The organism is Veillonella sp. ACP1, assembly GCF_000286635.1.
Classification (GTDB): Bacteria; Bacillota; Negativicutes; order Veillonellales; family Veillonellaceae; genus Veillonella; species Veillonella atypica.
In genome coordinates this window covers 230,685-288,355 of sequence record NZ_ALKL01000010.1, presented here as the reverse complement: position 1 = coordinate 288,355, position 57,671 = coordinate 230,685, and the positions used below count along the sequence as shown (strand labels likewise).

The following is a 57,671-nucleotide window of genomic DNA, read 5'->3' as shown; positions in this document are numbered from 1 at the left end:
TGCTAAAATTGGAGACGATGCATTTGCAGCATTATTACCGCAATTAAAGGTGGGTATGACGGAGAATGACGCGCGTATCATACTCGAATCAGAAATGTTAAAACGAGGTTCAGAGGAACCTTCTTTTGCAACAATTGTAGCATCCGGCAATCGCTCTAGTATGCCTCATGGTGTGGCTAGTGATAAGATTATAGATGCCGGTGATTTTATCACCTTTGATTTTGGCGCCGTGTATAAAGGGTTTCATTCAGATATGACTCGAACCGTCGTTATGGGCCCCGCATCAGAGCAACAAAAGAATTTGTATAGTATAGTTTTAGAAGCTCAAAAACGAGGTGTTGCAGCAGTTCGTGCAGGAATTACAGGCAAAGAACTTGACGCAGTATGTCGTGACTATATACGAGAACGAGGATATACCAAGGAGTTTAATCATGGTACGGGACATGGTGTGGGTCTAGAAATCCACGAAGAACCAGTGGCCAATGCAAAGTCCGATACGGTATTTTCCGAAAATATGATCATTACGGTAGAACCAGGTATTTATCTTTCTGGTGAAATCGGATTGAGAATAGAGGATAGTGTTATTGTTAAAGCTGATGGCTGTGAATTATTAACACATAGTCCAAAAGAGTTAATCGAAATAGGTATTTAGAAGGAGAAGAGTTAGATGATTTCCAGTAATGATTTCCGCCCAGGTGTAACCGTTGAGATCGACGGTAATGTATGGCAAGTAGTTGATTTCCAACACGTTAAACCAGGTAAAGGTGCTGCATTCGTGCGTACAAAAATGAAAAACTTGCAAACTGGTTCCGTAGTAGAACGTACTTTCAACGCTGGTGAAAAAGTGCCAAAAGCACATGTTGACCGTCGTCGTATGCAATACTTATACGAAGCTGATGGCGCATACACATTCATGGACAATGAAACATATGATCAAGTGGAATTGAATGTTGAACAACTAGGTGATGCTAAAAACTTCCTTCTTGAAAACATGGAAGTATCCATCATGTTCTTCCAAGGTATTGTAATCGGTATTGACTTACCTGTAGCTGTAGAACTTCGCGTAGTTGAAACTGATCCTGGTATCCGTGGCGATACTGCAACAGGTGGTAATAAACCAGCTGTATTGGAAACAGGCTACACTGTAAAAGTACCTCTCTTTATCGAAGTAGATGATGTACTTCGTATTGATACTCGTACTGGTCAATACATCGAACGTGCCTAAAACTATTTCATTGATATAGTGGGCCAGATCTTTTAAATGTAATATAGTCCCCCATATATCTTTGTTAAGCTGAGCACTTGTCGTCTATGTCATTATATAGGGACAGGTGCTCTTTTTTGAAAGAGGCCTATATGACTAAGAAAAATACTGAGTTAGAAACTGGTAAAATTAAAATCGCAGACAATGTATATGCTACTATTATTAGTATGACCGCATTGGATACTAAAGGAATCCATCACATGAGTTCTACCTTTAATGATGGGGTTAATACCTTTTTTGGACGTAAAAATGCCCATGAAGGTGTAAAGATTTCCTTTAACGATGACGGAGCAATTTCAGTTACATTATATGTGAGTATCTCCTATGGGTATCGCATACCTGATATTGCACTGCGCTTACAAGAGCGGATTAAAACTGCACTCGTCAATTACACAGAAATAGAAGTTGAAACAATTGACATCGTAGTCCAAGATATTATTTTTGATGATTTTACACCTGAACCAATTCAGCGTAATGAATAATAGGAGGGCCTATGAGTCAAGACGATAAATTAAACTATGGCTTAGATATAACAACAGTAGATATTGCAGATTCCGTCATCATTGATGTTGCTATTAAGCCATTAAGTACAATTCCTGGTATTCATTCTTTAAGTCCACGCTTATATGATGAAATTGTTGATGGTATAACGAACGCTTTTGGACAAAAAAATTTACCAGGCATTAATGTAAAGCATAGAAAAGGCTTTATCGAAATTAATGTGTATATCCGTTGTCTATACGGATACAATGTAATAGATATAGCAAAACAATTGCAGTCTGAAATTAAACAAACACTAAAGAATACGCTTGACCTTGATCACGTAAAGGTTGATGTACATATTGAAGGAATTATCAAAGAATAAGGAGACAATATGTCTAAAAAGAGAAATAGACGTGAAGCACGTCAATATGCATTCCAAGTCCTATACGCTAATGAATTTCATACCTCTAACGATGATGTGATTTTCCCAGATGGAGAAATCTCGTTGTCTATGGATATTGCTTATGCAAACCAAATAATAGATGGTGTGTTATCCCATCTTGAAGAAATCGACACAATACTTGAACCATATTGCACAAAACGGAAATTTGTACTTATGGATAAAGTAGACCGCGCCATTTTACGTCTTGCGATTTGGGAGCTCAACTACAATAGTGAAGATGTATCTCCATCTATTGTTATCAATGAGGCTGTACAATTAGCAAAATCCTTTGGTTCTGATGCATCCTATAAATTAATCAATGCGATTCTAGATGCTTATAATAAGAGTAAATAATGAAACGATATTTTCTAGGAATTGACACAAGCTGTTATACGACGAGCTGTGCCATTATTGATGATGAACTAAATATAGTAGGGGAAGCTCGAAAAATATTAGATGTAAAGCCAGGAATGAAGGGACTTCAACAATCTAACATGGTGTTTCAACATACAAAGGTATTGCCTCGTCTTATCGAAGAATTACCTCAAGTTCCATTATCGGGTATTGGTGTTAGTGCTTTTCCTAGACGCTCTGATGATTCTTATATGCCGGCCTTTCTTGTTGGTCATGGTTTTGCTAGAGCACTAAGTCATATGATGCAAGTACCAATGTATGAATTTGCTCATCAAGAAAATCATATTTTAGCAGCCATAAGGGAAATTGGACATGTCCCTACGGTTCCATTCTATAGCTTACATCTTTCTGGTGGTACTACAGAACTCGTTTTAACAGAATATAAAGGTAAGGGGATTTTTGAAAGCTCTATTATCGGTGGTTCTAAGGATCTACAAGGCGGACAATTTGTCGATCGTGTAGGTGTTGCATTAGGTATTCAATTTCCTTGTGGCAAAGAATTAGAACTACTTGCTTCACAAACAGATACGTATGATCCGCTACCGTCCTCTGTTAAAGAAGGATGGATTAGCTTTGCTGGTCCTTGTAGTGCTGCACTACGTAATATCGAAAAAGGGGCGTCACCTGCATCTATGAGTAAGGCACTATTTAGTTGTATAGGAAATTCTCTGGAAAAATTATTAACCTATCATCTCAAACATACACCAGTATCAACATTAATTGCCGTTGGTGGTGTAATGAGTAATTCTATACTACGCAATCGTCTAAATGGTTTTTGTCATAAGAATAACGTAACTGTTCATTTTGCAAATCCTAAATTCTCTGTCGACAATGCTACGGGAAATGCTTATGGGGCATTTTTAGCAACACAAAAGTAGGTATATCGTGAATGTATTGAGTATTACCCAATTAAATAACTTAATAAAACGAACAATAGATAGAGAGTATCTCCTAAAAAATGTCTATGTTAGTGGTACGATAACAAATGCTAAGCGTCATAGTAGTGGTCATGTGTATTTTTCCTTAAAGGATGAGGAATCATCTATAGATGTAACGATGTGGTCTAGTACTGTTCAAAGTAAAGGACTCGCTAATGCATTCCAAAATGGATTATTAGTAACAATCAAGGCATCCGTTAATTTCTATAACAAAATGGGCCGTTTAAATCTTATCGCATCGGATATGCAGGTTGGTTCTAAAAGCCCATTACAGCTTGAATTCGATGCGCTGCAAAGAGAATTATCCGCATTGGGCTATTTTGATGATGCTCATAAACAACCAATACCAGTTCTATCAAGTTGTATCGGTATTGTCACATCCTCTACAGGTGCTGTTTTACACGATATATTACATATTAGTGAACATAGAAATCCGCTTATGCAATTTAAATTATTCTCTGTACCAGTTCAGGGAACAACAGCGGGTCCAATCATAGCTAAAGGAATTGAAGCTGCAGATAAAGATCCAGATGTTGATGTCATTATCGTCGGTCGCGGCGGCGGTTCAATGGAGGATTTATGGTGCTTTAATGATAGAGTTGTTATCGAAGCTATTTACAATGCATCTACACCTATTATTTCTGCAGTAGGTCATGAAACAGATTATACATTAGCTGATTACGCTGCTGATATGCGTGGTGCTACACCTAGTCATGCCGCAGAAATTGCAGTTCTTCCGTTGACTACACTACAACAGCATTTACAACAAAAACTTGATTATTTACAGTATGTAATGGATCAAACATTACAGCAAAAACGTATTGAATTAAGTACAATTTTTAATCGTCGCCTCGGGTTTCCTGCATTACAATTACTGCATAAACAAAATTCCCTCTTACAATCCTATAAGGAGAAATTACAAACTTTAGCGTCACAACGATGGCAACATGAAAAGCATAAACTTTCACTTATAACACAGGAATTATCACTACAAAATCCAATCCATTTAATGGTGAAAGGGTATTCCAAAATAGAAAAAGAGGGTCATACCATAAGTTCAATTCAAAATATGGCCAAAGGAGATGTATTTAAAATTACATTGCGTGATGGTTCTATAAAAGCAGTTGTAGAGGAGGTATTACAGGATGGCAACATCACTGAAAAGTTATGAAAAAAAATATAAAGCTCTTGAAGATATCGTTCGTCAACTCGACGATGGTGAATTATCTATGTCAGAGCTGTTAAATCAATATAAAAAAGGCTTAACCTTAGTTAAGGAATGTGCAGATATGCTGGATTCTGTGGAAGGTGAAATTCAACAGATTATCGAAGAGGTACGCATCGGAGAGTAATAAGCTATGTTAAAGACATATTTAGAAACTAGCAAACAATCGATTGAACACTGGTTAAGTGCCGTATTAAATTCCCCTATACCAGAATATAAACGTTTATATGAATCTATGAACTATAGTTTATTACAAGGGGGAAAACGAATTCGTCCTATCTTAACCAAGGCTGTTTTAGATGCAATGAAGGTTGATGCATCATTATATAAAGAGTTCCTATGTGCATTGGAATGTATTCATACATACTCACTAATTCATGATGATTTACCAGCCATGGATAATGATGATTATCGCCGAGGCAATTTAACCAACCATAAGGTATATGGAGACGGCATGGCCATTCTTGCAGGTGATGGTTTATTGACCTATGCATTTCAACTTTGTAGTGAAAATACAACCGCATCAGCTGAGCAAAAAATCAAGGCTATCCAATGTTTAGCGACCGCAGCTGGTCCTGAAGGCATGGTTGGCGGACAAGCTTTTGATTTACTATCCGAAGGAAAACATATCCCTCTAGAGGAATTAAAAGTTTTACATAGTGGAAAAACAGGTGCTTTATTTAATGCGGCCATTGAGTTAGGGCTCATCTTATCTAATGCTGACCAAGCAAAATATGCCGCCTATATGACATATGCCAATTGTCTTGGTTTGCTATTCCAGATTACAGATGATATTCTTGATGTAACGGGAACCATTGAAGAGTTAGGCAAAACACCTGGTAGTGATATACGACAAGATAAATCCACTTATGTTTCATTGTTAGGGCTTGATGAGGCACGTAATGAAGCACATGTAGTCGCACAAAAGGCACATGCTGCTTTAGCAACAATAGAAGATGATACACATATACTAAGTGCTATTATTGATTATTTATTGGATCGTACAAATTAAACATTAGAGGATAAAGTTATATGTACCATATTTTAGAGGAAATTTGTCATAATTATATAGCGCAAGCCGCATTTTGGGGCTGGTTTTCAGCACAAGCCATTAAATTCTTATGGCAACTTGTCCGTTATCGTACATTGCGTTTTGAACGTTTAGTAGGTTCCGGAGGATTTCCTAGTTCACATACATCCTTTGTAATTTCTACTACTGCCGCTTTGTACTTTAAAAATAATGGTATTACTGATATATTTGTGGTAGCATTAGTATTTTCTATTGTAGTCATGTATGATGCGTCTGGTGTACGTCGTCAAGCTGGTCGCCAAGCACAAATATTAAACCAAATTGTGGAGTATTTCAGTAAACGAAATATTCCTGTTATTTTAAAAGACCGAGAAATTGCATTAAAAGAATTACTAGGTCATACGCCAGTTGAAGTATTCGGTGGTTTAGTATTAGGTATTCTAATAGCTTATATTCAATATTTCTATGTGTATAATGGTGTCATATGAGTAATAAAGAACGTTTAGATATTCTCCTTGTTAACCGAGGATTATTTGAAAGTCGCGAAAAAGCAAAAGCCGCTATTATGGCTGGTCAAATCTTTATGGATACAACACGAATCGATAAGGCTGGTACAAAGGTTCCTGTAGATGCAAATCTCACAGTGAAAGGTAATACCTTACCATATGTAAGTCGTGGAGGCTTAAAATTAGAAAAAGCTATTCAAATATATCCCATTGATTTAACCGATGCAGTCATGATTGATATTGGAGCTAGCACGGGTGGATTTACAGATTGTGCATTGCAAAATGGTGCATCCAAGGTGTTTGCAATAGATGTAGGATATAACCAACTAGCTTGGAAACTTCGCCAAGATGAACGCGTAATCAATATGGAAAAGCAAAATATACGTGCGGTTACTGCAGAACAATTGGGTGAACTTGTAGATTTCATATCTATTGATGTAGCTTTTATATCTCTCGATAAGGTATTACCTGTAGCTACTACACTATTAAAAAATACAGGCTCATTAGTAGCTCTCATCAAGCCTCAGTTTGAAGCCGGTAAAGAAAAGGTCGGAAAGGGAGGTATTGTTCGAGAGAGAGCAGTACATGAAGAGGTACTTTCACGTATATTACAGGTTGCTTATGATTGCAAATTATATTTACACGGATTAACCTTCTCACCAATTAAAGGGACGGAAGGAAATATTGAGTTTTTAGGATATTTTACTAAATCTGAAGAAGGTGCATTATCTATAACTGATGAATTAATTACAGCAGTTGTAGATGAGGCTCACATGCTATAGGAGATAGATATATGCGTATTGGTTTTTTTCCTAATATGGGTAAAAGTACAATCATGGCCGTTCTTAAAATGGCAGCTCATATCTGTAGAGAAGAGCAAATAGAAGTATATTTACCAGATGATCTTGAAAGACCTGATACTTACAAGGTATTACAAATACCAAAGGAAAATGTACTTCCTAGACCAGAGATTTTTAAACATATTGATGTAGCATTTAGTTTTGGTGGCGATGGCACAATCATCCATTTAGCACGTCAAATTTTCTCTTATAATATACCTGTATGTGGTATTAACTTAGGAGAACTTGGTTTCTTAAATCAAATTGAAGTCCATCAATTACAAAGTCATATTAAACGCATTGCTCAAGGTGACTATACAATTGAAAAAAGAGGCCATCTTCATGCCTATATAGATAGGGAAGACGGAATAAGAGAAGACTTAGTCCCAATTATTAATGAAGTCGTTATTACACGTTCTGAACCAGCTAAAATGGCGCGTATCAATTTAGCTGTAAATGGACAACATACGCAGATGTATCCTTCTGATGGACTAATTATTTCATCAGCTACAGGGTCTACAGGATATAATTTATCCGCTGGTGGTCCTATTATGAAGCCAGATAATCGATCTATTATTATAACCCCAGTTGCGCCACATTTAATTCAAGGTATCTCTATGGTCTTAGAAGAACATGATACCATTCAAATTACAATGCCTGATCGTGAACCTCAACTGCATATATGCATAGATGGTACATTTGACTATTCATTTACTAACAAAGAGGCATTACATGTTTCTTCGAATCCTGTGTATTGTTTATTCGTTCGATTTAAAGATCAATGTTTCTTTGGTACATTATTTAAAAAATTAGCTTCTCGTAGGGACGAGTTATTATAAGGAGTGTGAAGCTGTATGATTAATATCAACAATGCAGTTCAATTTCAACATCTCATCTGGGACCGTATTATGAAGTCTGCATCTGTTGTAGTAGATGCAACATGTGGTAATGGACATGATCTACTGTATTTAGCAGAGCGAGCACAACCTGAATGTCATTTATATGGCATAGATATTCAAGAACAAGCAATTAGTGCTAGTAGGGAATTATTGGCCTCTAAAAAATTACAATCTAATGTAACAATTACATTTCTACACAATTCTCATGATATTGCGCTTCATCAAGCCATAAAAGAAAATACTATCGATTTAATTATATTCAATTTAGGATATCTACCGGGTGGAGATCATAGTATCGTAACACAGCCTAAAAATACGATTGAAGCACTTAATAATGCATTTCCTAAATTGGCTAAAGATGGAATTATAACTATTGTAGCATATCCAGGTACACCTGAGGGTATGGAAGAGAAAGAAGCATTACACACACATATTTCTCAATTAGATCAAGCTAAGTATAATGTGTGTCATTGGCAACCAATTAATCAAGCTAATAATCCACCAGAATTATATTTAATTCAAAAGCGATAATTATTATACCAGTTATTCTATAGTAAAATATCCTATACTTTTACTATACTAAAAATGCATAATACGAAATAAAAGACCCATTAATGGGTCTTTTATTTATTCAACATACCTGTAAAAATCATTAATCATAAATTCTGTATAAATAGATGAACCATATATTATGTGTGTTTATAAGATGTGAAATTTCCATAAATTAATAAATTATTAATTATTAGTACAATATGCATAACACGTATGGTATATACGGAATATACCATATATTAATTTTGAATATATGGTATAATAATGTAAGAAAGATACTATTCTCTTTTATGTGCAAGTTTAAAAAAGGGAGCAAAAAATGAAACGCTATCGCTATAACAAAATTAAGGAAATTGTTCAGTCTAAGGCGATTGAGACACAAGAGGAGTTAGCAGCTGCTTTATTACAAGAAGGCATAGAAGTAACACAGGCTACTGTCTCTCGTGACATCAAAGAATTAATGTTAATTAAAATACCTACTGGCGATGGACATTATCGATATGCATTATCTCCAGAAGAAAATGTTGTATTATCACGTAGTCGTATTAACCGTTTATTCCAAGACTCCTTAATTAAGGTTGATCATAGCTTGAACCAAATCGTGCTACATACGATTCCTGGCTCTGCTCAATCCGTAGCTTTTTCTATTGATCATGCTAAATGGTCTGAATTAATTGGTACACTTGCAGGGGATGATACGATTTTACTTATCGCACGCTCTGAAAATGAAGTGCCTGCAGTTCTTGCAAGAATTCAAGATTTAATGAAGGATTAATTATATGTTAACGCAAATGAGCATTCGCAACTTTGCGTTGATTGAGCAAATGAATATTTCATTTAAAGATGGCATAACTATCTTTACCGGCGAAACTGGGGCAGGTAAGTCCATATTAATGGATGCTTTCAGTATTCTATTAGGAGAACGCGCTAGCAGCGAGTTTATTCGTCATGGTAAAGATAGTTTTGTTATAGATGGTATTTTTGATATTGCCAATCACCAAAGTTTATTAGATGTATTAGAATCTAAAAATATCATAGTCGAAGATAATCAACTTATTTTATCTCGTTCCTTTAATAAATCTGGCAAGTCTATCATTTTGGCAAATGACCAACCTATACCTTTAAAAGCATTGAAAGAAATTGGTCTATTGTTAGCGGATATTCATGGCCAATACAGCAATCAAAAATTATTAAATCCAGAGTCACACCATGAGTATTTAGATGGTTATAACCAAGCTGGTAGTAAGGCTTATAAAGAATATAAAGCAGCCTATAAAGAATATAAAGAGGCCAAGCAAGCGCTAGATCATTTATCTGAGCACATGGCTGAACGAGCCCGTGAACTTGATATGCTTCGTTTTCAAATCGATGAAATAGAAGAGGCTGGATTACAAATAGGCGAGGATGAATCTATTGCTGAAGAACTGAAACGTTTAGATAGCTTCGATCATATCGATAAGGTACTTGGTTCATGTTATGATGCTTTTTATGGAGGCAGGCATCCATTATTAGATACAGTTAATGCTATCAAGGTAGAAGTAAATGATCTTGTAAAATATGATGATGAGGTTAAAGAAATCTCTGAACTCGTTAATTCTGCATATTTTCAATTAGAAGAAGCTGCTCAATCTCTTGATCGATACCGAGATTCTATTAGTTATGACGAAGAACGCTATGCATACTGCCAAGATAGAGACTCTGTAATCTATGGTCTTAAAAAGAAGTACGGCGAAACAGTCCAAGATATATTAAATTATGAAGAAAAGGCGCAACAACGCTTAGAGGAATTAGAATCCGAAGTTTGTGAACAGGGTGCTTTAGAACAACAATTAGTGGAAAAAGAAAAGGTTGCAAAAACAGCTTTAGCAGCATTAATTTCTATACGTCGTGAAAATGCAGATGTAATTGCTAAACAACTACGAGCTGAAATTATTGATTTAGGTATGGAAAAAGGGGATATTCGTTTTTTCATAGATGAAGGTGAAGAACTTTTACCATTAGGCGCTAAATCAATTGAATTATTATTTACCGCTAATAAAGGCGAACAGTTGCTACCATTACATAAAGTTGCATCTGGTGGTGAATTGGCTCGCATTGCACTGGCACTAAAATCCGTATTCCGTACAGATAATCACAAAACACTTGTATTCGATGAAATCGATGTCGGTATAAGTGGAGATATTGCATTAAAGGTAGCTGAAAAAATCTTAGCTCTTTCCAAGACAAATCAAGTATTCTGTATTACTCATTTACCACAAACGGCAAGTATTGCAAAACAGCATTATCACTTGTCTAAACAAGAACAAGAAGGCCGCACTATTTCTACATTATCTGAATTGAGCGACGAAGAACGGCTTTCACAAATCGCATCCATGATGTCCGGCAAGGGAATGTCTCATACAGCACTTGCTGCTGCACAAGAACTTATTGACCATTTTCATTGACTAAATACGCATAATTACTTATACTTATTATATTAACTCAATAATAAGGTAGAGGCGCGGGTATAAATAGTCATCATGAGGAGCCGGCAAACAATGATTCATGATAAAAGGTGTACTTGCCGAAGTGGGATGACAGCCAAATCATCGTGCTGGTTGTCTATTTAATAGGTAGACGACTGTCACCAATATTACATTGGTGGAGTGCTATCATAATTCTTGTTTAATGAACGATGTATCATATATCGTATATATTAAGCCAGTGGATGCCTCCACTGGCTTTTTTGGAGGTAAATATGATTAGAGTAATGGTAAACGGTGCAGGCGGCAAAATGGGCCGCGAAGTCGTAAAAGCAGTACATGCAGATTCTGAATTGACAATGGTTGGTGGCATCGATCCATCTAAAGCAGGTCAAGATGTGGGCACTGTAGCAGGAATTGAACCATTACATATCACAATGGCTGAAACTATTGACGAAGTATTGAGCGATAATAAACCTGACGTTATCGTTGATTTCACAAATCCTGCTGTTATTTTCGAAAATGCTAAAAAAATTCTTAGTGCTGGCGTGCATATTGTAATAGGCACAACAGGCCTAACTGAAGAACAACGCAACGAATTGAATGAAATCGGTTTAAAACATAATGCCAATTGTTTGGTAGCACCTAATTTCTCATTAGGCGCTGTTATGATGATGAAAGTGGCTGCTGAATTAGCGCCATATTTCCCTGATGTAGAAATTATCGAATTGCATCACAACCATAAATATGATGCGCCATCTGGTACATCTATTTTGACGGCTAAATTAATCAATGATGCAAAAGAGGCTGCAAATGAGACAGGTTCTGAAGATTTAACACGTGAAAGTTTGCCAGGTGCACGTGGTGCAAAAGTCGACAATGTTACTATCCATAGCGTTCGTCTTCCTGGTTATGTAGCACATCAACAAGTATTATTTGGTGGCTATGATGAAACATTAACAATTCGTCATGATAGCTTAAGCCGTTTATCCTTCATGCCTGGTGTCGTTCTAGCATGTAAGAAAATCGCCTCTAAACCAGGCTTAACATATGGCTTAGAACATTATTTATAATACTGAACAACAATTGATTAATTGAGGAGATACACAATGAAAAAACCTAATCTTGCAATTCTTGGTGCTACTGGTGCAGTAGGGGCAGAATTCATTACACTTATTGAAGAGCGTAATTTTCCTTATGAAAATTTAAAACTATTGGCTTCTGCTCGTTCTGCTGGTACTGAACTGACAGTTAATGGGAAAACCTATGTGGTTGAAGAAGCAAAACCTGAATCCTTTGATGGTATTGATATTGCATTATTTGCAGGTGGCTCTATTTCTAAAACATTAGCGCCAGAAGCAGCTAAACGCGGTGCTATTGTTATTGATAACTCCAGTGCATTCCGTATGGATCCAGAAGTACCACTCGTTGTACCTGAAGTTAATCCTGAAGATATTTTGAAACATAAGGGTATCATTGCCAATCCAAACTGTTCTACAATCATCATGAGCCTTGGCTTAAAACCATTGCATGATATTTCTCCAATTAAACGCATTGTAGTATCTACCTACCAAGCTGTATCTGGCGCTGGTAAAGAAGGTATTGAAGAACTTCAAAACCAAGTAAAAGAATATGCTGAAGGCAAGGAAATGACTGCAAACTTGTTGCCAACAGGTTCTGCACCAAAACACTTCCCAATTGCGTTCAATTTGTTACCACAAATTGATGTATTCTTAGAAAACGATTATACTAAAGAAGAGATGAAGATGGTAAATGAAACACATAAAATTCTTCATGATGACACTATTCAAGTAGTGCCAACAACTGTTCGTGTTCCAGTATATCGTTCTCATTCTGAATCCGTATTAGTAGAAACAGAAGAACCAGTATCTGTAGAAGCATTCCGCAAGGCTTGTGCTGCATTCCCGGGATTACAAGTAAAAGATAATCCAGCAGAACAAGAATATCCTATGCCACTATATACATCTAATCAAAATGACTGTGAAATCGGTCGTATCCGTAAAGATTTATACAATGATAAAGGCATGAATTTCTGGATCGTAGGTGACCAAATTCGTAAGGGTGCTGCATTAAATGCATTGCAAATCGCAGAATACTTGGTAGAAAAAGAAGCATTTTAATATCTATCAAGGGGGAGAAACATATGAAAACCTTTGGTCGTGTATTAACGGCTATGATTACATCGTTTAACGAAGATGGATCAGTCAACATTGAAAATACAGTTGCCATTGCAGAGCATCTATTAAATCATGGTTCTGATGGCTTAGTTGTTTGTGGTACCACAGGTGAAAATCCTACTATGTCCCGTGAAAGCAAGATTGCTTTATTTAAAGCGATTGCTAAGGCATGTGGTGATAAAGGTACTATTATAGCTAATGTAGGTTCCAATGATACAAAAGGTTCTGTAGACTTTGTGAAAGAAGTATCTGCGATTCCTGGTATTGATGGATTATTAGTAGTTGTACCATATTACAATAAACCTAATCAACAAGGTCAATATTTGCATTTTAAATCTATTGCAGAGGCTACAACGTTACCAATCATGGTATATAATGTACCTGGTCGCGTAGGAACTGGAATATTCCCAGCTACATTAGCTCGCCTCCATAAGGAATATCCACATATTTGTGCCATCAAAGAGGCTAGTGGTAATTTGATGATTGCTTCAGAAATTAAACGTTTAATGCCTGGTGATGATTTCATGGTATATAGCGGAGATGATGGTCTTACATTGCCTATTCTTTCCGTTGGCGGCACAGGCGTGATTTCTGTAGTATCTCATGTGGCCGGTCAAGATATGAATGATATGATTGCTGCTTTTGAAGAAGGCAATAATAAAAAAGCAACACAATTACATCAAAAATTAGCTGAAATTACTAAGGCTATGTTTATTACAACAAATCCAATTCCAGTTAAATATGCAGCTCGTAAAATGGGTTTACCTACCGGTGTATTTAATTTACCAATGTGTGAACCATCTCCAGAAGAAGCTGCTTACATTGATAAGGCATTAGCTGATTATCAAAAATAATTTATAAATATAGAAAACCAGCAACTACAACATGTAGTTGCTGGTTTTTTGTGTTTATAAACTAAAATTATTAATATTTATCACTATAGTTATAAATATATTGTATGAGCATAAGAACAGTATTATGGTATAATCTCATTTGGAGATAGTATTTATTTTAACTATACTCTAGTCTACTGTTAATTCATGATAAACGGGCAAATTGTGAACGTTAGAACCGACCATATGGCGGTTACATTTAAAACACAAGGAGTTTAACATGGAACTAACAATGTTAAAAAGTAAAATTCACAGAGCCACTGTGACACAAGCAGAACTTGATTATGTAGGGAGCATTACTATTGATACAGATCTTTTGAATGCATCTAGCATACGAGAATATGAACAAGTTCAAATTGTAAACGTTAATAATGGAGCACGATTTAATACATATACGATTGCTGGAGAATCCGGTAGTGGCGTTATATGTTTGAATGGTGCTGCTGCACGCCATGTACAGGTTAATGATAAAATTATTATCATGTGCTATGCGGCATATAATGAAACTGAAGTTGAGAGCCATAAGCCTCTCGTTGTATTTGTAGATGAAAAGAACAAGATAAGTCATATAAAAAACTATGAAAAACATGGTTTATTAGTTGATCAACAATAATTGTCATTGATCGAATTACAGTAGACTGTATAGGACTATCTTCACATTTACAAAAACGGAGGAATTCTTATGGAAATTTTAACTACAATAGAAGCAGTACGAAATACTATAAACACTTGGAAAAAACAAGGGTATTCAATTGGTTTTGTTCCTACAATGGGATATTTACATGATGGTCATGCTGCATTAATTGATGAAGCGAGAAAAAATAATGACAAAGTTGTGGTATCTATTTTTGTTAATCCAATTCAGTTCGGAGAAAATGAAGACCTAAGTTCCTATCCACGTGATTTAAATAGAGATAAAACATTATGTGAATCACATGGCGTTAATTTAATATTTACGCCTAGTTCAAATGAAATGTATCATGATAAAAAGGCCTTTGTAAATATTATTGAATTATCTGATACATTGTGTGGCGTTCGTAGACCTATTCACTTTCAAGGGGTTTGTACTGTTGTCGCAAAATTCTTTAATATAATCCAACCTACCAATGCTTACTTTGGTGAAAAGGATGCACAACAATTAGCCATTATTCGTAAAATGGTGTTTGATTTAAATTTCCCGGTCAATATAATTGGAGTACCAATTGTTCGTGAATCCGATGGATTAGCAAAATCTTCTCGTAATACATATTTATCTAGTGAAGAACGAAAAGCTGCTACAATATTATATAAAGCTATTCAAGAAGGAAAACAATATATTAATCGTGGAGCCTCTGCTGATAGTATCATTAATGTTATGACAAACATAGTTAATACAGAGCCATTAGCAAAAATAGATTATATCTCAGTTGTTGATGCTATTACAATGCAACCAGTTCAAGAGATTACAGCTCCAGTATTAGTCGCTATGGCTATATATATTGGCTCTACACGCCTTATCGATAACTTCTCTTTCGATGCAAATTAGAGAGGAGAGGTTATGCACTCTTTACAAACAATAACTCAATTTATTTCCAAATACTTAATGGTCCTAATTATTGGCTTTTCATGTATAGCCTATATAGTGCCGGAATATTTTACATGGGCTATAGCTTATACACCATTTTTACTTGGCATCGCTATGTTTGGGATGGGTCTCACTATTAAGTTTGAAAATCTATGTAATATTTTTAGACATCCAAAAGATATTTGTATCGGTGTTCTTGCACAATATACAATCATGCCTGTATTGGCATGGACCATTTGCCATGTATTCACCTTACCACCAGATATTGCAATCGGGGTCATATTAGTAGGCTGTTGTCCTGGTGGAACAGCAAGTAATGTTATTACCTATATTGCTAAAGGTGATGTACCGCTTTCAGTAGGAATGACAATCGCATCGACCTTAATAGCACCTATTGTAACACCATTATTGATTTTATATATTGGTGGTGCTTGGGTAGATGTTGCATTACTCCCTATGATGATTACAATGGTGAAAGTCATTATTGTACCAATTTTATTAGGTGGTGTCATTCAATATGTTTGTAAATCAAATATTAATACATTAACCAGCATAAGTCCTATATTTTCAATGATTGCTATTATATTATTAATAGCGGCCATTATTGCAGTTAATAAGGACAAACTATTAGTTTCTGGCTTACTAACACTTGTTGTTGTTGGTATACATAATATCTTAGGATTACTATTAGGCTTATGTGCAGGAAAAATGCTTAAATTAAGATACGATAAAACCACTGCATTAGCAATAGAAGTAGGTATGCAAAATAGTGGGTTAGCCGTTACGTTAGCAGCAACTAATTTTGCTTTAAATCCACTAGCAACTCTTGTGGGTGCTATTTTTAGTGTATGGCATAACATATCAGGCGCTATATTCGCTAGTATACGTAGAGATAAAATTTCATCATAAACAAAAACTGCAATATACAATAAGTCCCCATTTACTGGTTCTCCAGTAAATGGGGACTTATTACATACGTTACCGATATCTTATATTCTATCTCTTACAAGGCCAATAACAAGACCTTCGATATGACAATCGTCCACAATAATAGGATCAAAGTTATCATTTTCAGGTTGTAAACGAATGTGACCATTTTCTTTATAAAAACGTTTTACAGTTGCTTCATCATCAATGCGAGCTACAACGATATCTCCATTATTAGCCGTATTTTGATGGCGTACAATTAACATATCTCCTTCATACATACCAATATTCATCATCGATTCCCCTTGAACACGAAGCATAAAGCAATCAGAATCGCCTGTAAGCTGAACAGGTAAGGTCAATGTAGCCTCCAAGTTTTCAACCGCTGTAATCGGTGTACCAGCTTGTACAGTACCGATAAGGGGTACTTGTTTTAATCCAGCACCTAGGAATTCAAAATTATCAGAGCTAGTAGTTTCATTATTCTCTTTAGATACAGAAACCTTTGGTTTTCCTTCATCTAAAATCGTAATGGCACGATTTTTATTAGGATCACGTTTAATATACCCAAATTTTTCTAATGTATTTAAATGTGATTGAACAGTGGACGTAGAACTAAGACCTACATAAGCACAAATTTCTCGAACAGTAGGGCAACGATATTCATTATGTAAAGAGTCTCGAATAAACTCTAATATACGACGTTGTTTTGTATTAATATCTGTAGCTGGGCGTCTCACAGGAACCTCCATATATGTACTAAAAATGGTATATGTAAAAGTGTATACTATAATTATTTTATTTATATCACTATTATATAAGTATTTTACCTCTTTTGCAAACATTTGTTCTAAAACACTTGACCGAACATCCGTTTGTGTGCTATTATTTCATTGTAGACAAACAAATGTTCTGAATTTTATGTTCGATATATAAAAGAGGTAATGTATTATGAAACACATTATGATTATGCTTGGTATATGCTTTGCAATGGTAATAGGGTATCAACAAACAACTCCTGCAATGGAATCGCAAAGTGTACAAGAGGTAACTGTAAAATCTGGAGATACCTTATGGGATATCGCATCTCGTTCTACTGGATCCAATATAGATGTTCGTGAAGTAGTTCACACTGTAAAAGAATTAAATAATATCTCTGATTCTGGAACATTGACACCAGGAACAAAATTAAAGGTTCCTGTATATAAAACTGATAGTCCAACACGAGCTATGGACTATATGGCTCAAAATTAAATATATATGAAAATGGCTAGTATAGATTACTCTTAATCAAAGACAATCTATACTAGCCATTTTCCATTATAAATATTTATTTGAAACGTTTTTCAAAAATTGTAGAAATAGGATTATCGACAAATTTATTCGCTTCATTAATATAACGGCGTACCATATTAACACTATGATGGCGTGTCTGACGCATTATATTACGTTCTTCCACACCGTATGCGGCTGCTGTTGTAGCAAAGCCATGTCGCAAACTATGAGCACCGTACATAGCAGGATCAAGACCAATAAGGGATGTATACTTCTTTACTATTTCCGCAATAGACTTATCAGAAATAGCAGTCTTTCGTAAAGACATTGATTTAGTAAAACCTCTAAAAACAGGTCCTGATGTAATACCGCTAGCAGTAAGCCATTTTTTTAAAGCTCGTACTGCATCAAGAGGTGAACCTTGTAAGCTTGGAATCGCTACAATAGCACCTTGACCTTCTTGGTCGGCCTTTGAGGACGCAATAAATATCTCCAAACCTTGTGGAGAAAACTTTAAATTTTCCACTGTTAACGCTGCAATTTCACTACGACGAAAGGCGCCCATAAATCCAATAAGTAAAATAGCCTTATCCCTAAGCTTTTGAATTTTGGGAATATCGATAGAGTCTATACATTCCAAAATATCCTCTATATCATCTAGTAAAATAGGTGTCTTACCTTGTTGAAATGTTCCCTTTAAACGTCGTATCCCTCTCAAAGCTTGTTTTACAAGAGGGGACATACATGGATTTTCTCTAGAGCCAGAAGCATTATAATTTTCTGATATAGCACTAATACGGCGAGCAATTGTATTAGCCCTTGCATAATCTGCCAGATCGTTAATATAATTGACAATAGTTTCTGGTGTTGCTGGGAAATAGGATACCTTTTGATAGTTGCACCAATCGACAAAATCATCCCAATCTGACTCATAAGCATTTACCGTATTTTCAGCCTTTGAAAGTAGAATACTTTGTTTGGCTTTCATAGATAATTTTGTACTGTTCATTAACGCATCATTATGACGCAAATAAAAATGTTTTTTCTCTTCTTTAGACTGTGACATATATAATCCTTTTACTAACACTATGCTATTATTGTATCACATAGAAATGTCGAATTATGCTATAATTAGATGATTTTTAACGAAATTTTCTCGAATTTTATTTGAAAGATATAATGATGAACTTAAAACAATTATTATGTACAGTATTAATCGGTTCTTGTCTATTTACTAGTGGTTGTAGCTTAATTCCTACAGATGGCACAATTACATATGGTCTGTATTATGAGGATCAAGATATCTCTGGATATTCTAGAGATGCTGTAAGCGCCTTAATTCATAAAGAGGATAATAATAACCGAACCATTACTATAACAATTCCAAATCAAGGTACACGACAAGTAAAAGTAAAAGATTTGGGAATTACACTTGATACAAATAGTACAGAATCTAACATTTTTACCTATGGCTATGAAGATGATTTAAAAACGCTCCTTATACATAGAATCACTGCCTTTATCTATAAAGTGCACATAAATCCAGTATATAAACTAGATGAAGTAACTGCAAAGGCATATTTAACAGAACTAGCAAAACAAATTGATGTCTCAGGTCATGATGCATACTTAACAGTTGAAAACGGCCAAGTTAAGATGACACCTTCAAAAGAAGGAAAACGTGTTGATATTGACGAAACAATAAAAAAATTAAAGACACAACTAGAAGCAAATGATTTTAACAATATTTCTATAGAATTTACATCTAAGGATACAGTCCGTGTGACAAACGATGATGTAAAACCATTAACAGCTGTTCTTGGTAGTTATACTACAAATTTTGATGCATCTAATGCTAATAGAACACATAATATTGAATTAGCTTCAACCAAAATTAGTGGTACATTGGTTAAACCAGGTGAAGTCTTTTCCTTTAACGATGTTGTGGGTGAACGCACTGCAGAAGCTGGCTATGATGATGCACCAGTTATTGTTGATGGAAAATTAGTGCCAGGTATTGGTGGCGGTATTTGCCAAGTTAGCTCTACATTATTTAATACTGCATTACTATCTGGTATGAACATCATTGAGCGGACGCCTCATTTTGAACCTGTTAGCTATATTCCTGCAGGCCGTGATGCAACCGTTGCTTATGGTTATTTAGACTTTCAATTTAAAAATCCCTATGCCCATAATATCTATGTATTAAGTGTTATGAATAATGGCCAATTAACTATATATATCATAGGCGTACCAGAAGACGTACCAAAATCTGTTTCCATTAGTGTCGGTGATCGTACAGATATTCCTAATCAAACGATTACTAAAATAGACCCTTCTGCCAAAGAGGATAGTACAGAAGAAGGTCATATTGGTTTTAGAATTAATACGTATCGTACAATAACATATGGTAATTGGGTTTCTACAACAGATGTATTTGAGTCTACATATGATCCTGTAGATACGATTATTACCAAGAAACCTGCAGCACCAGAACCTGCAAAAAAAGATACGCCAAAGGGTAAAACCAAAAGATAAATATTAACATTCTATTAAATATGGCCTAATCTATTGACCGAAAGCATAGATTAGGCTATTATTTTAACTTGTAGTAAGGTATTTATACCTAAAAACGCTAAAATTACACATTTCATTCTCAATAATTATCAATTAAAATCATAAGTTGAGGTTTACTATGGATACCATTTTACAATTTGACCATACAGTCATATTTTATATACAACAACATTTTATTAGTTCCTATTTAACACCGATCATGTATTGGCTATCAAAAATAACTAGTGCAGGTGCTTTATGGATTTTAATCTCTGTTATATTGATGATTCAAAAAAAATATCGCGTAATTGGCCTTGGAATGTTCATTTCCTTAGTCTTGGTATTCATCATAGGCGACCAAGGGTTAAAACCTCATGTAGCGCGTTTAAGACCATTTGTAGATTTTCCTGAAGTACACTTAGTAGCACCGCCACCAGCAGCAACGACATATTCATTCCCTTCAGGGCATAGTTTTGGATCATTTGCAGCTGCAACAGCATTGTACTTAGGATTAAGTAATATATGTCCAGCAAAGAAATTCTGGGGCGTTATAGCCTTAATTGGAGCCTGCGTAGTAGCATTTGCACGAGTATATTTATTTGTACATTATCCAACAGATGTATTAACGGGATTAGTATTAGGTGTCATCGTAGGTTGTATTGCATGGAAAATCGCCAAAGCGTTATGGTCTTGGTGGACTGGTCGTAAAAACGAAGTAGAATACGAACCATATACATTTAAACGTAAAAACTAAAAACCTTAAAAGTATTGATTGGGCCTAGCTTAGGCCCAATTTTTATGTGTATAATTACTTCCGATAAATTATCGTTATCGGAAGTAATAAGGTAAAAAGAAAAACTAGCCTATATTTCTATAAGCTAGTTTATTTTTTACAATAAATTAATCATCATGTTCCGATAAGTATTTCATATAGTTATTAAATTTAGGCTCATCAATAGTAACTTTATTAAACTCAGGATTAACTAAAATTTTACCATACCTATTCATAAGACCATATGTATTACCAGATTTAACTACATATAAATTATCATAATACGCCGTGATATCATCAATTGTTTCTGGCAATGTTAATATTATATGACCATCATTAGAATCAATTATATATTTTTTATTTTCTAATGTGGCTACAGTAAATTTATCAATCATATAAATTGGTTTTGATGTGTCAATCGTATCATAAGCCTTATCAACTAATATTTCACTTTCTGCATTAAAAATATAAGATTTTTCAGCTGTTTTTAACACAAAGCTACGATCACTTAATCTTTTACAGGAATCATATTTAAATGGTATGACTACTTGGTCTACAACATTTATAATACCATATTTATTATGTTTATCCGTTGCAATAAAATACTTAAAATCATCTCCTAAAGGTTCTATATAATTGTATTTAGGAGCAATTAATACATTATCATTCGATAATCTAATACCATATAAAGTTTTCCCTTTTTTATCAACAATGGCAAATGGTATGAATTGAGTAGATGGTTCTCGACTATATCTAATTCCATTATAACCATTTCCTTCTCCATCTCCAGTACCAGCACCATCCATGAGTTCATAATTATATTTATTTATATTATGAATCGCAGTATCCTCATCTATTTCTATACCATCATTAGTTACATATTTGACATATCCGTCTGCTGTCTCTATTTTTAATAGTACAACCGCTCCAGATCCATTATAATATTTATTTACATTTTCCCATGTACTTGTAATAGGATTATCTATAACTAATGAACCTGTACTTATATTATAAAGATACCAAAACTCACCCTTTTTACCGTATATTAAATTATCCGAACAATAATTATAAGCACTAACAACATCATTTATAGCATATGTACCATCAGACTTTACTAACTTAAATCCACCCTTTGTCAAAGCCTTTACATACTCATAAGAAAACTCGTAATCATATCCTGCCGGTAAATAAACCATCGTATTTAAATTTATATAGCGTTTCTGACTATTATCATAAAATGAAGCGTACGCATACCTCTCTCCAAAGTCAATAATATAATTTACATGTAAATCTTTATAAGGACCTAAAATCCACTTACCTGTTTCATCAACAATTGTATTTCCTGATGGCGATTCTAACGTAATATAGTTTTTAGCTTCAGCCGTATTGCCTAGTGCAAGAAGTATTGCTAAAGCAATAAAAATTCTCCTCATAAAATATACCCTCTTTTATATAACACAATAATAATTATTATTATTTTATCATAATTTTTATTTTCTATATTGAAATTTATCGAATATAGTTGTAAAATAGTCATATAAACTATGTATATTTCTCATATTAACTCTCAAGGGAGGATTACTATATGTGCTGGTGTGATATCGTAAGTAAAGCTAAAATTGGCAGTTTAAAAAATCTCGGAAATGGCATGGAACATTCCTTGCGTTTTCTTGCAGAAATCGTTGTAGGTCTCAGTTGTTTACGTGTAGTTATTAACTGGATTTTTGGCATCTAATAATCAAATATAAAATTAATACATTAAAGGCGCCTAGCATTGCTAAGCGCCTTATTTTTATATCCATAGATCTATATACTATTTTTATTACTACTCATTAGAGCTACAGCTTATAAATTCAATAATAATTTGGCATATATCTCCGGCTTCATCAAAAGCCCAATATACAGGATATAAACCATCACCAAATCCAGATTGTATCATCGGTACATACAAATCGGTGTTTGGTATTTTAAAGTTAATCCAATCGCCACCTGGACGTTGAAATTTTGGATAAGCGATAGCATTTAATTTAAATAGCTCGTCAAAGTAATCATCATAAATATTGCCATTAGGATGTTGTTCATACCAATGACGGTCAAATTCTCTATACGCAGTTACAGTTGCTTCATCAACAATGGTGGCCAATCCTGCATCTACAGGAAAACCAATATAACTTTCATCATCTTCTAACTCGCTTAAATCCTCATGACCTTTAAGGGCTAACTCATATTGTACAGGTTTTGTATTCTTAAATAAAACTCTTGTTAATACATAACGATAATAATCTGTATCTAGTTCAACTACTTTTGTTTCTATTGGATATGTTCCTGGTTCTACGGTACGTATATATGTCTTATTATCAACGGCAGCTAAATGTGTTAATGGATCACACGCAAAAATACGACCTGTTGGTAAAGTTATATATCCCATCGGCAATGTATATAGTTTTTTACCAAATAGTTCATCAACTTCGAATATGGCATGATAATCAACAGGTGCTTTTAATTTCCCCTCACTGCCGAGATGATTAAATGTGTCTATCCATTCTTTTGATATATCCTGTGTATTCATTATAGAAACTCCTATCTATGTGATTCTGCTTCATGCTTATTACGTACATATTGTTGTTCTAGCGCCTCATAAGCTGCTGTTTTTTGAATGATTTGTTTAACTACAGTGTCTAAATCGGATCCATCTGTATAATCTGCTTGTGCGTAATAACGAATTCGATGATGTTGCATCATTTTATATACTTTATCTTTATTCTTGCTATCTGGATCATATACACCGATTGAATGCCCTCCATTGACATTGACAAGGCTCATGCAAGGGATATCTGTATCACTATCACCTATATAAATCATGTTGCGGAACGGTACACGTTGTTCTTCCGGACGGATATAATCGTTTACACCGGGATCATTTATATCTAATACACCTTTTTGTATACGGAATAAGAACTGGGTTTTATTCGTGTAATTGATGGCTTGTGCAGGCCAGACGGCTACGCCTTTATCGTCAAACATAAATGCGCTGGCATAGATTTTTTTGAAAGCCCCATTTTTTGCCATTTCAGTGCCTTCAATCATCTCTTTTAAGCCAGAAGATATGATGTAATGTTCAATGCGTACACCGTGTTCTAAACCATATTCACGAATACGTTCAAACCAAGTGCGAACACCTTCATATAGTTCCACTTGATTCCCATATTCCATAAGCTTTTCTCGAGTTATATAAAAACGGCCCACTGCTTCTTGAATCATCTTGTACATATAAGCCAAATTATTATCCATATCATTTTTCTTAGCCAGTTGATTAGATTCTTGCCAGAACTGTTTGATTTGCTCTTCATCATAGCCAACAGATTGGATAAAGCCTTGTGCCTGCATATCATCAGGTGTTAAGGTCTTATCAAAATCATAACACATAGCAAGAACTGGCATAGATGATTCTAGTGATTGTAATGAATCTTTACTTTCATTCTTATAGGTGATCATACTCCACCTCCTTGTAATAATAAAACAATAAACAAAAAATAGGCTTTACACCCTCTTATATTCTTGAGGTGACCCAACTCCTTTTGTCTATATTTTACACGATACGTCAACGCTATAGGCGTAAAAGCAGGTTATAATTCTCCTTAAAATAAAGAATCTTGTGTGTAATTTGTATCTACAATCCAGCTTTTTTCCGCACTCTCTTTAATAATTGCTGTTTTTGAAAGTGTACCTATAAGCAAGCTAGAGTTCGGATCATGTAATAAGCGATTTTGATGAACTGCAGCCTGATTTCTATTAGCATAACAATAGCGACAAAAATGGCTACAAGTATCATAGGCACCTATATCACCATGTAAATAACAATTACACTCTGGTCTAGCTGGTGTACGTTTCGGTGCTTTTAATTTTACGTTCCAAGCACGTTCATAACAATCTAGCGTAAGACAGCCCTCCGTATTAACACCTAATTCTTTAAAAACGTCTCCTTCTCCACAGGTTTTAAGTATCATATGATGAGAATGCGCTATAGATACTAATTCTTTAATGATCTTCTTTTGAATATCTAAACTCGGTCTATAACCTTCAGGAAAATTATGAGCTACCTTATCAAATATATCTATGAAACTGACAACTACAGTATCTGTGTAGCCTTCTAGAGACTTAGCCATTTTATAAAAGCTTTCAAAATGAAAATCAACTGTATAGTTATGAGTTAAAATAATAGGATCATAACGCCACACCATGGACTGAGAATTACATTTTGTAGATATTCGTTTAAATCCGTCTATTACTAAATCCACTTGTGGTACATTAGTCTCTATATCTGCTCCATATGGAGTTATAGTCATATGCCAATACTGTCTATAATCATTTATTTCATGTAAGAGCGGAATAAAAGGCAACGGATTCTTCGTACAAAACGCAATACCATCTACAACCTCATGATTGATAGGATATCGTGTTATCTGTATCGGATTATAGGGATTGCGTACATCTACAAATCCTTGGCGGACGCGATTAATTAACCATTGCCCATAAAAGGCAGGAATATCCGTACGCTGTCCCGTCTGTAAAATCATTGTCCTGTCCTTTCATAAAACAAAAATATAGATGTATTATATCATACTCAAAATTAATTATTTATGGAGTAAGTGTGATATTTTTAGTATGGTACATTCTCATTTTATGGTACTATTAAGTGTATTAAAAATGAGGAGAACAGAAAAAATGAATGATATATTTGAAAAAAATCATCCTATGAAGGATGATAAAAAGTTTATTACCTCCTATTGGAGTGACCGTGCTCGTGATTTTGGCTCTTTACGAGCTAAAGAATTAGAAAGCCCTAAACTTAAACTATGGCGTGATGAGTTAATGAGTCATATTTTTGATTCTGACCGTTCTTTACGTATTTTAGATATTGGTTGTGGTGCAGGCTTTTTCAGTATTATTCTCTCTGAATTGGGTCATACAGTACATGGTATTGACATCACACCTAATATGATTGAAGAGGCAAAGCAATTAGCCCAATCCTTAGATTCTGATGCTACCTTCTCTGTTATGGATGCTGAAAATTTAAGTTTTGATACGAATACATTTGATATCGTTGTAGCTCGTAATGTAACATGGAATCTACCACATCCAGATAAAGCCTATGCTGAATGGTTGCGTGTTATCCGTCCAGGCGGCTTAATTCTTAATTATGATGCGGAACATGCACGTAATCATCATAATTTACCACAATCTGTACATCATGCACATGAACATGTGAGTAATGAACTAAAGGAACGTTGTCATACCATTTATCATATGCTCGATATTTCTTCCTTTACACGTCCACAATGGGACATAGAATTGCTCACTAAGATGGGTGCTAGTTCTGTATCTATTGATCCTACTGTAGGTCCTCGTATATACAGCGAAGAGGATGAATTTTATATCCCAGTGCCTATGTTTTTGGTGAAAGCGATTAAATAGAATTCGTATTACGCTAGACAACACAAAACCCACTCTATGAACTATATCATGAGTGGGTTTTCGTTATATGAGGTATATTATCTTAGTTTTTAAAATACTCTTGAGCCTTACCGATTTCGCTACGCAATTTTTCTTCATCGATAGTCAATAGTTCTTTATTTTTCATAAGAACCTTACCGGCTACAATCACTGTATTCGCATCAGAACTATTAGCTGAGTATACAAGTGCTGCTACATCATTATAGCGAGGCATCCAATGCATACCAGATACATCATACAATACGATATCTGCCCGTTGACCTACTGCAATTTTACCGAGGTCATTATAACCAAGAGCTTTGGCCCCTTCTATAGTCCCCATATTCCAAGCTGCTTGTGCAGGAATAGCCTTTGGATCATAGAGACGAGCTTTATGTAAAGTAGCTGCTAAACGAACTTCTTCAAGCATATCCGCATTGTTATTTGATGCAGAACCATCTGTACCAAGACCTACAGTAATCCCTTTTTCTATCATTTCAGGAATAGGCGCAATACCACTAGCCAGTTTTAAGTTAGATTGTGGATTATGAGCTACAGCTACATTATTTTCAGCCATAATAGCCATATCTTCTTCTGTTACATGTACGCAGTGAGCTGCCAATGTAGTATTCCAGAACAAACCTAAATCATGCATATGGGCGATTGGTGTCTTGCCAGTCGCTTTTATAACATTTTCCACTTCCCCTTTAGTTTCGGACAAGTGCATATGAATGCCACAATTTAGTTCATGAGACAATGCAATAACCTTTTCCATATACGCATCTGGACAAGTATATGGCGCATGAGGTCCTAATAGAACCTTGATGCGGTCATTATCATAACCATGATAAGTGCGGAATAAATCTGCATTTTCCACAAGCGCTTGATCAGCTGTAGGAGAAACACCAGCAAGACCACGGGACAATACAGCGCGAATACCGGTTTCTTTCACCACATCAGCTGTTGTGTTCATAAAGAAATACATATCGCTAAATGTAGTTGTACCAGAACGTAGCATCTCTGCAATACCTAGTTGTGTGCCCCATTTAACAAGATCATCATTCAATTTAGCTTCCGTTGGCCAAATTGCAGTTTCAAGCCAATCCATAAGTTCTAAGTCATCAGCGTAGTTACGGAACAATCCCATCGCTATATGGGTATGCGTATTCACAAGACCTGGAGCAGCCAATTGACCTTTACCGTCTACTGTTTCCTTTGATTGCACAGATTTTGCTTCTTCTGCGGTTAAAATAGCAGTAATATAACCATTTTCAATTTCAATGGCATGATTTTTTAATGTTCCATTATCGGTAAGAACATCTACATTGGTAATTAATAAATCCGACATAATGCCTCCTTGCATAGGTATAACCGAGTCTATATAGACTCGGTTAATAATACGTTCAAGTTAAAGATTATATTAGTTTACCTTTGTTAAGTAATCGATTTGATCTTGCGTTAATGTATCTAAATCGTAGCCCATAGAGTGCAATTTGATTTTTGCTACTTCTTCATCAAGTTCACGAGGCAATACATATACTTTTGGTTCCATGTTTTTACCATTGTTCAATACATGTTCAGCAGCCAATGCTTGCATAGCAAAGGACAAGTCCATGATTTCAGCAGGATGACCATCGCCTGCTGCTAAGTTTACAAGACGACCTTCAGCCAATACATAAATTTTGCGACCATCAGACATTGTATAGCCTTCAATATTTTGACGAACATGTTCATGGCTAACTGCAACTTGTTCTAAATCATGAACATTAACTTCGCAGTCAAAGTGACCCGCGTTACAAAGAACAGCTTTATCTTTCATTACTTCGTAATGTTCTTTTACGATAACATCTTTACAGCCTGTTACCGTACAGAAGATATCACCGATTTTAGCAGCTTCTATCATAGGTAATACAGTAAAACCATCGAATACTGCTTCAATAGCTTTAATAGGGTCAACTTCTGTAACAAATACGTGGGCACCTAAGCCTTTAGCGCGCATGGCAACGCCTTTACCGCACCAGCCATAACCAGCGACAACAACATTTTTACCTGCTACTGTAAGATTTGTAGTACGCATAATACCATCCCATACGGATTGGCCTGTACCATAGCGGTTATCGAATAAGTATTTGCAGTTAGAATCATTAACAGCAATCATAGGGAATGTTAATTGTTTAGCATGTTCTAAGGCATATAAACGATGAACACCTGTTGTAGTTTCTTCACTACCACCTAACAAACGTTCTTTTGCATCAGTACGTGTTGTGTGTAATAAGTTAACGAGATCCCCACCGTCATCGATGATAATATGAGGTTTATGATCCAATGCTTTGTTGAGGAACATAAAATATTCTTCATCGGTACAATCGTACCAAGCATATACAGTAAGACCCATATCAACAAGGCCTGCTGCTACATCATCTTGTGTAGAAAGAGGATTAGAACCAGTAACGATAACATCAGCACCACCGCGTTTTAAAACGGTTGCAAGGTATGCAGTTTTAGCTTCCAAGTGAACGGAAACAACAATTGTTTGACCTTTGAAAGTTTGTTCTTTTTCAAAACGGTCACCCAATGTATTTAATGTAGGCATAAAATTAGAAACCCATTCAATTTTTTTACGGCCTTCAGCAGCGAGATTAATATCTTTAATTAATGATTGCATATGTACCCCTTCATTTGTAAATTAATAAATTATATACAAGTTATGGAAAGAACTTACTTCAAAATGATAAGTATTTATATAACCCCATTGTGAAATCTATTTGTTTTCAACAACGGATTGTAAACGAGCAATAGACTCTTGATAGTTCGGTGTTAATACACCTTCTTCAGTAATAATAGCTGTTACTAGTCCATGAGGTGTTACATCAAAAGCAGGATTTAATACATGAATACCTGTAGGTGCAGATGGCACACCTTGGAATGACAATACTTCATCATCAGCACGCATTTCAATAGGAATGTCCTTACCATCTTTGAGTGTAAAGTCAAATGTACTATATGGAGCAGCCACATAAAATGGAATATTATGGAATTTTGCAAGTACTGCTAATCCATAGGTACCAATTTTGTTGGCTATATCACCTTCTGTTGTAATACGATCGGCACCAACGATAATAGCATCGATTAAACCTTGTTGCATTGCATAGGCCGCCATATTGTCTGTCTCTAATGTAACAGGAATACCATCTTCATGGAGTTCAAAAGCCGTTAAACGAGCACCTTGTAATAAAGGGCGCGTTTCGTCGGCGTACACCATTTCCAATTGGCCCTGTTCATGTAGTTTACGAATCACACCGAGTGCAGTACCAAGCCCACCAGTAGCCAAAGCACCAGCATTACAATGTGTTAAAATTCGTAAATTCTGTTTTCCTTTAAATAAAGAGGCGCCATTAATAGCCATGCGTGTATTGAGCTCAACATCCTCTGTATGTATAGCAATAGCCTCTTGCGTGATGCGGTCTACAATTTCATCCATAGACGTAAATGGATTAGCTTTCACAATAGCTATAATACGATTAACAGCCCAAGCTAAATTAATCGCCGTCGGTCGAGTTTCTTTTAATTCTTCACTCCACTCATAAAAAGCTGATAGCTGTTCAGAAAAAGGAACCTCTAAGCGATTTGCCTCATCAGCCGCTAGGATAAGGCCATACCCAGCAGCGACGCCGATAGCAGGCGCTCCACGGACACGAAGCATCTTAATCGCCTCTGCCACTCGTCGCCAATCGGTACAATGTATATATTCTACCTGAGTCGGCAATTTTGTTTGATCTAATAAAATGAGCGTACCATCACGCCATTCAATATTGTTCATGAGACCTCCCTCCACATTGTCGTGTCCAAATGGATAAAATCTCTTATAATTTAAAGCCGCCGTATTCAGCCATACGATGATGGGCAGCGTAGTCTGCATTCATATCAATGGCCTCAATTGTACCTAAGATAAGAGCTTTTAATTGAGATGCCATTTCACCCATCATTTCAACTACTTCACTGTGAGTAAGGGCATTTTCAGAAATGCCAGCGGCGTAGTTCGTAATCATGGAGATTGTTGTGTATGCCATTTCTGCTTCGTTTGCAAGATTGACTTCTGGTACATTCGTCATACCTACCGTATCACCACCAAGCATGTGGAACATCTTAATCTCAGCTGGTGTTTCAAAACGTGGGCCTTCTGTACATACATAGGTGCCACCATTATGAATAGACAATTTTTGTTCTTTACCTACAGATTCAATGATTTGACGAAGCTCAGGGCAATATGGATTTGTCACATCTAAATGTGCTACCGGACGATCGCCACCTTCATAGAATGTAGTGACGCGATTTTTTGTAAAATCAAGGAATTGATCTGTTAAGACAAAGTGACCAGGCTCAAAATTCTTATTCAAAGAACCTACGGCAGTTGTAGAAATAATAAATTTAACACCTAGCTTTTTTAGGCCCCAAATATTGGCACGATAATTAATTTTATGTGGAGGAATCGTATGATCCTTACCATGACGAGCCACAAAAATTACAGTTTTACCTTTATATGTTCCTTGTACATAATCAATCTCTCCATAAGGAGTCATCAAGGATTCTTCATGAATATTTTCAAATATAGACGGATCATAAACACCGGTTCCGCCAATAACACCGATTACACTCATAGTTGCCTCCTATTAAAAATACTCTATCTTTATATTGTCGCACATAATGATAAAACAATCTATAGAAAAAGTCCTATTATTGAATTGGCCCTTTAGGCGTGAACATATCTTCTAGTTCTTTTTTTGAGAAATGATATTTTTCATTACAGTAATGACAAACTAGTTCTGTTCTTTCATCTTCTAAGAGAGATTTCTTATCATCTTCACGCAATGTCATAAGAACGCCAGCGAATCGATCCCGACTACAACGACATTTAAAAGATACTGGTTCATTATAGACTTCGTTAACAGTAAGCCCATCTAGTACTTTTTCAACAAGGCCTTTACCATCTGGGTAATCTTTTAAATATTCTGTAACAGGTCCTAATTCGTTGATATTTTTTTCCACCATAGCCAATGCAACATCGGTAGCATCAGGTAAAGCTTGAACGATAAAACCACCCGCTACAATTGTATGGTAATCAGGGTCTACGAGAACGCCTAGGCTAATAGTAGATGGCACCTGTTCAGATGTATAGAGATAGTACGCTAAATCCTCTGCTACTTCACCACTTTGAATAGGACTAGTCGATGTATAGTCTTGGGCCAATTTAGTAAATCTTGTAACTTGTACTTCCCCATGGTGGCCGACAGCAGCACCTACGTCGAGTTTTCCAGCACGTTTTAAAGGCACATCCACATGTGGCTCATCTACATAACCGCGAACAGTATTATCAGAAAATGCATCGACATGTACAACACCGAGTGGGCCATCACCTTTAATGCGAAGACTTACATTCTCGTGATTTTTAAAATCACCCGCCAATAATAGAGCACCCGTCATGGCACGTCCTAGAGCAGCTGTTGCGACTGGCCATAAATCATGACGTACGCGCGCGGTCTCTACCGTATCCGTTGTAACGGCTATTGACATACGAACTCCTTCACGGGTAGTAAAACGTTTTATATAATCCATTCAATCATTCCTTATATAATCAAATTATTATGTATTACACTCTTTAGTGCCTATATAGTATAGCATGATATATGTATATTTTCCATTATGCAGGAACATATGTTTGTTTAAGTATCTTTTCTAGTAAAAGAACATATTTTCGATATAAAAAACACTCAGTATCATACGATACCGAGTGTTTTCAAAGGTTAATTTAGATTTGATCGATAAGATTAACCATTTCAATAGCCCCCATAGCGCAATCGTAACCTTTATTACCCGCTTTTGTACCAGCACGTTCGATAGCTTGTTCAATATTTTCAGTTGTTACTACACCGAACATAACAGGGATACCGGTTTCTAAAGAAACGTGAGCAATACCTTTTGCCACTTCATTACAAACATAGTCATAATGTGTAGTAGCCCCACGAATAACTGCACCTACACAAATAACAGCATCATAACGACCAGATAAAGCTGCTTTTTTTGCAATCAAAGGAATTTCATAGGCACCAGGAACCCAAATGACTGTAATATCTTCTTGTTTAACATCATGACGCAATAAGCAATCTTCTGCGCCACCAATTAATTTAGATGTAATGAACTCATTGAAACGTGAACCAATAATGGCAAATTTCTTACCAGTACCAACCAAATTACCTTCTTGAACCATCATGTTATAGCCTCCTATGAATTTAGATTAAATGTCTATATAACGAAAGAAAAATTAGTCTTCTAACATATGTCCCATTTTTTCTTCTTTTGTTTTTAAATAGCCTGCATTAAATTTGTTAGCAGGAATAATAAGAGGTACACGTTTGTGTACATCAACACCCCAATGTTCTAATCCATGGCGTTTTTCAGGGTTATTCGTCAATAAACGGATACTCTTAATACCTAAGAATCGAATAATTTGAGCCGCTAAAGAATACTCACGCATATCTGCAGGGAAACCTAATTGTTCATTCGCCTCTACTGTATCAAGGCCTTGTTCTTGTAATGCATAGGCTTTAATTTTATTGGTTAAGCCAATACCACGACCTTCTTGACGCATATAGACTACAACGCCTTTGCCCTCTTTTTCGATGGACCGTAGTGCATTTTCTAATTGTTCACCACAATCGCAACGTTTAGAACCAAATACATCCCCTGTTAAACATTCGGAGTGAATACGTACAAGTACATCTTCACAATCTTGTACATCGCCCTTAACAATTGCCAGATGCTCTTTATGATCTAAATCATTTTTAAATACGAAGATATTGAAATCACCAAATTTTGTTGGTAATTTGGAACAAGCGCCTAATCCGATCATATCTTCATGTTGTTTGCGATATTCAATGAGTTCAGCTACAGACGCAATTTTCAAATCATGTTCCTTAGCAAATTCGATTAGATCCGGTAAACGTGCCATATCACCATCATCTTTAGTGATTTCACAGATAACAGCAGCCTCTTGCAAACCAGCAAGACGACAAAGGTCAACAGATGCTTCAGTATGACCTTGGCGTACGAGAACGCCACCTTCTTTATATACCAATGGGAAAACATGACCAGGGCGACGGAAATCAGCAGGTTTTGCATTAGGATCCAATAGTTTTTGAATCGTATACGCCCGTTCTGCAGGAGAAACACCTGTAGTTGTATCTACATGGTCAACGGTAACAGTAAATGCTGTTTCATGATTATCCGTATTCTTTGTAACCATTGCAGGAATACCAAGGCGTTCCAAAGCTTCTCGTCTCATTGGAGTGCACACGATACCACGTGCATATTTAACAAAGAAATTAATGTTTTCTTGAGTAGCAAACTCTGCAGCGATAATTAAATCCCCTTCATTTTCGCGACTTTCATCATCAACGATAATAACAGGTTTACCAACTTTCATATCTTGAAGAACTTCTTCAATTGTATTCAATGTATAATTCATGGAGATAACTCCTCCTTTTACATAAATCCGTTCTCTACTAATAGAGATTCCATGGATTTTTGGGACTTACTTGTATGTGTAGGCTCATCTAAAGTCATAAAATGACGAATATAACGGCCTGTAATATCTGTTTCTAAATTTACCTCTGTACCAATCGACGCATGTCCGAGCACAGTTTCGCTTAATGTATGTGGAATAATAGATACGGAAAATGTCGATTCTGTTCTCTCCATAATCGTTAAGCTAATGCCATCGATTGTAATAGATCCTTTATAAATGACGTAATCCATAATCGATTTTGGAGCAGAAATAGTGAAAACAATGGCATTATCTGTTCGTTTCATATTGACGATGCGACCTGTACCATCCACATGACCAGCTACAATATGACCTCCAAACCTTCCATTAGCAGCCATAGCGCGTTCGAGATTAACGGGTTGATTTACCTTTAAATTGGTAAACGTCGTCATACTTATTGACTCCGGCATAACATCTGCAGTAAATTGGTGATTTCCAATAGATGTGGCAGTTAAACAAACGCCATTAACCGCTACAGAATCGCCAATTTTTAAATCGTCAAAAATTGTATTGCCACCGATTGTCAAGAATAATGATTGGGCACCCTTTTTAACGTTTACTATTTTGCCAACTTCTTCAACGATGCCTGTAAACATAGGAGCCCTCCCTTCCTAAACGATAGGATTCAATACGAATATTATTATCTAGTATTCGCGAACTAGCAAATTCGAGTGTAGGCGCCTCATATAATGTAGCAAAACCGGTACCACCTACAGCAGATGTACTATTCGCGCCCCCTATGACAAGATTGCCTATATAGGTAACAATTTTATCAAAGGCCAACGATTCAACAAAGGAACTGATAATGGTGGAACCACCTTCAACAAGCACTGATGTGTATTCTTGTTCCCCAAGATGTTCCAAACACGCTTGAATATCTATCTTCTTAATATCTATAGCTACATCAGTGGTACGTCCTTGACGCACCGATTTTGTTGGGAGTTCCTCTACAATCGCTCCAACATTAGCCAAAGCAATTCTACGCTGCTCTGGACAACCTTTCGCTACATAAATGATAACCTTACGATTTGGTATCGTAAATACCTTTGCATCCGTTGGCGTACGCCCCTGACTATCCAAAATAATAATATCTGGCTGATGCACCTCTAATGTATTATCTATCGATACATCGTGTCTGTTGATAAGTGCTTCATATAATTCATCTCTAGTGAGCCTACAATTAAGCAATGGATCATCAGCCAAGATGGTCCCAATACCAACAAGCATCGCATCATGAGACGCTCGCAATATATGTCCGTCCTTACGGGAACTTTCATTCGTAATCCATTGAGATTGACCTGTGAAAGTAGCAATTTTACCATCTAGGGACATAGCACTTTTTATGGTTACAAACGGTTTATGTGTTTGAATAAATGTAAAGAACTGTTCATTCAACTGAATACATTCATCCACACATACATCTGTAGTTACCTCTATACCTGCCTCAGTAAGAATTTGAATGCCCTTACCAGCCACTAGTGGATTTGGATCGGTACTACCAATCACAACGCGAGCAATACCAGATTCAACGACACGCTTTGCACATGGCGGGGTCTTACCATAATGAGCACAAGGCTCAAGGGTTACATATAAGGTAGCCCCCCTAGCATTGTCTCCCGCGGCATCTAAAGCATGCACTTCCGCATGGGCCTCACCAGCCTTATGGTGATACCCTTCGCCAACTATTGTATTATTTTTTACTACGACGGCACCAACCAAGGGATTGGGCGATGTATGTCCAGTTGCCATTTTTGCAAGACAAATGGCACGCTTCATATATAATTCGTCGTTCATCATAATACCTCAATAAAAAAAGGACTATAAACATAGTCCTTGGGTCATCATATATACACATACGAAATATATGTGCTATTGTCTTTTCTCATCCAGACTCTACTGTCGGTATCGGAATTGCACCGATTCATGCCATATAGCTCGCGGACTATCACCGCCGGTAAGGAATTTCACCTATCCCCAAAGACTTATCATATTAATTTATATGTTTATAGTACCACTTTTATGATACTTTCGCAAGATTATACATTTGTATATGAGAAAACTTATTAATATCCATCTCAATTATATAGCACTTTTAGAAATTGAACTAATTTTGTGATGTATACAATATATTGTGATAAAAGTCACATAATATGCAATCATAAGATACTACTATTTATAGTATACAATGAATTATATTTTTAAATAACATTAATTATCATATAGAGGTGATAATATGGCAAAAAAACGTATATCAGATGTACTCATAGAAGTATTAGCTAACGCAGGTATTGAAAGAATTTATGGTATTACTGGGGATAGTTTAAACTCGGTAAACGATAGTTTACGTCGTAATGGAAAAATTCAATTTGAACATGTGCGCCACGAAGAATCTGCAGCCTTCGCTGCTGGTGCAGAGGCTCTATTAACAGGTAAATTAACCGTATGTGCTGGTAGCTCTGGCCCTGGTAATCTCCATTTGATCAATGGTCTATTTGATTGTCATCGCAATCGTGTACCAGTGCTCGCTATTGCCTCTCATATTCCACAATCCGAAGTCGGTCTCAACTATTTCCAAGAAACACATCCAGAAAATTTATTTAAAGAGTGCTCTTGTTTCTGTGAACTCGTTTCTAATCCAAAGCAAATGCCTGAAATCCTATTCCGCGCCATGAATGCCGCAGTTGGCAATCGCGATGTAGCCGTAATCGTTCTACCTGGTGATGTGGCCGTTATGGAAACAGAAATTGATGAATTACCTACATGGCATGCGCCTAAATTGCCACGCGTAATTCCTCAATCAGAGGATATTCTTGAAATGGTCCAACATATAACCAATGGCAAACGCATTACACTTTTCTGTGGTGCTGGTTGTGCCGGTGCACATGACGAAGTGGTTGAACTTGCTACTAAATTACAAGCCCCTGTTGTACATGCTTTCAGAGGCAAAGAATGGGTTGAGTGGGATAATCCTTATGATGTCGGCATGACAGGTTTGCTTGGTTATACATCCGGTTACCGTGCTATTGAGCAATGCGATACACTAATCATGTTAGGTACCGATTTCCCTTATCGTCCATTCTATCCTGAAAATGCTAAGGTAATTCAAGTAGACATTAATCCATCCGCCCTAGGTGCACGCGTTCCATTAACACAAGGCATCATAGGTTCTGTGAAAGATACATTACACGAACTACTCCCTCACCTTACACAACGAGATGATACAGAATTCATCGATACCGTTCGTAAAGCATACACTAAATTCCGCAATGATTTGGACAGCTATGCTGTTGCTGAACCTGATGGCGTAGCAATTCACCCTCAATATTTCGTAAATCGTCTTAATAAATTGGCTGCTGATGATGCCATCTTTACATTCGATGTGGGTACTCCTGTTATCTGGACAGCACGCCATGTCAAAACAAATGGCAAACGTCGTATCATTGGATCCTACAACCACGGTTCTATGGCCAATGCAATGATGCACGCAATAGGCGCTCAAAATGCATGTCCAAATCGCCAAGTTATCTCCCTATCTGGGGACGGCGGTTTCACAATGATGATGGGCGAAATGTTGTCATTAAAACAATTAAATCTTCCTGTGAAAGTATTCGTATTTAACAATGAAGAACTTAGCTTCATTGCCATGGAAATGAAAGCATCTGGTTACCTAGATTATGCTACAGACTTCGTAAATCCTGATTTTGGTAAACTTGCTGAGTCAGCTGGTATCAAAGGTATTAGCATTACAAACTCTAGCGAAGTAGATGAAAAAATCAAGGAAGCTCTAAACTATAATGAAGGGCCTGTTATTATCAATGTCCGTGTTGATAAACAAGAACTTGCTATGCCTCCAAAAATTGCATACCAACAAGCAAAAGGATTTAGTAAATACTTGATCAACGCCATCCTTGATGGACGTGGTACGGAACTTAAAGAAATGGCAAAAACTAACTGGATGAAATATAAATCCTTATACTAAAATCTGCCGAAATAATTAAATTGCAAAACTTTCAAAAAAAAGGTGTCATCAAACGATGACACCTTTTAATGTTAATTAAATCAGATGAATTAGCCAAATAACGACATTTGTTCGTCTTCTGGCAAATCTCCACAGCATTTAAGTTCTTTCATCGTTTCAATGATTGTAGCAGATACCTTACAACGACGTTGCAAGTCTTTTAACGATGTAAATGGTTTTGCTTCTCGTTCTTCTACGATTGCATCAGCAACGGTTTCACCAAGTGAATCGATAGCTAAGAATGGTGGTAATAGTGCACCGTCCTTAATGCTAAATCGGCGAGCACCGGAATGTTGAATATCTACGTTGATAAAACGATACCCCCGTTGATACATTTCCATGGATACCTCTAAGGCGGACATCAAATCCTTTTCCTTAGGGCTGGCACCACGATCAAGAGCTTTAATACGATTAAATTCTTTCAATTGTGTATTCAAATCACCTGTCATGATCCGTAAATCAAAGGCTTTTGCACGGATGGAGAAATAGGCAGCATAGAATGCTAACGGATGGTATACCTTAAACCACGCAATACGGAATGCCATCATAACGTAAGCAACGGCATGGGCACGTGGGAATAGATAGGAAATCTTTTTACAAGACTCAATAAACCATTCAGGAATATTATTTTCTCGCATTTCTTTTTCAAACTCCGTAGTCGCTTGGCCTTGTTTATTTCTCTTTTCGATGCCCTTCCCTTTACGAACATTTTCCATGACGAAGAAACTGTTTTTCTTATTCATGCCACGATGAATCAAAAAGTTCATTACGTCATCACGAGTAGAAATGGCTTCATTCAATTTACAAGTACCATTTTTAATGAGTTCCTGTGCATTATCGAGCCATACATTCGTACCGTGGGAGAAACCAGAAATACGAACAAGATCAGAGAAGGTTTGTGGCCGTGAATCTTCTAGCATGCCCCGTACAAATTTCGTGCCACACTCCGGTACGGCAAGGCTAGCTACTTGGTCCCCTTGCAATTGTTCAGGCGTCAATCCGATACCCTCTGTTGATGAGAATAGGCTTAGCGTTCTCGGATCATCAAAAGGAATCGTCTTCGCATCAATACCGGTCAAATCCTCCAACATACGAATAATCGTTGGATCATCATGGCCCAGAATATCGAGTTTTGTCATACGCCCTTCAATAGAGTGATAATCAAAGTGAGTCGTTAATACGCCACTCTCTTTTTTATTGGCCGGATGCTGAATCGGCGTAAAATGGTGCACATCCATATCACGAGGACAAACCATGATGCCACCCGGATGTTGGCCTGTTGTATTTTTTACATTTGTAAAACCTTTTGCGAGGTGCTCAAGGAATCCACTGCGAGCCTGAATATTTCTTAGCTCTGCATATTTCTTTACATACCCAAATGCAGTCTTATCTGCAATGGTACCAATAGTACCGGCCTTAAATACATTATCACGGCCGAACAGTTCTTCCGTGTACTTATGGGCCTTCGCTTGGTAGTCACCAGAGAAGTTCAAATCAATATCTGGAACCTTATCGCCTTCGAAACCAAGAAAGATAGCAAATGGAATGTCATGACCATTCGTTTGTAATGGATGACCGCAATTAGGACAGTCACGACGCGGTAAATCGAATCCACCGGCGTATTCACCATTTTCATAAAATTCCGACCACTTACATTCAGGGCAAATATAATGCGGTGGCAATGGATTAACCTCTGTAATCTCCGACATGGTCGCTGCAAAGGACGAGCCTACAGAACCACGAGAACCTACGAGATAGCCATCATCTAGCGATTTTTTTACCAGCTTATGAGCGATATAGTAAAGCACGCCATAACCATTGCTGATGATACAGTCGAGCTCATAATCTAGGCGTTCTTGTACAACACGAGGCAATGGATCACCATAAATCTTCTTCGCATTTACATAACACATTTCTGTGAAAGCTTCATCGGCCCCTTCGATTTTAGGTGAATATGTGCCATCTGGCACTGGTTTAATGTCTTCAATACTATCGTTGATGGCCCGTGTATTCGCAACAACAACCTCATAGGCCTTTTCTTCACTCAAATATGGGAATGAAGCTAACATTTCATCAGTAGTACGCAAATGTAAATCTGGTTGTTCATCCGCATCAGGGAACCCACAAGCGGTTAACATAATCTCACGATATATCTTTTCTTCTGGTGTTAAATAATGAACGTCACAGGTAGCACATACACGTTTATTGAGGGCTTCGCCCAATTCAATAACCGTCTTATTCATATCGATAAGAGCTTGTTCATCTGGCACGATACCCTTGCGAATTAAGAATGTATTGTTGGTATGTGGTTGAATTTCAAGGTAATCATAGAATGATGCAATCGTTAATAGCTCTTCTTTGGAGGAACCTTTAACAATAGCCTGCATCAATTCACCTGCTTCACAGGCAGACCCTATAAGAATACCTTCACGATGCTCTTCAATGATAGAACGAGGCAAACGAGGTCTCCGTTTATAGTATTCCAAATGGGATATGGAAATCATTTTATACAGATTACGTAAGCCCACCATGTTTTGAGCTAACAAAATAATGTGATAACGAGGTGCTTCATCTTTTCGTTTTACAACGTCTAAGGATAATTCCTTTTCTAAATCCGCATCATCAACGAGATATCCTTCAACGCCATAAATAACCTTAACACCTAGTTCTTTACCAAGTGCTTGTGCTTCAGGAAAGGCTTGTACAACACCATGGTCCGTAATAGCGACCGCAGGATGGCCCCATTTTTTGACAGTTTTAAATAAATCCTTAATCGATACGAGTGCATCTTTATCACTCATCTTAGTATGGAGATGAAGCTCAACACGAGAATCTGGTCTGTCTTCTGTCCGTTCATTTGTATTGTCTTCTTCGATAGCTTCGATACTACGTATAGATAAAATATAGTCCTTATCAAATCGATCATCAAAGTTGACACTACCTTGAACGCGCACCTTTTGCAATTTCTTTAATTGTTTTAATAAGGCATCCCCTTCTTCTGGACTATTCGTAAATTTGATAAACTTCATACTGTTCGTATCATCTACGATACTGCCATTTACGATACTTTTACCAGTCCTAGTATCGCGTTTATCAAGGCCAACGAACACACCTTCAAAAATGACACTTGGTGTTTCTACAGTGCCCATGATACTGGTGGTCGTGCCCTCAATGCGTGGACCTAAAATCATACCCTCATCAGTTGGTGCATCCTTAGGCGCGCGTTGTGGATATTTCTTGCCCCCTTTGTGTTGATGTCCGCTATTAGCTGAAGATGTAGATGATGAGCTACTTGATATAGATGGATTTCTTGTAGTTACAGACTCATACGATGTGGGGTCTGGATTAAAATAGTCCAATTCCACCGCATCCATAAATGGCACAAACTCATCTGCATAATCAATTTCATCATCGTTATTGCCAGCAAAGGACTTTCCTCTCTCTGGCATGTTTTCTTCTTCTAATTTTTGTCGATGTGCTTCAACATCTTCAATAAATTCACCTACACCACAACCACCGGCATAGTAGTATGGTGCAAATTCTTCATCATCGTCATCTACCTTCCACGCAAAGCAGCAAGACGTTGTTGCATTGGTAGGAATCGTATCAAAGGAAATATTTTTTTCTTTATACCAAGCAGCTAATCGTTCTTGTAATGACACTAATGTTTTAAATGCTGAATCTGCTGCTTGTATGGTTACCTGTTTATCATCACAATTCACATAGAAAGCAGGTTTACTATTCTGTTTTGGTACTACTCGATAACGTACTTTCATTTTTATCCCTTATACCCACAATAGGTCAAACATAAATCCCTAAATCGCCACATATCCCCTTTGCTCGTGCGACTATCTAATATTACCTCATATAATCCTTTTAAGAGTGCTTTTAAAGCCTTTATAGAAATACGAGAACTTGCTTCATAGGCCAGTTTTATAGGGTACGGCTTATAAGAGGCCCCATTTTCTTTACAAAAATTTTCTACCTGTTTAGCTGTCATACCTGCAGCACGACATTCGCTTACCAATAATTGGAGCCGCAACTGTCCTTCGATATAGCCCATAGCACGATCGATTTCTTTATAGCTAAACATAAACGGAAATAATTCTAATAAGGTATTCACATCTTGTTTTAATAAAGCTTCTTTAAAGGTAAAGATATTTTTAGCTCCATAATTACTGCTATGTTCCATTAAAAAGGATTTATCTATTTTCTTATGATTCCCTAATAACAGAAAATATCGATCAAACTCGGTACGCATAAACGCAACCGGCACATCTTGCCATAACTCCAATAGATGAGATAGATAGTCATGCCCATCAGGCGTCAGCATATATCCATTAGAGGTGCAATACTGACGAATCCACATCAATAAATCGTCACCTTCTAATCGCTTACATTCCTTATTAGGAATAGATTCTAATATCTTTTTATTTTGTTTTAATCGTTTATCCACCATATCGTGATAGATAATAAGTACTGGATTATCACCGGTATAATTCATCAGTAACTCGGCCAATGCATCCCATTCTTGACTCTCTTTTTGGCCTGCTTTTTTCAAGATAGGTAGATTGATAAGACAAAATACCTTGGCATCGCCAAATAATGAATCCTCCATCAATTGTTCTGATATTTTAGAAGGACCGGCTTCATCATGCAACACGCGCACATCTAGGTTTTTATGAGATAAGAAAAACTTTTGTTTCTCTTCTTCTATAAGTTGTGGTTCATTACCATAGATTAGATATACTTGATTCATCGCCAGTCCTCCTTTCATAATCGATAGTCCGGAATATATTGATAGCCCCATAAATGAACATGTTCTGCATCGGGATCAATGTCTCGCATCGCTCCTCGAGGCATGCTAACAAGCACGGGATGATTCAAATGTAATGCTACAATTTGATTCATCATATACGACTGAGAGGTAATCAAAATAGTGTTCCTCATATCATTTAATTGTAGTTTTTTTTCACCATTTTGTCTATTATAGACCATCACAGACGATATATCATTTTTGTATAAAACAGTATTTTTGCCCGTCGATTGAAATCGTTGAACATGAGCATTTTTTAATGGAATACCAAAACTTTGGAGTCCATTTCTTACGCGAATTTCACTAGCTTTCATTGGAATAGCATCAGGTGTATCAATATATACCATAGCTATTTTTTCATAAGGCTTAACAATGAGGAATGCATTTGACTGTTTCATAGGTATAATATGCAAAATCGTTTCATTCCTATATAAGATGCCACTATAAGCTATAGCAATTATTCCAATTCCCATAAGTACAATTCCTTTTGTGAAAGTTCTAAATTTAAGCTTTAATGAGACTAGGTTAATATATAGTAATCCCACACATCCATAGTATAACACCCCTAATGTGGCAGAAATGGTACCTATCCACCATAGACATATAGAACTGTTAGCGAGATGCGCATTTACATATAAACAGATAGTTAATATCCAGTCGATTACGTTCCAAACCATACCTATTGGTATAAGTAAGGATAGTATGGTACAACCAAATAACATAACAATAGCTATATCAAGTAAAGGTGTAATAATAATAGCTGCAAAAAGACTTGCTAAACTCAAATAGTGAAAGTAATAGAGCTGGAACGGTATCAATAAAAGTTGTGCACTGATGCAGAGTACTAGTGGAGCTTTCACAATCGGTGGCAATACTGTGATCCATCGATATAATGGCATGCCAAATAATAAGAGTCCGTAGGTAGCTCCAAAGGATAGTTGAAAGCTCACATCTAATAAAAGTAACGGATCATATAGTAAAAACAGTATAGCCGTCACTGCTAATCCTTGCTTCGCCGTATACATACGGCCCTTTACATAGGCTAAAGCAAGCCAAATCCCCATTATGGTGGAACGCACAACAGGTGCACTGAAACCAACTACTATACAATAAAAGATAGATAGTATAATACCACCCATCATAGCATAACGTTTCCTGATACGACATACTCTGCATAGGCCATATACGATAGAAAATAACAGTGCAATATGGGAACCCGATATAGATAAAATATGAATGATACCAGTGTAGCCAAATTGACGTAGCACATCTTGACCTAATTCTCCATAATGGCCTCCTAGAACTAATGAAATTCCAAGCCATTTGGTTGTATCTGATAGATACTGCTCCATCAATACTTCAACAGCACTACGCATCGAATCAATTATGTGAAGACACCGTTGATAATAACCGATATAAGAATCTATCTTATACTCTTTTAGAGCGTGTAAATCCACCACCTTATAGGTACCATCAAACATGGCACCCATATCTTCATTACGAATTGCCTTATTTCGCTTATCAATAGTGCCTCTCTCTTCTGTCAAATAGAGAGATCTAGGCGTACCATAAACAATAATCGAATCCCCCATATGAAGATGTGTAGGATTTTCTTGTATTGTTACTCTAATATGCCCATCGGCCTTAATATGTACGCCTTTTGCCGTATCCTTGTGTGGCACTAACCCTAACAATATAGCACTAAATGATCTATATTCTTTCCCATCAATCACTTTTAAATCTACCGGAGAATCTATGAGTAGTGCATATTCGCCTTCTTGTGATAAAAAGAATTTAGTGTGCCCTACATACTGATTAATTTGATGGTTTACATGTACAAATGATATGCCACCTAATGCACATGAGACAATGCAGGTTACAACTATATATTTAATTGACAAAGACGATTGTAATCTATAGCGAACCACAGCTTTAACCAATGTATATAGTAGATAGCCAGCAGCACCAAACATACAATACCAACTCGTATCGAGCAAGACATAATGCGAGCTATAGGCACATAAAATGCCTAGTATGATACCACTTAGAATATAATGGGCTATCTCCGAATAGGTGATCAGCATATTCAGTGTCAAATACATAGGTAAATTAGACTGTAATTTTATCGCGTATCTTCTTAAATAATCCATCGCCGATACCTTTGACGTGCTTGATATCCTCTATAGATGTAAAAGCGCCCTTACTTTGACGATACTCTTCAATCCGTTTTGCCATGGTTGGCCCAATTCCAGGCAGTGAATCGAGTTCCTTAACGGTAGCCGTGTTAATATTAATCTTTTGATTTCGTAGTAATGATTCAGGATTCCCGTGAAAGTTAAATTTGATATGAATATGCTGCCCACCTGTCACTGTCTCTGCTAAATTGATGGACTCTACATCTCCATATGGTAGTGCACCTCCAGCCCCTTTTATAACATCGCCAATTGTCGAGCTAGCTGCCACCTTATAAAGACCTGGCGATTGAATAGCACCCGTCACATACACAATAGCATCTGTACTTTCAGTATGTTGTTCAGGTTGAACTACCCCATTATTAGCATGAATAGAATTACTTTCATGATGATTAATGCTATTCACGTCAGACGTATTAGACGCTAATACAGACGAATCTGGCATTGTGGTGCTTCCTTCTGTTATAATAGGCCATAGGAAATAAATTCCTACTAAAATACACAGGATTATTATAATCCACTTATGTGACACAATCATTTGTTTCATATGGTCACCTCCTACTATTAGAGTTTCCATATACAACAAATAACTCCTACTTGTGACTCTATTAGTCACATAAGCAGGAGTTTTCAAAATTATATCGAATTAAAGGAACATACTTTACCGGTATATCCTATTACTATGTTAAGGAGTCTATAATGAACCAAGAATTATTACGTAAATACGCCCGTACTTTATTGCAGTCTGGCGTTAATTTACAAGAAAAGCAAACACTCATCGTATCTGTTGATGTAGACAATAAAGATTTTGCAGTCATCGTTACGGAAGAAGCCTATCAATTGGGTGCCAAAGAGGTTATCATCAATTGGCGTCATACCCCAATTACACGACAACGCTTATTACATGCTGATGCATCGGTTCTAGAAACACCGGCTAAATGGATTCCTGTATATTACGAGCAATATGTAGAGGAAAAAGCTGCCTTTTTATCACTTATCAGTGCCAATCCAAAGGCGTTAGCAGGAATTCCTACAGAGCGCATTAGCCTAAACTCACGCAATCTCAACAAGGTTCTGTCCTTCTACCATACAGCCATCATGAACTCATTCATAACATGGTGTGTAGCCGCTGTACCAACAGTGCTTTGGGCTGAACTTCTTGGCTATGAAGGATCAGATGAAGAAAAACTCAACCAACTCTGGCTTACATTACTAAAGTTATGTCGTCTCAATGATGTAGAGGCAAAAGAAACATATGCGCATCACATGGCTAAGCTACGCCATCGTCGCGAAGCATTAAACGCTCTTGATTTGAAAGCATTGCGATACACATGTAAAAATGGTACAGATTTACTTCTCGAATTACCAGAAGACCATATTTGGCAAGGTGGCGAAGAGTTCTCTAAAGAGGGTATCAAATTTAATGCCAATATACCTACAGAAGAGGTGTTCTGTGCACCTCAATGGAATGGTGTAAATGGTAAAGTAGTCAGTACAAAACCACTTATCTACCAAGGCAATCCTATTTCTAACTTCTCCTTTACCTTTGAAAACGGTAAAATTGTTGATTACACGGCTGAAGAAGGGTTAGATATTCTTAAAGAACTCATCGAGACGGATGAAGGCTCTCAATATCTTGGTGAAGTAGCCCTCGTGGATCACTATAGCCCTATTAGCCAATCCAATAGAATTTACTATGAAACATTATTTGACGAAAATGCATCCTGCCATTTAGCAATCGGAGCTGCCTATCCAACTTGTCTAAAAAATAGCGACGGCCTTTCTGAAGAGGAACTCAAAGAACGTGGTCTCAACCACTCCCTTGCTCATGTGGACTTTATGATTGGTCACGAAAACATGAATATTAAAGGCATTACAAAAGACGGCCAACAAATAGATATCATGATTGACGGCCGCTTATTGGTATAACACACAACATATAAAAGGGATGGTACATCCTCCGTAAGCTCCACCGGCCGGGTCTGACTCCGGCCTTCGGCCTCCGCAGGGCCAAAGTCGCTTTCGAAGGATACACCATCCCTCTTTTATCTATTATAGTGTTATTTCCAATACGCGGCCCGTCGGTTGATATTCAATAATATCTACACCGGCCGTCTTTAGCATACGTTTTGAAGCCTTAACCTCTTTAGTATCTTTGTACAAATCATCTCGATAAATAACGGCCTTTATGCCGCTTTGAATAATAGCCTTTGCACATTCATTACAAGGGAATAGTGTTACATAAATCTTAGACCCTTCTAAAGAACCACCGCGATAGTTTAGAATCGCATTTAATTCACTATGAACGGTATAAAAATATTTATTATCATCTGCCGTATCCCGTTCCCACGTAAAATCATCATCACTACAATTTAAGGGCATGCCATTATAACCGATGGATAAGATCTTATTATCATTGCTAACGATACAGGCCCCCACTTGTGTATTAGGATCTTTGGATCGTTGCGCAGCCAAAATAGCAACGCCCATAAAGTATTCATCCCAAGAAATATAATCGCTACGTTTTGCCATAATAACCTCTCTAGATAATAAAGCCCCCTTCTACCTATGTAGTTGGGGGCTTTCATTATATTAACAAATCATATATAGAAATATTATTTTACAACGATATTCACAAGTTTACCTGGTACGTAGATAACCTTAACGATTTGTTTACCTTCTGTAAATTCTTGAACACGGCTGGATTCTTTAGCCAATGCTTCCAATTCTTCTTTCGTAATATTCACAGAAACAGTTAATTTATCGCGAACCTTACCATTAACTTGAAGAACCACTTCTACTTCGTCTACCTCAAGAGCAGATTCTTCGTATGTTGGCCAGTTCATAGTATGAACGGATTCAGTTTCGCCAAGTTCATGCCACAATTCTTCTGTAATATGTGGTACGAATGGAGCTAACAACAACACGAGATTATGTGTTAACTCATTAGCAAGATCAGCATTTACGAATTCTGCTTTGTCCTTGTGTGCATACATAGCATTAACAAGTTCCATAATTGCACTGATTGCCGTATTAAAGTTGAAGTTATTATCTAAATCTTCTGTAACCTTTTTGATAACACGGTGTAATTCGCGGCGTAATGCTACTTCGTCTTTTGTAAGGTCACCCGTATGATTTTCTTTTGCTGCTTGGTCATACGCATCAACAATACGCCATACGCGACCTAAGAAACGATAGGAACCTTCAACACCTTGGTCACTCCAATCAAGATCGCGGTCAACTGGTGCTGCAAACAAGATGAATAAGCGCGCTGTATCAGCACCGTACTTATTGATAATTTCTTCTGGAGAAACCACATTGCCTTTAGATTTAGACATCTTGCTGCCTTCTTTAAGTACCATACCTTGTGTCAAAAGACCACGGAATGGTTCGTTAGCTTCGATGAGGCCTAAATCATGGATAACTTTCACAAAGAAACGAGAGTATAACAAGTGCAAGATAGCATGTTCAATACCACCGATGTATTGGTCAACGTTCATCCAGTAATTAGCAATTTTGGAATCGAATGGTGCTTTATCGTTCAATGCGTCAGTGTAACGCAAGAAGTACCAAGAGGAATCGATGAATGTATCCATAGTATCTGTTTCACGACGCGCAGGGCCACCACATTTAGGGCATTTAGCGTTCATGAAAGCTTCGGATGTTGCCAATGGGGATACTGCACCGGATTCAAATTTAACATCTTCAGGAAGACGTACAGGCAATTCTTCTTCTGGTACGAGTTGTTCACCACATTTTTCGCAATATACAACAGGAATTGGCACGCCCCAATAACGTTGACGAGAGATAAGCCAATCGCGAAGGCGGAAATTAGTTTTACCTTCACCGATACCGCGTTCATGAAGTGCAGCCGTAATATTTTTACGAGCCTCTTCAGATGTTTGACCATCAAATTCACCAGAATTAATCAACACGCCATCTTCGTGGTCAGATTCTTCCCATGTATCGAAATTGTAGTTTTCACCATTGTGAGAAACAACAGGTTTAATAGGCAAATCGTATTTATGAGCAAATTCCCAGTCCCGTTCGTCATGAGCAGGAGAACCCATAACGGCACCAGTACCATAATCTACGAGAACATAGTTAGCAATCCAAATAGGCACTTGTTCACCAGACATAGGATTTACCGCATAGGAACCGGTAAACATACCTTCCTTAGGTGCTTCTGTAGACGTGCGGTCGATGTCGCTCATGTTGCGCATACGCGTGATAAAAGCATCTAAATCAGTTTTGTTAGGTGCATTTTCAATTAAACGTTCTACATATGGATGTTCAGGAGCCAATACAACGTAACTTACGCCGTAGATTGTATCTACACGAGTCGTATATACAGAAATACGTTCATTAATGGATGGCACATCAAAAGAGAATTCTGTACCTTCAGAGCGACCAATCCAATTCTTTTGCATCAATTTAACGCGTTGAGGCCAACCATCGAGTGTATCGAGATCATCTAACAAGCGATCTGCATATTCAGTGATACGAAGGAACCATTGAGATAAATCTTTTTTCTCTACAGGATTATCACAACGCCAGCAAAGACCATCAATAACTTGTTCGTTAGCTAATACAGTGTGGCATGTTTCACACCAGTTAACCTTTGCTTCTTTTTTATAAGCTAACCCTTTTTTATAGAATTGTTCGAAGAACCATTGTGTCCATTTATAGTAATCTTCTTTACATGTGGCAACTTCACGGTCCCAATCATAGGAAAGGCCCAATGCTTTTTGTTGCTTTTTCATATTCTCAATATTATCAAGAGTCCATGTTTTAGGTGCAATACCATGTTTAATAGCTGCATTTTCTGCAGGCATACCAAAGGAATCCCAGCCCATTGGATGCAATACGTTAAAACCATTCATTTTCTTAAAACGCGCTACCACGTCGCCGATGGAATAGTTGCGCACATGACCCATATGCAAATTGCCAGATGGATATGGGAACATTTCTAATGCATAGTATTTCTCTTTACTTTCGTCATATTCAGTTTTAAAAGTATGGTTCTCATCCCAGTACTTTTGCCACTTTTTCTCAATATCTTGGGCTACATATTTTTCGTTCATGTAGGTGCCTCCTCAAATCTGTTTGTGATTCTAATTAATAGTATTATTGTACTACTTCGTACCATAAACAGTCAATTTATCTACTTTTTTACTACTTGAACAGCGGGAACGATAGACGCTATATCATTATCAACCTTTTGCTTTTCATTCACAGTCTTAGCATTCGCTTTTGTACGTTCTTTAGATGCTTTAGCTTCGGCTTTCGCCTTTTCTTTTGCAGCTTTAGCTTCTGCTTTTGCCTTCTCCTTAGCTGCTTTAGCTTCTGCTTTCGCCTTTTCTTTAGCTGCTTTTTCAAGAGCCTTACGTTCAGCCTTTGTTAATGGTTTTTCAACAACAGGCTTAGGAGCTTCAACAACTGGTGCTGTGTTAGGTGTACCTTTACCTAAATCAACGCCTTGAATCATTGTAATCGTATTATCATCTTCAAAGCCTTTACGCCATGCAGCAAAGCCGGCCAATTGTAATTCTTTCACTAGGTTTAATTTATATCCTAAGGATTTATTATCTTCAAACCAAATCTTATCGGTACCACTAGTTGTTGGAATAGCTGCATAATAAGATTTTAACGTATCATTCCAAATAATATTTGATGCGTGATTTGTGAAATAAGATGATTCATTTTTAATGGCCAATGTTTCACCCCGTGCCACACCGCCTGATTCATGCCAAATTCTAGTGTAGAATGGAATGCCAAGAACAAGCTTATGACTTGGTACCTCTTGCAACATCTTCTCAGCATGATCGCGTACCCAAGGATAACTTGCAACCGGTCCTGCCGTAGTACTCTTGGCCCATGTTTCGTCATAAGCCATTAATACGACATAATCTACACTGTTAGCGAAGGACTTACGGTCATATACAAGAGACCAATTTGGACTATTAGAATATCCCGTTACATCTACAGAGGATTGAATATTATACTTATGTAATTCGTCAGCTAAGTATGCTACGAATCTTGTCAATTTATCACGATCAGAATAGTCTACATTTTCAAAGTCAAAATTATATCCATCAAATCCATAAATATAAGCGTATTGAATGAGATTTTGAGCGTATTTCTTCCACACTGCTTCATCGGCTAAGATACCACTCGTAAAATCTGGATCAAAACGATTTGTAATAAGCGGCCACACATGATATCCGTTGGCCTTGTATGCTTTCACATAGTCCACATTAATATTGGGGCTAGATTCTAAGCCAAGGCTATGCAATTTGAACCAACTTGGAGAGATGATGTTATCTCCGCTGACATTCAATTTTTTCGCATACGGCGCATCTTGGTTAGGCCATGGGTCAAAGGCCCAAGATAGAGGTCCTTGGACAGGTTTATTTTGCAATACTTGCATCGTCTCTGGTGCAGCGGTCAATTGAACGTGATCACCATCCTTTGTATAGGTGACACCTATCAACGGTGTTGCATTTTCTACATCAACATATTCGGCACCATCCCGTTTGGTAATCGGTAATTTAACCGGTTCTCCAACGGCTTTAGGATTCATCGTAATGGTTGTACCATTCAGTTCTAGCTGTGGTACATAGATTGTATAAGATGTCTTATATTGATTGGCCTCATAATTACGGTTAGTCGTATTTAAATATTGTTGTAATGGCACCAACACTTCAGCCTGTACAGTATTACCAGAAATACTAGATAATACAGCAGCTGCCAAGGTAGTGACCATAGCAAATTTACGTAACATGTATGTCTCCTATAATTTATGCTGACTAGCTTTTGTTTACATAACAATTCTTATATTATATCATACATATATCGACACTTATAATTTCTATGCTTATAAAAGCATGAACGTTTATTCATAAAGGAGTTCATATGCATCAATATCTATTTTTCATAGGCGATTTCCCGATCAGGGCCTACGGTGTCATGTTAGCACTAGCCATCATTAGCGGTGCCTCTGTAGCCTATTTCTTACTCAAAAAAGACGGTCGTGGATGGCACGATCACATTGTTGATTTCTCTATTACAGTCGCTATAGCAGGTCTTATCGGCGCCCGCTTATGGGATGTATTTTTCTTCGATTGGCATTACTATGGCAATCATCTCCTCGAAATTCCTTTCGTATGGCAAGGCGGCATGGCCATTCAAGGAGGCGTTGTACTCGGTACATTAGCCGGTTATTGGTATCTAAGAAAACATAATATCGATTTCTGGGCCTTTGCCGATATTTTTGCGCCAGCCCTCATTTTAGCTCAATCGGTTGGGCGTATGGCTAACCTGTTTAACGGCGATGCCTTTGGTCATCCTACGGGTGGAAATTTTGGTATTCTCTATCCTGAAAGTACCCTTGCATACCGCACCTATGGTAATCAGCCATTATGGCCAGCTGAAATTTTGGAAGGCCAAATCGATATTCTAATCTTCGTAATCTTACTACTCTTTAGCTCATTCAAACATGCTAAAGGTCAAGTGTTCGTTCTATACGCTATCTTGTATTCCGCAGCGCGATTCTGCTTAGAATTCTTACGCGGTGATTATGTAAACCTCACAATGGGACTTAAATCAGCACAGATGACGAGCCTCATTGTTATGATTGTAGGTATCTGTTTATTTATCTACTTTGGTTATCTAGATAAAAAGCAACAAGATGTGGCTGAAACAGTACCAGAAGCACCACAAAAACAAAAGAAACGTAAATAACAAAATCCTTCATTCACGGATACACAACATCCATGAATGAAGGATTTTTTATATCTATTCAATTATTTTAACGATAGACTATGAGCGACAAGCATCATTTACAGTTGTTCTTGTGCCTTTAATGCGTCAAGTTCTTCTAATGCACGATTGGCAATGAGAGCATTTTTCTCTTTTTTCTTACGAATCCGTTGAGGCCAAGATTCCATAATACCAAAATTAACATTCATAGGTTGGAAATTAGATCCTTCATAGGAAGATATATAGTGGCTCAATGATCCGATAGCCGTCGTTTTAGGGAAGTTGATAAATGCATTATCATCAAGGTATCGTTTTACCTGTAACCCTACCATAAGCCCTGATGCGGCTGATTCAAGATACCCTTCTACACCTGTCATTTGACCAGCAAAGAATAGTCGATGATCAGACTGTAATTGGAATGCATGATTGAGCAATTCTGGAGAATTGATATACGTATTACGATGCATCACACCATACCGAATAAATTCTGCATTTTCAAGGCCAGGAATTAAACCAAACACGCGTTTTTGTTCGCCCCATTTTAAATGAGTTTGGAACCCTACGAGGTTAAACATAGTTCCCTCTTTGTTTTCTTTACGCAATTGCACAACCGCATAGGATTCTTCATTGGTACGCTTATCCACTAAGCCTACTGATTTCAATGGACCATAACGCAATGTATCCTCTCCACGAGATGCCATAATTTCCACAGGCATACAACCTTCAAAATAGATTTCCTTTTCAAAATCCTTAGGCTGTACGGCCTCAGCATGGGTCAATTCGTGCCAGAAGTGTTTATACTCTTCTTCATTCATAGGGCAATTAAGATAATCTGCATCGCCTTTATCGTAGCGAGACGCAGCAAACACCTTATCATAGTTAAGAGACTCTGCGGTCACAATAGGGGCCGCTGCATCATAGAAATAAAAACCCGTATTACCGGTTAATTCTCTAATAGCATTACCTAGTGTTTCAGATGTTAATGGACCAGAAGCAAAGATAACGGTTCCTTCTGTAGGGATAGATGTCACCTCTTCATGATGCACTGTAATATTAGGGTGACTTTTTATCTTATCAGTTACCATAGCACTGAATAGATGACGGTCAACCGCTAAGGCACCACCAGCAGGTACAGCTGTTGCATCTGCACATTCCATAATTAACGAGCCTAATCGACGCATTTCTTCCTTTAGTAGACCAACAGCATTCTCTATATTACCAGCGCGCAAAGAATTACTACAAACTAGTTCAGCAAATTGATCCGTTTGATGAGCCGGAGAACTCTTTACAGGACGCATTTCATATAAATCGACAGCAACGCCACGATTGGCAAGTTGCCACGCTGCTTCAGAACCAGCTAAGCCAGCCCCTATAACAGTAACTCTATTTTCACTCACTCTTTGTATCCTCTTCTTTCTTTACTGAATCATCAGACTTTTTCTTTCTCGTTTTCTTAGGTGGTCTAGTTGGACATGTTTCATTGGAGCAGAATTTCTTCGTCGTACCATTTTTATATGATTTTTCAACGATAATGCTACCACATGTATCGCAGAACTCATGAGTAGGCTTATCCCATAACGTAAAATCGCATTGTGGATAACGATTACAACCATAGAAGATACGACCACGCTTAGATTTCCGTTCTACGATTTCTCCTTCACCGCATTTAGGACAAGCAACACCGGTACCAACCGTAATCGGTTTAGTGTTCTTGCATTCTGGGAAGTTAGAACATGCTAAGAATTTACCATAGCGACCGAATTTATAGACCATAGGATGACCACAAAGCTCACAGGTTTCATCACTTTCCATGGATGCGATTTGAATTTTGTCTACATCGCTAGCATCATCCAATTCTTGCTTAAATATATTGTAAAAATCAGTCAATACCTTCACATACGTATCCTTACCATTAGCGATGGCATCGAGCTCCTCTTCAAGTTCTGCAGTAAACCCAGTGTTGATGATTTTTTCAAAATAGGCCACTAAAAAGTCTACTACTACAAAGCCGAGTTCTGTAGGTATGAATTGTTTATTATTTGTTTCTACATAGTTACGGCTAACGATAGTATCTATAATTGGCGCATAGGTACTTGGGCGACCAATGCCTAATTCTTCCAATGTTTTGATAAGGCTTGCTTCAGAATATCTAGCAGGCGGTTGCGTAAAATGTTGTTCTGGGTCGATAAGTACAGTTTCCACCACATCAGATTTCTTCAACGCTGGTAATTGTGGCGTATCTTCTTTCTTACTATCTTCATAGACTGCACTAAATCCAGGGAATAACACGCGAGAACCAGTTGCCTTAAAGGTATAAGTATCATCAATATCTAGGTCAATGGTAGTGGACTCATTTTGTTGTGATGCCATTTGGCTAGCCATAAAACGATTCCAAATCAGTGTATATAACTTTAGTTCATCGCGATTTACAAATGGTTCTACCATTTTAGGTGTCAATTCAAGAGATGTAGGACGAATGGCTTCATGCGCATCTTGAGCTGATTCCTTCTTACCATATACATTCGGTTTAGCAGGGCAGTAGTCATCGCCATAGGTTCTCTTAATATAGACTCTTGCCTGTTCTTGCATATCTTTGGATATACGTGTAGAGTCTGTACGCATATAGGTAATTAAACCTACGTGACCATAAGAACCGATTTCCAAACCTTCATATAAATGTTGAGCAATCATCATGGTCCGTTTAGCCCCAAAATTAAGCTTACGAACACCATCTTGTTGCAATGTAGATGTGGTAAAAGGCGGAGCTGGTTTACGGCTTCGTTTACTTTTCTTAACAGATGTAACAGTAGCCGTATGGTCCGCAATAGCCTTTTGGATTGCTACTGCATCTGCTTCACATGTAATATCTAGTTTGTCGCCCTTTACATGAGTTAGTTCAGCGGCAAACTCTTCATTGGTTTTCGTCTTAAATTGTCCTTCAATAGACCAATATTCTTGAGGTACAAAAGCTTGTATTTCACGTTCTCGTTCGCAAATGAGACGTACAGCTACGGATTGAACACGACCAGCGCTCAAACCTTTGCAAACCTTTTTCCATAATAGAGGGCTTAATTTATACCCTACAATGCGGTCTAGTACACGACGTGCTTGCTGTGCGTCAACCATGTTCATATCCACAGTACGTGGATGCTCTAAGGCCTCTGCAACAGCAGTTTTCGTAATTTCATTAAAAGTAATACGACAATTAGATGTGATATCTACGTTTAGAATGTACGCTAAATGCCAGGAAATAGCTTCCCCTTCGCGGTCCGGGTCAGTTGCGAGCAATACGGCGCTACTTTCATCGGCATGGGCCACCAAATCGTCAATCACCTTTTTACGTGCTACCAGATTACTATATCGTGGGGTAAAGTTATGATCAATGTCGATACCCATTTGAGATTTAGGCAAATCCCGAAGATGGCCCATACTGGCTTTCACAATATAATTAGGGCCTAAAAATTTCTCGATAGTCTTAGATTTAGCCGGTGATTCCACAATGACAAGGATTTTACCATCCGGATTATATACGCGAGGTTTTCGTTGCTCTGGCGGCATCGATGTTGCAACAATCGATTTGTCGCGTACAATACCAACTGGTGTCAACGCTTCTTTTGCTACCTTTTTATTAATCGTAGTCTTTTTCTTTTTTGTTTCTTGTTTTGGTTCTTTCGGTTCCCCAATAACGATAGATCGTTTAATGGACAAGTACATCACTCCCGATTATGTTAATATAGCCCTTAGAATGAACCTTCTCAATCATATGTTTCATTTCAAGGTCTAATAAAATACTTTGTAATCGTTGTAATGGAATGTGTGTTTTCTTGATTAAATCGCCTACACTAATACATTGATCGGTAGGAATTGTACTCAACACGACCTCCCATTCCACCTTAAAGCTTAACACATCGGACCCTTGCGTATCAACTACACGGGGCTTTAACTCATAATCCTCGATTATATCTTGTGCTTTCGTTAATATATTAGCCCCTTGGCGCATGAGCCAGTGATTGCCCTCCGCTACATTGCTTAAAATACTGCCAGGCACCACATAGATTTCACGGCCTTCATTGGCGGCCATATCAGCCGTTATCAGAGACCCACTGCTCGCCTTGGCCTCTACTACGATGATGATTTGTGAAAGTCCACTAATAATGCGATTCCTTGCGGGAAAATGGACACCTGACGGCGGTGTACCAGGAGGATATTCTGATACTAATAAACCATTGTTCTTAAGAACGGCATCAAATAACCGTTTATTCTCCGGCGGATATACAATATCTAAACCGCATCCCATAACAACGATCACTTGTCCCTTTGCCGCTAAAGCACCTTCATGGCTATGACTATCTATACCCCGTGCACCACCGCTGACTATGGCTACATTATACGCAGCTAGTTCCTTACCTATCCGCAGTGCCACATTACGACCATAATCGGAACATTTTCGAGCTCCTACCATGGCAATTTTCATCGTTTCATCATCTAAAAGCGATACATTTCCTCTCACAAATATGACGGCTGGCGGATTGTATATCTCTTGCAAATGCCC

Annotated in this window: 54 protein-coding genes and 2 riboswitches (2 of these 56 cut by a window edge); of the genes, 29 read left to right on the top strand and 25 right to left on the bottom strand. The window is 37.2% G+C overall.

The features are described 5' to 3' along the window. The 21 genes from HMPREF1151_RS04515 to HMPREF1151_RS04415 all read left to right on the top strand — a co-directional run. Positions 1-652: the 3' portion of a Xaa-Pro peptidase family protein gene (locus HMPREF1151_RS04515; protein WP_009661114.1), read on the top strand. It extends 422 nt beyond the left edge of the window; the window shows 652 of its 1,074 coding nt (coding positions 423-1,074); its start codon lies beyond the left edge, outside the window; it ends in the stop codon at positions 650-652. 15 nt (positions 653-667) lie between these two features. After that, the gene (gene efp / locus HMPREF1151_RS04510) at positions 668-1,225 is read left to right on the top strand and encodes an elongation factor P (protein WP_005378924.1); all 558 of its coding nucleotides are present in this window, start codon (positions 668-670) and stop codon (positions 1,223-1,225) included. A gap of 131 nt (positions 1,226-1,356) precedes the next feature. After that, entirely contained in the window at positions 1,357-1,746 is a 390-nt protein-coding gene (locus HMPREF1151_RS04505; RefSeq protein ID WP_005379016.1) for an Asp23/Gls24 family envelope stress response protein, read from the top strand. Positions 1,747-1,757: 11 nt separating this feature from the next. Further along, entirely contained in the window at positions 1,758-2,129 is a 372-nt protein-coding gene (locus tag HMPREF1151_RS04500) for an Asp23/Gls24 family envelope stress response protein (protein ID WP_009661219.1), read from the top strand. Positions 2,130-2,138: 9 nt separating this feature from the next. Then, complete coding sequence (gene nusB / locus HMPREF1151_RS04495; protein WP_005383335.1) at positions 2,139-2,543, top strand: transcription antitermination factor NusB; 405 nt, start codon at positions 2,139-2,141, stop codon at positions 2,541-2,543. Further along, positions 2,543-3,481, top strand: coding sequence for a metallohydrolase (locus HMPREF1151_RS04490; RefSeq protein WP_009661034.1), 939 nt, complete (start codon positions 2,543-2,545; stop codon positions 3,479-3,481). Before nusB ends, HMPREF1151_RS04490 begins: the two co-directional genes overlap by 1 nt. Positions 3,482-3,488: 7 nt before the next feature. Beyond that, entirely contained in the window at positions 3,489-4,712 is a 1,224-nt protein-coding gene (gene xseA / locus HMPREF1151_RS04485) for an exodeoxyribonuclease VII large subunit (protein ID WP_009661259.1), read from the top strand. Then, positions 4,687-4,893 carry an exodeoxyribonuclease VII small subunit gene (gene xseB, locus HMPREF1151_RS04480; protein ID WP_005378912.1) on the top strand — a complete coding sequence of 69 codons (207 nt, stop codon included), beginning with the start codon at positions 4,687-4,689 and terminating at the stop codon, positions 4,891-4,893. Before xseA ends, xseB begins: the two co-directional genes overlap by 26 nt. A 6-nt stretch (positions 4,894-4,899) precedes the next feature. Further along, entirely contained in the window at positions 4,900-5,778 is an 879-nt protein-coding gene (locus HMPREF1151_RS04475; RefSeq protein ID WP_005379085.1) for a polyprenyl synthetase family protein, read from the top strand. Positions 5,779-5,798: 20 nt separating this feature from the next. Then, the gene (locus tag HMPREF1151_RS04470) at positions 5,799-6,284 is read left to right on the top strand and encodes a divergent PAP2 family protein (protein WP_005378985.1); all 486 of its coding nucleotides are present in this window, start codon (positions 5,799-5,801) and stop codon (positions 6,282-6,284) included. After that, the gene (locus HMPREF1151_RS04465; RefSeq protein ID WP_005378843.1) at positions 6,281-7,084 is read left to right on the top strand and encodes a TlyA family RNA methyltransferase; all 804 of its coding nucleotides are present in this window, start codon (positions 6,281-6,283) and stop codon (positions 7,082-7,084) included. The genes HMPREF1151_RS04470 and HMPREF1151_RS04465 overlap by 4 nt, the downstream gene beginning before the upstream one ends. Before the next feature lie 11 nt (positions 7,085-7,095). Next, positions 7,096-7,980, top strand: coding sequence for an NAD(+)/NADH kinase (locus HMPREF1151_RS04460; protein WP_009661239.1), 885 nt, complete (start codon positions 7,096-7,098; stop codon positions 7,978-7,980). A gap of 15 nt (positions 7,981-7,995) precedes the next feature. Beyond that, on the top strand, positions 7,996-8,571 hold the full coding sequence (locus tag HMPREF1151_RS04455; protein ID WP_009661271.1) for a class I SAM-dependent methyltransferase: 576 nt from the start codon (positions 7,996-7,998) through the stop codon (positions 8,569-8,571). A 340-nt stretch (positions 8,572-8,911) separates the two neighbouring features. After that, positions 8,912-9,367, top strand: coding sequence for an arginine repressor (gene argR, locus HMPREF1151_RS04450; protein ID WP_009661157.1), 456 nt, complete (start codon positions 8,912-8,914; stop codon positions 9,365-9,367). Positions 9,368-9,371: 4 nt separating this feature from the next. Continuing rightward, entirely contained in the window at positions 9,372-11,036 is a 1,665-nt protein-coding gene (gene recN / locus HMPREF1151_RS04445; protein WP_009661215.1) for a DNA repair protein RecN, read from the top strand. Between the two features lie 41 nt (positions 11,037-11,077). Beyond that, a riboswitch (Lysine riboswitch) is annotated at positions 11,078-11,251 on the top strand. Between the two features lie 78 nt (positions 11,252-11,329). Then, positions 11,330-12,127, top strand: coding sequence for a 4-hydroxy-tetrahydrodipicolinate reductase (gene dapB, locus HMPREF1151_RS04440; RefSeq protein WP_009661081.1), 798 nt, complete (start codon positions 11,330-11,332; stop codon positions 12,125-12,127). Positions 12,128-12,163: 36 nt separating this feature from the next. After that, on the top strand, positions 12,164-13,195 hold the full coding sequence (locus tag HMPREF1151_RS04435; protein WP_005379771.1) for an aspartate-semialdehyde dehydrogenase: 1,032 nt from the start codon (positions 12,164-12,166) through the stop codon (positions 13,193-13,195). A 23-nt stretch (positions 13,196-13,218) separates the two neighbouring features. Next, entirely contained in the window at positions 13,219-14,106 is an 888-nt protein-coding gene (gene dapA, locus HMPREF1151_RS04430; RefSeq protein ID WP_009661042.1) for a 4-hydroxy-tetrahydrodipicolinate synthase, read from the top strand. A gap of 259 nt (positions 14,107-14,365) precedes the next feature. Next, entirely contained in the window at positions 14,366-14,758 is a 393-nt protein-coding gene (gene panD / locus HMPREF1151_RS04425) for an aspartate 1-decarboxylase (RefSeq protein WP_009661277.1), read from the top strand. A gap of 69 nt (positions 14,759-14,827) precedes the next feature. After that, on the top strand, positions 14,828-15,670 hold the full coding sequence (gene panC, locus HMPREF1151_RS04420; protein WP_009661187.1) for a pantoate--beta-alanine ligase: 843 nt from the start codon (positions 14,828-14,830) through the stop codon (positions 15,668-15,670). Between the two features lie 12 nt (positions 15,671-15,682). Continuing rightward, complete coding sequence (locus HMPREF1151_RS04415) at positions 15,683-16,618, top strand: bile acid:sodium symporter family protein (protein ID WP_009661212.1); 936 nt, start codon at positions 15,683-15,685, stop codon at positions 16,616-16,618. Between the two features lie 80 nt (positions 16,619-16,698). Here the strand turns inward: HMPREF1151_RS04415 and lexA are convergent, their stop codons facing one another. Continuing rightward, positions 16,699-17,376, bottom strand: a complete 678-nt coding sequence (gene lexA, locus HMPREF1151_RS04410; RefSeq protein ID WP_005377476.1) for a transcriptional repressor LexA — start codon at positions 17,374-17,376, stop codon at positions 16,699-16,701. Positions 17,377-17,587: 211 nt separating this feature from the next. On the opposite strand from lexA, the gene HMPREF1151_RS04405 reads away from it, so the two are divergent. Further along, positions 17,588-17,890, top strand: coding sequence for a LysM peptidoglycan-binding domain-containing protein (locus tag HMPREF1151_RS04405; protein WP_009661062.1), 303 nt, complete (start codon positions 17,588-17,590; stop codon positions 17,888-17,890). A gap of 76 nt (positions 17,891-17,966) precedes the next feature. Here the strand turns inward: HMPREF1151_RS04405 and HMPREF1151_RS04400 are convergent, their stop codons facing one another. After that, the gene (locus tag HMPREF1151_RS04400) at positions 17,967-18,977 is read right to left on the bottom strand and encodes a site-specific integrase (protein ID WP_009661292.1); all 1,011 of its coding nucleotides are present in this window, start codon (positions 18,975-18,977) and stop codon (positions 17,967-17,969) included. 113 nt (positions 18,978-19,090) lie between these two features. On the opposite strand from HMPREF1151_RS04400, the gene HMPREF1151_RS04395 reads away from it, so the two are divergent. Together HMPREF1151_RS04395 and HMPREF1151_RS04390 are read left to right on the top strand one after the other, a co-directional pair. Further along, positions 19,091-20,449: a VanW family protein gene (locus tag HMPREF1151_RS04395; RefSeq protein ID WP_009661192.1), complete on the top strand. Its 1,359-nt coding sequence runs from the start codon at positions 19,091-19,093 to the stop codon at positions 20,447-20,449. 157 nt (positions 20,450-20,606) lie between these two features. Continuing rightward, positions 20,607-21,221, top strand: a complete 615-nt coding sequence (locus tag HMPREF1151_RS04390) for a phosphatase PAP2 family protein (protein ID WP_009661179.1) — start codon at positions 20,607-20,609, stop codon at positions 21,219-21,221. A 146-nt stretch (positions 21,222-21,367) separates the two neighbouring features. On the opposite strand, the gene HMPREF1151_RS04385 is transcribed toward HMPREF1151_RS04390, so the two are convergent. Then, a complete protein-coding gene (locus tag HMPREF1151_RS04385) occupies positions 21,368-22,672 on the bottom strand; it encodes a WG repeat-containing protein (protein WP_009661223.1) in 1,305 nt (434 codons plus the stop codon). 152 nt (positions 22,673-22,824) lie between these two features. Here HMPREF1151_RS04385 and HMPREF1151_RS09830 point away from each other — a divergent pair, with 152 nt between their 5' ends. Then, a complete protein-coding gene (locus HMPREF1151_RS09830) occupies positions 22,825-22,974 on the top strand; it encodes a hypothetical protein (RefSeq protein ID WP_005377529.1) in 150 nt (49 codons plus the stop codon). A 90-nt stretch (positions 22,975-23,064) separates the two neighbouring features. Here HMPREF1151_RS09830 and HMPREF1151_RS04380 read toward each other — a convergent pair whose 3' ends face one another. The 3 genes from HMPREF1151_RS04380 to HMPREF1151_RS04370 form a co-directional block, all read right to left on the bottom strand. Next, positions 23,065-23,808 (bottom strand): DUF4241 domain-containing protein, encoded by a 744-nt coding sequence (locus tag HMPREF1151_RS04380; protein ID WP_009661071.1) that lies wholly within the window; start codon positions 23,806-23,808, stop codon positions 23,065-23,067. A gap of 11 nt (positions 23,809-23,819) precedes the next feature. Continuing rightward, positions 23,820-24,734 (bottom strand): HAD family hydrolase, encoded by a 915-nt coding sequence (locus HMPREF1151_RS04375; protein WP_009661199.1) that lies wholly within the window; start codon positions 24,732-24,734, stop codon positions 23,820-23,822. A gap of 143 nt (positions 24,735-24,877) precedes the next feature. Further along, on the bottom strand, positions 24,878-25,816 hold the full coding sequence (locus HMPREF1151_RS04370) for a DUF1848 domain-containing protein (protein WP_009661201.1): 939 nt from the start codon (positions 25,814-25,816) through the stop codon (positions 24,878-24,880). A 148-nt stretch (positions 25,817-25,964) separates the two neighbouring features. Here HMPREF1151_RS04370 and HMPREF1151_RS04365 point away from each other — a divergent pair, with 148 nt between their 5' ends. Further along, positions 25,965-26,714: a class I SAM-dependent methyltransferase gene (locus tag HMPREF1151_RS04365; RefSeq protein ID WP_009661072.1), complete on the top strand. Its 750-nt coding sequence runs from the start codon at positions 25,965-25,967 to the stop codon at positions 26,712-26,714. 82 nt (positions 26,715-26,796) lie between these two features. On the opposite strand, the gene HMPREF1151_RS04360 is transcribed toward HMPREF1151_RS04365, so the two are convergent. The 9 genes from HMPREF1151_RS04360 to ribD form a co-directional block, all read right to left on the bottom strand. Continuing rightward, the gene (locus HMPREF1151_RS04360; protein ID WP_009661132.1) at positions 26,797-28,080 is read right to left on the bottom strand and encodes an amidohydrolase; all 1,284 of its coding nucleotides are present in this window, start codon (positions 28,078-28,080) and stop codon (positions 26,797-26,799) included. Between the two features lie 72 nt (positions 28,081-28,152). Then, entirely contained in the window at positions 28,153-29,397 is a 1,245-nt protein-coding gene (locus HMPREF1151_RS04355; RefSeq protein WP_009661185.1) for an adenosylhomocysteinase, read from the bottom strand. A gap of 96 nt (positions 29,398-29,493) precedes the next feature. Beyond that, entirely contained in the window at positions 29,494-30,552 is a 1,059-nt protein-coding gene (mtnA, locus tag HMPREF1151_RS04350; protein WP_009661266.1) for an S-methyl-5-thioribose-1-phosphate isomerase, read from the bottom strand. 43 nt (positions 30,553-30,595) lie between these two features. Then, complete coding sequence (mtnP, locus tag HMPREF1151_RS04345) at positions 30,596-31,390, bottom strand: S-methyl-5'-thioadenosine phosphorylase (protein ID WP_009661207.1); 795 nt, start codon at positions 31,388-31,390, stop codon at positions 30,596-30,598. A gap of 76 nt (positions 31,391-31,466) precedes the next feature. Continuing rightward, entirely contained in the window at positions 31,467-32,345 is an 879-nt protein-coding gene (gene hslO, locus HMPREF1151_RS04340; protein WP_038141262.1) for an Hsp33 family molecular chaperone HslO, read from the bottom strand. A gap of 193 nt (positions 32,346-32,538) precedes the next feature. Continuing rightward, entirely contained in the window at positions 32,539-33,000 is a 462-nt protein-coding gene (gene ribE, locus HMPREF1151_RS04335) for a 6,7-dimethyl-8-ribityllumazine synthase (protein ID WP_005377561.1), read from the bottom strand. 51 nt (positions 33,001-33,051) lie between these two features. After that, on the bottom strand, positions 33,052-34,254 hold the full coding sequence (locus HMPREF1151_RS04330) for a bifunctional 3,4-dihydroxy-2-butanone-4-phosphate synthase/GTP cyclohydrolase II (RefSeq protein ID WP_009661156.1): 1,203 nt from the start codon (positions 34,252-34,254) through the stop codon (positions 33,052-33,054). A 17-nt stretch (positions 34,255-34,271) separates the two neighbouring features. Beyond that, positions 34,272-34,928, bottom strand: coding sequence for a riboflavin synthase (locus tag HMPREF1151_RS04325; protein WP_009661222.1), 657 nt, complete (start codon positions 34,926-34,928; stop codon positions 34,272-34,274). Next, positions 34,909-36,129, bottom strand: coding sequence for a bifunctional diaminohydroxyphosphoribosylaminopyrimidine deaminase/5-amino-6-(5-phosphoribosylamino)uracil reductase RibD (gene ribD, locus HMPREF1151_RS04320; protein WP_009661295.1), 1,221 nt, complete (start codon positions 36,127-36,129; stop codon positions 34,909-34,911). Before ribD ends, HMPREF1151_RS04325 begins: the two co-directional genes overlap by 20 nt. 73 nt (positions 36,130-36,202) lie before the next feature. Next, positions 36,203-36,318, bottom strand: a riboswitch (FMN riboswitch). 247 nt (positions 36,319-36,565) lie between these two features. Between ribD and poxB the strand changes: the two genes are divergently transcribed. Then, the gene (gene poxB, locus HMPREF1151_RS04315; protein WP_009661056.1) at positions 36,566-38,311 is read left to right on the top strand and encodes a ubiquinone-dependent pyruvate dehydrogenase; all 1,746 of its coding nucleotides are present in this window, start codon (positions 36,566-36,568) and stop codon (positions 38,309-38,311) included. An 89-nt stretch (positions 38,312-38,400) separates the two neighbouring features. On the opposite strand, the gene HMPREF1151_RS04310 is transcribed toward poxB, so the two are convergent. From HMPREF1151_RS04310 to HMPREF1151_RS04295, 4 genes are all read right to left on the bottom strand, one after another. Continuing rightward, on the bottom strand, positions 38,401-42,126 hold the full coding sequence (locus HMPREF1151_RS04310; protein ID WP_009661146.1) for a PolC-type DNA polymerase III: 3,726 nt from the start codon (positions 42,124-42,126) through the stop codon (positions 38,401-38,403). A 2-nt stretch (positions 42,127-42,128) separates the two neighbouring features. Beyond that, positions 42,129-43,109: a DNA polymerase III subunit delta gene (gene holA, locus HMPREF1151_RS04305; protein ID WP_009661133.1), complete on the bottom strand. Its 981-nt coding sequence runs from the start codon at positions 43,107-43,109 to the stop codon at positions 42,129-42,131. 14 nt (positions 43,110-43,123) lie between these two features. Further along, positions 43,124-45,139 carry a ComEC/Rec2 family competence protein gene (locus HMPREF1151_RS04300; protein ID WP_232198013.1) on the bottom strand — a complete coding sequence of 672 codons (2,016 nt, stop codon included), beginning with the start codon at positions 45,137-45,139 and terminating at the stop codon, positions 43,124-43,126. Positions 45,140-45,275: 136 nt separating this feature from the next. Next, positions 45,276-45,905: a ComEA family DNA-binding protein gene (locus HMPREF1151_RS04295; RefSeq protein ID WP_038141254.1), complete on the bottom strand. Its 630-nt coding sequence runs from the start codon at positions 45,903-45,905 to the stop codon at positions 45,276-45,278. Positions 45,906-46,057: 152 nt separating this feature from the next. Here HMPREF1151_RS04295 and HMPREF1151_RS04290 point away from each other — a divergent pair, with 152 nt between their 5' ends. Continuing rightward, positions 46,058-47,287, top strand: a complete 1,230-nt coding sequence (locus tag HMPREF1151_RS04290; RefSeq protein ID WP_009661079.1) for an aminopeptidase — start codon at positions 46,058-46,060, stop codon at positions 47,285-47,287. A gap of 123 nt (positions 47,288-47,410) precedes the next feature. Here the strand turns inward: HMPREF1151_RS04290 and HMPREF1151_RS04285 are convergent, their stop codons facing one another. From HMPREF1151_RS04285 to HMPREF1151_RS04275, 3 genes are all read right to left on the bottom strand, one after another. Then, complete coding sequence (locus HMPREF1151_RS04285; protein WP_009661141.1) at positions 47,411-47,890, bottom strand: dCMP deaminase family protein; 480 nt, start codon at positions 47,888-47,890, stop codon at positions 47,411-47,413. Positions 47,891-47,973: 83 nt separating this feature from the next. Further along, positions 47,974-50,442: a leucine--tRNA ligase gene (leuS, locus tag HMPREF1151_RS04280; RefSeq protein WP_009661247.1), complete on the bottom strand. Its 2,469-nt coding sequence runs from the start codon at positions 50,440-50,442 to the stop codon at positions 47,974-47,976. A gap of 80 nt (positions 50,443-50,522) precedes the next feature. Beyond that, complete coding sequence (locus tag HMPREF1151_RS04275) at positions 50,523-52,142, bottom strand: glycosyl hydrolase family 18 protein (RefSeq protein ID WP_009661051.1); 1,620 nt, start codon at positions 52,140-52,142, stop codon at positions 50,523-50,525. Positions 52,143-52,273: 131 nt separating this feature from the next. Between HMPREF1151_RS04275 and lgt the strand changes: the two genes are divergently transcribed. After that, positions 52,274-53,101 carry a prolipoprotein diacylglyceryl transferase gene (gene lgt / locus HMPREF1151_RS04270; protein WP_038141251.1) on the top strand — a complete coding sequence of 276 codons (828 nt, stop codon included), beginning with the start codon at positions 52,274-52,276 and terminating at the stop codon, positions 53,099-53,101. 98 nt (positions 53,102-53,199) lie between these two features. On the opposite strand, the gene trmFO is transcribed toward lgt, so the two are convergent. The 3 genes in view from trmFO to dprA are tightly spaced (each overlapping or abutting the next) and all read right to left on the bottom strand, a layout consistent with a single transcriptional unit that may run on beyond the window. Next, the gene (trmFO, locus tag HMPREF1151_RS04265; protein ID WP_009661230.1) at positions 53,200-54,516 is read right to left on the bottom strand and encodes a methylenetetrahydrofolate--tRNA-(uracil(54)-C(5))-methyltransferase (FADH(2)-oxidizing) TrmFO; all 1,317 of its coding nucleotides are present in this window, start codon (positions 54,514-54,516) and stop codon (positions 53,200-53,202) included. Further along, entirely contained in the window at positions 54,509-56,827 is a 2,319-nt protein-coding gene (gene topA / locus HMPREF1151_RS04260; RefSeq protein ID WP_009661275.1) for a type I DNA topoisomerase, read from the bottom strand. Before topA ends, trmFO begins: the two co-directional genes overlap by 8 nt. Then, positions 56,817-57,671: the 3' portion of a DNA-processing protein DprA gene (dprA, locus tag HMPREF1151_RS04255; protein WP_009661170.1), read on the bottom strand. 282 nt of this gene lie beyond the right edge of the window; 855 of the gene's 1,137 nt are visible here — the last part of the coding sequence; its start codon lies beyond the right edge, outside the window; the stop codon is at positions 56,817-56,819. The genes topA and dprA overlap by 11 nt, the downstream gene beginning before the upstream one ends.

Coding starts and splice junctions, on each gene's coding strand:
- efp (WP_005378924.1), top strand. CDS start 668: ATGATTTCCAGTAATGATTTCCGCCCAGGTGTAACCGTTGAGATCGAC.
- HMPREF1151_RS04505 (WP_005379016.1), top strand. CDS start 1,357: ATGACTAAGAAAAATACTGAGTTAGAAACTGGTAAAATTAAAATCGCA.
- HMPREF1151_RS04500 (WP_009661219.1), top strand. CDS start 1,758: ATGAGTCAAGACGATAAATTAAACTATGGCTTAGATATAACAACAGTA.
- nusB (WP_005383335.1), top strand. CDS start 2,139: ATGTCTAAAAAGAGAAATAGACGTGAAGCACGTCAATATGCATTCCAA.
- HMPREF1151_RS04490 (WP_009661034.1), top strand. CDS start 2,543: ATGAAACGATATTTTCTAGGAATTGACACAAGCTGTTATACGACGAGC.
- xseB (WP_005378912.1), top strand. CDS start 4,687: ATGGCAACATCACTGAAAAGTTATGAAAAAAAATATAAAGCTCTTGAA.
- HMPREF1151_RS04475 (WP_005379085.1), top strand. CDS start 4,900: ATGTTAAAGACATATTTAGAAACTAGCAAACAATCGATTGAACACTGG.
- HMPREF1151_RS04470 (WP_005378985.1), top strand. CDS start 5,799: ATGTACCATATTTTAGAGGAAATTTGTCATAATTATATAGCGCAAGCC.
- HMPREF1151_RS04465 (WP_005378843.1), top strand. CDS start 6,281: ATGAGTAATAAAGAACGTTTAGATATTCTCCTTGTTAACCGAGGATTA.
- HMPREF1151_RS04460 (WP_009661239.1), top strand. CDS start 7,096: ATGCGTATTGGTTTTTTTCCTAATATGGGTAAAAGTACAATCATGGCC.
- HMPREF1151_RS04455 (WP_009661271.1), top strand. CDS start 7,996: ATGATTAATATCAACAATGCAGTTCAATTTCAACATCTCATCTGGGAC.
- argR (WP_009661157.1), top strand. CDS start 8,912: ATGAAACGCTATCGCTATAACAAAATTAAGGAAATTGTTCAGTCTAAG.
- recN (WP_009661215.1), top strand. CDS start 9,372: ATGTTAACGCAAATGAGCATTCGCAACTTTGCGTTGATTGAGCAAATG.
- dapB (WP_009661081.1), top strand. CDS start 11,330: ATGATTAGAGTAATGGTAAACGGTGCAGGCGGCAAAATGGGCCGCGAA.
- HMPREF1151_RS04435 (WP_005379771.1), top strand. CDS start 12,164: ATGAAAAAACCTAATCTTGCAATTCTTGGTGCTACTGGTGCAGTAGGG.
- dapA (WP_009661042.1), top strand. CDS start 13,219: ATGAAAACCTTTGGTCGTGTATTAACGGCTATGATTACATCGTTTAAC.
- panD (WP_009661277.1), top strand. CDS start 14,366: ATGGAACTAACAATGTTAAAAAGTAAAATTCACAGAGCCACTGTGACA.
- panC (WP_009661187.1), top strand. CDS start 14,828: ATGGAAATTTTAACTACAATAGAAGCAGTACGAAATACTATAAACACT.
- HMPREF1151_RS04415 (WP_009661212.1), top strand. CDS start 15,683: ATGCACTCTTTACAAACAATAACTCAATTTATTTCCAAATACTTAATG.
- HMPREF1151_RS04405 (WP_009661062.1), top strand. CDS start 17,588: ATGAAACACATTATGATTATGCTTGGTATATGCTTTGCAATGGTAATA.
- HMPREF1151_RS04400 (WP_009661292.1), bottom strand. CDS start 18,977: ATGTCACAGTCTAAAGAAGAGAAAAAACATTTTTATTTGCGTCATAAT.
- HMPREF1151_RS04395 (WP_009661192.1), top strand. CDS start 19,091: ATGATGAACTTAAAACAATTATTATGTACAGTATTAATCGGTTCTTGT.
- HMPREF1151_RS04390 (WP_009661179.1), top strand. CDS start 20,607: ATGGATACCATTTTACAATTTGACCATACAGTCATATTTTATATACAA.
- HMPREF1151_RS04385 (WP_009661223.1), bottom strand. CDS start 22,672: ATGAGGAGAATTTTTATTGCTTTAGCAATACTTCTTGCACTAGGCAAT.
- HMPREF1151_RS09830 (WP_005377529.1), top strand. CDS start 22,825: ATGTGCTGGTGTGATATCGTAAGTAAAGCTAAAATTGGCAGTTTAAAA.
- HMPREF1151_RS04380 (WP_009661071.1), bottom strand. CDS start 23,808: ATGAATACACAGGATATATCAAAAGAATGGATAGACACATTTAATCAT.
- HMPREF1151_RS04375 (WP_009661199.1), bottom strand. CDS start 24,734: ATGATCACCTATAAGAATGAAAGTAAAGATTCATTACAATCACTAGAA.
- HMPREF1151_RS04370 (WP_009661201.1), bottom strand. CDS start 25,816: ATGATTTTACAGACGGGACAGCGTACGGATATTCCTGCCTTTTATGGG.
- HMPREF1151_RS04365 (WP_009661072.1), top strand. CDS start 25,965: ATGAATGATATATTTGAAAAAAATCATCCTATGAAGGATGATAAAAAG.
- HMPREF1151_RS04360 (WP_009661132.1), bottom strand. CDS start 28,080: ATGTCGGATTTATTAATTACCAATGTAGATGTTCTTACCGATAATGGA.
- HMPREF1151_RS04355 (WP_009661185.1), bottom strand. CDS start 29,397: ATGCAATCATTAATTAAAGATATTAATCTCGCTGCTGAAGGCCGTAAA.
- mtnA (WP_009661266.1), bottom strand. CDS start 30,552: ATGAACAATATTGAATGGCGTGATGGTACGCTCATTTTATTAGATCAA.
- mtnP (WP_009661207.1), bottom strand. CDS start 31,390: ATGAGTGTAATCGGTGTTATTGGCGGAACCGGTGTTTATGATCCGTCT.
- hslO (WP_038141262.1), bottom strand. CDS start 32,345: ATGGATTATATAAAACGTTTTACTACCCGTGAAGGAGTTCGTATGTCA.
- ribE (WP_005377561.1), bottom strand. CDS start 33,000: ATGATGGTTCAAGAAGGTAATTTGGTTGGTACTGGTAAGAAATTTGCC.
- HMPREF1151_RS04330 (WP_009661156.1), bottom strand. CDS start 34,254: ATGAATTATACATTGAATACAATTGAAGAAGTTCTTCAAGATATGAAA.
- HMPREF1151_RS04325 (WP_009661222.1), bottom strand. CDS start 34,928: ATGTTTACAGGCATCGTTGAAGAAGTTGGCAAAATAGTAAACGTTAAA.
- ribD (WP_009661295.1), bottom strand. CDS start 36,129: ATGATGAACGACGAATTATATATGAAGCGTGCCATTTGTCTTGCAAAA.
- poxB (WP_009661056.1), top strand. CDS start 36,566: ATGGCAAAAAAACGTATATCAGATGTACTCATAGAAGTATTAGCTAAC.
- HMPREF1151_RS04310 (WP_009661146.1), bottom strand. CDS start 42,126: ATGAAAGTACGTTATCGAGTAGTACCAAAACAGAATAGTAAACCTGCT.
- holA (WP_009661133.1), bottom strand. CDS start 43,109: ATGAATCAAGTATATCTAATCTATGGTAATGAACCACAACTTATAGAA.
- HMPREF1151_RS04300 (WP_232198013.1), bottom strand. CDS start 45,139: ATGTTTGGTGCTGCTGGCTATCTACTATATACATTGGTTAAAGCTGTG.
- HMPREF1151_RS04295 (WP_038141254.1), bottom strand. CDS start 45,905: ATGAAACAAATGATTGTGTCACATAAGTGGATTATAATAATCCTGTGT.
- HMPREF1151_RS04290 (WP_009661079.1), top strand. CDS start 46,058: ATGAACCAAGAATTATTACGTAAATACGCCCGTACTTTATTGCAGTCT.
- HMPREF1151_RS04285 (WP_009661141.1), bottom strand. CDS start 47,890: ATGGCAAAACGTAGCGATTATATTTCTTGGGATGAATACTTTATGGGC.
- leuS (WP_009661247.1), bottom strand. CDS start 50,442: ATGAACGAAAAATATGTAGCCCAAGATATTGAGAAAAAGTGGCAAAAG.
- HMPREF1151_RS04275 (WP_009661051.1), bottom strand. CDS start 52,142: ATGTTACGTAAATTTGCTATGGTCACTACCTTGGCAGCTGCTGTATTA.
- lgt (WP_038141251.1), top strand. CDS start 52,274: ATGCATCAATATCTATTTTTCATAGGCGATTTCCCGATCAGGGCCTAC.